A 53,971-nucleotide genomic window follows, 5' to 3' on the forward strand; every position below is an offset into this window, starting at 1 on the left:
ACGACCCGGTTCGCCGGTGAGAGCAGCTGCAACCGGAGGGTGCGGCCGGCCACGGGAGGTGCGGCCGCCCAGCCGAAGACCTCCTGCAGCCGGACCGACAGCGTGGGCACCTCCGGATCGGAGTAGTCCACCCGGATGCGCGACCCGGTCGGCACCTCGACCCGCTCGGGCACCAGCTCGTCGAGCCGGCCGGCCAGCTGCCAGGGCACCAGCGAGCGCAGCGCCGCGACCACGTCGATCCGGTCCAGATCGGCCCGGCTGCGGGCGACGGCGAGGGCGGGGCCGGTGGTGAGGGCCTCCCGCAGGGCGTCCTCGTCCACCGCGGGCCACGGCTCCCCGAGCCCGGCGTGCGCGGCGGCCAGGCGCTCGCGCAGCGCCCGGGCGGCGGGGGTCCAGCGCAGCAGCGCCGGCCCCTCGCGGCGGAGTCCCTCGGCGAGCGCGGCGGCCACCGCGGCGGGGTCCGGGTCCGGCAACGGGCGCTCGGCCAGCACGATCGCGCCGAGCCGCTCGACGCGGGCGGACACCAGGTCGCCGTCCCGCCAGCCCACCTCGGGCCCCTCGGTGGGCCCGCCGACCTCCCGGGCGGTCGCCTCGTCCACCGCTACCGCCTGGCGCACCCGCGCGTCGCGCCGCCCCGGAGCCCGGTCGGCCGCGGCCACCGCCAGCCAGGCCGCACCGCCCAGCGCGGTACCGGGTGCCAGCTCCGCGCCGGTCCCCGCCGCCAGCAGATAGGTGCGCTCGGTGCCGGGGCGCCGGCGGGCCAGCCACTCGGGGTGGGCCAGCCCGACCACCAGGCCGGCGGCGACGTCGTCGGGCAGGTCGGCGTCCGGTGCCGGTGGGGCCGCGCGGGCGAGCCGGCCGGCCTCCTCACGCCAGCGGGCGGCCGCCCCGCTACGGCTTCCGCGCAGCGTGCGCCAGTCGGCGACCAGGTCGTCGGAGCCGGCCGGGAGGTCGGCCGAGAGCAGCGCCACGACCTCGGCCGCGCGCCGCCGGCCCACCCGCGGGGCCCCGTCCAGCAGCGCCCGCGCCAGGCGGGGGTGCGCGCCGACGGCGGTGAGCGACCGGCCGCGGGCGGTGACCCGGCCGCTCCCGTCCACCGCACCGAGCCCGGCCAGCGCGGCCCGCGCGACGGAGAAGGCGGCGGCCGGCGGCGGGTCGGGCAGCGCCAGGCCCCGGCCGTCCGGAGCGCCCCAGCAGGCCAGCTCCAGGGCCAGGCCGGTGAGGTCGGCGACCGCGATCTCCGGCTCCGGGGCGGCCGGCAGGCGGGCGTGCTCGGCCTCCGACCACAGCCGGTACACCCGGCCCGGTCCCTCGCGCCCGGCCCGCCCCGCGCGCTGGACGGCGGAGGACCGCGACACCCGGACCGTGACCAGCGTCCCCAGCCCCCGGGACACGTCGAACCGCGGCACGCGGGCCAGCCCCGCGTCGACGACGGTCCGCACCCCGGGCACGGTCAGGCTGCTCTCGGCCACGTCGGTGGCGAGCACCACCCGCCGGCGGGGGCTGGGGACGAGTGCCGCGTCCTGCTCGGCGGCGGGCAGCCGGCCGTGCAGCGGCCGGACGTCGGCGTCCACCCCGGCGAGCCGGCTCCCGACCCCGGCGATCTCCGCGGCGCCGGGGAGGAAGACCAGCACGTCGCCGGAGGTCTCGGCCAGGGCCCGGCGGGTGGTCGCCGCGACGGCGTCGAGCAGCCGCGGGTCGACCCGGCCGCCGTGCGGCGGTGCCACGGGGGGCTCGGGCGGGCACCACACCGGCTCGACGTCGTGCAGGGTGCCGCTCGCCTCGACCACCGGCGCCGGGGCGGCTGCGCCGAGCAGCCGGGCCAGCCGGCCGGCCTGCGCGGTGGCCGACATCGCGAGCAGCGCCAGCTCCGGGCGCAGCGCGGCGCGGACGTCGAGGACGAACGCCAGCGCCAGATCCGTGTCCAGGTGCCGCTCGTGGCACTCGTCGAGGACGACGGCAGCCACCCCGGGAAGCTCCGGATCGGCCTGCAGGCGCCGCACCAGCAGCCCGGTGGTGACGACCTCGACCCGGGTGTCCTCGCTGCGCCGGCTGTCCCCGCGGACGCTGTAGCCGACCGAACGGCCGACCGGCTCGCCGAGCAGCGCGGCCATCCGGCGGGCGGCGGCGCGGGTGGCCACCCGGCGCGGTTCGGCCACCAGCACCCGCCCCGGGAGCTGCCCGGCCAGCGCCAGCGGGACCAGGGTGGTCTTGCCGGTGCCGGGCGGCGCGACCAGCACCGCGCTGCCCGCACCGGCCAGCGCGGCGGCCACGGCCGGGAGCACGGCCCGGACGGGGAGGTCGGTTCCCGGCGTCCCCGGCGGTGGCAGCACGCCGCCAGTCTCCCGGAGCCGCTGACCGGAGTGGATCCGTGCGCGTCACGCCCACGGATCCACTCCGGTCAGCGGAAGAACTTGTCGGGCGTGAGCGGCAGGTCGCGGATGCGCCGCCCGGTCGCGTGCCAGTAGCCGTTGGCCACGGCTGCCGCGGCGCCCACGATGCCGATCTCCCCGATCCCCTTCAGGCCGAGCTCGTTGACCCAGGGGTCCTCCTCGTCGAGCCAGGAGATGTCGATCTCCCCGACGTCGGCATTGGTGGCGATGTGGTACCCGGCCAGGTCGTGGTTGACGAAGTGCCCGAAGTGCTCGTCCTGCAGCGACTCCTCGTGCAGCGCCATCGACAGCCCCATGCAGAAGCCGCCGAGGAACTGCGAACGGGCGGTCGTGGCGTTGGCGATCGTGCCGGCCGCGTAGACGCTGGTCGCCCGGGGCACCCGCACCTCTCCGGTGTCGGCGTCGACACGGACCTCCACGAAGTGCGCGCCGAAGGAGTGCATCGAGTACTGCTCGGCGTGCGGTGAGGGGCCGGGCACCCCGCCGTCCACGGTCAGCCCGTCGGGCGGGGGCTGACCGCCGAGGGATTCCAGCCGAGCGCGCAGCTGCCGCGCGGTCAGCACGACCGCCGACCCCCACGAGGCCAGCCCGGTCGAGCCGCCCGCGCCGCCGGCGAAGGGCAGCCGGCTGTCGCCGATCCGCAGCTCGACCTCGCCCAGGCCCACGTGCAGCGCGTCGGCGGCGATCTGGGTCAGCGCCGTCCACGTGCCGGTGCCGATGTCGGAGCCGTCGATCTCGACGAGGTACCGGCCGCGCCCGTCCACCGAGATCCGGCAGTCGGCCTTGCGCCGCCGGCTCGGGTAGGTGGCCGCGGCGACGCCGGTGCCGACCAGCCACCGCCCGTCGGTGCGCACCCCCGGGCGGAGGTCCCGCCCGGCCCAGCCGAAGCGCTCGGCCCCGGTGCGCAGGCACTCGACCAGGCTGCGGGAGGACCAGGGGACGTCGCGCTCCGGGTCGCGCGGCGGCTCGTTGCGGATGCGCAGCTCCACCGGGTCGATGCCCAGGGTGTGCGCGAGCTCGTCCATCGCCGACTCGAGCGCGAACATGCCCGGCGTCTCCCCCGGCGCCCGCATGATCGTCGGCGGGGGCACGTCGAGGCGGGCCAGCCGGTGCGTCGTCCGCCGGTGCGGGGCGGCGTACATGACCCGGGTCGCGGTGGCCGTCTGCTCGGCGAACTCGGCGATCCGCGCGGTGTGCTCGACGACCTCGTGGCTGATCGCGGTCAGCCGGCCCTCGGAATCGGCGCCCAGCCGCACCCGCTGGATGGTCGGTGTCCGGTGCCCGACCAGGCTGAACATCTGCTGCCGGGTGAGCTCGAGGACGACGGTGCGGCCGACCACCCGCGCCGCCATCGCGGCCAGGATCTGGTGCGGGTGCGCGAACGCCTTGGACCCGAAGCCGCCGCCGACGTACGGCGAGATCACCCGCACCTGCCCGGCGGTGAGGCCGAAGGCCGTCATCAGGTCCCGCTGGATGGTGTGCGGGCCCTGGTTGGCGTCCCAGAGGGTGAGCGAGTCGCCGTCCCAGCGGGCCATCGAGGTGTGCATCTCGATGGGGTTGTTGTGCTGCGCCGGTGTCTCGTAGGTGGCGTCGACGGTGACCGCTGCGGTGGACAGCGCCCCGTCGACGTCGCCGATCACCGAGTCGGTCGCGAAGCCGGCCATGACCTGCGCCGGGGCGTAGAGGTCGGGCCGGTCGGCACGCAGCGTCACGTCCGGCTCCTCGGCGGCGTACTCGACCCGCACGCCCCCGACCGCCGCCCGCGCGATCTCGGAGGTCTCGGCGACCACCGCCGCGACGACCTGCCCCTGGTAGTGCACGTCGAGGGACTGCAGCACCGGCAGGTCCGCGGTCAGCTCGCCGGAGAGCCGGGGGGCGTTGGCGGGGGTGAGGACGGCGAGCACCCCGGGCGTCGCCTCGGCGGCCGAGGGGTCCAGGCGGGTGATCCGGCCGCGGTTGATGGTGCTCTGCACCAGCGCGAGGTGGGTGATCGGCTCGCCGGGGTCCTGCTCGAAGGCGTAGGGCGCGCTGCCGCGGACCTTCGCCGGGCCGTCGATGCGCTCGATGCCGGCACCGAGGACGCGGTCGATCGTGGTCATCGGGTCCCTCCGGACAGGTCGAGCAGGGTGCGGACGACGACGTTGCGGGCCAGCGGCACCTTGAAGCCGTTGTCCCGCAACGGGGTGGCCGCGGCGAGCTCGGCGCCGGCGGCCGCGGCGAACGCCTCCTCGGTGGCCGGCCGGCCGAGCAGCGTCTCCTCGGCGGCGCGCGCCCGCCACGGCGTGTGCGCCACGCCCCCGAGGGCCAGGCGCACGTCGGCGACGACGCCGTCCTCGACCCGCAGCGCGGCGGCGACGCTGACCAGCGCGAAGGCGTAGGAGGCGCGCTCGCGCACCTTGCGGTAGCGCGAGGGCAGGTCCAGCGGGGGGAGGTCCACCGCGGTGATCAGCTCGCCGTGGCGCAGCGTGGTGTCCCGGGAGGGGTCGTTCCCGGGCAGCCGGTGCAGCTCGCCGATCGGGAGGCTCCGCTCGCCGTCGGGGCCGAGCACCCGCACGACCGCGTCGAGCGCGACCAGCGCCACCGCCATGTCCGACGGGTGGGTGGCCACGCACGCACCGGGCCCCTCGAAGGTCTGCCCGAGGATCGCGTGGTTGCGGTGCACGCCGTGCAGTGCGCCGCAGCCGCTGCCGGGGCTGCGCTTGTTGCACGGCCGGGTGACGTCGGTGAAGTAGCCGCAGCGGGTGCGCTGGAGCAGGTTGCCGCCGGTGGTGGCCCGGTTGCGCAGCTGCCCGGAGGCACCGGCCAGCAGCGCCTGCGCGAGCACCGGGTAGCGCTCGCGCACCCGCCGGTCGGCGGCGAGGTCGGCGTTCGGGACGCCGGCGCCGATGCGCAGGCCGCCGTCGGGCAGGTCGCTCACCTCGGCCGAGGTGAGCTCGCGGACGTCGACGAGGACGTCGGGCGTGGCGACGCCGAGCTTCATGAGGTCGACGAGGTTGGTGCCGCCGCCGAGGAAGGCGCCGCCGGGTTCCCGGGCCAGCAGGGCGACCGCCGCCGCGGGGTCGGGGCTGCGCTCGTAGCGGAACTCCTTCACCGCCGCACCCCCTCGGCGGCGGCCACGTCGGCCACCGCCGGGACGATGTGGGCGTAGGCGGCGCAGCGGCAGAGGTTGCCGCTCATCCGCTCGCGGATCTCCGTGTCGGTCAGCTCCACCGCGGCCGTCAGGTCCGCGGTCACCGCGCTGGGCCAGCCGGCGCGGGCCTCCTCCAGCACGCCGGCGGCCGAGCAGATCTGGCCGGGGGTGCAGTAGCCGCACTGGAAGGCGTCGCGCCGGACGAAGGAGCGGTGCAGAGGGTGCGGCTGCCCGTCGGTGGCCAGCCCGTTCGACGTCGTCACCTCGGCATCCCCGACGGTGACGGCCAGGACGAGGCAGCTGTTCACCCGGCGGCCGTCCAGCAGCACGGTGCAGGCACCGCACTGGCCGTGGTCGCAGCCCTTCTTGGGGCTGGTGTTCCGCAGCCGTTCGCGGAGCGCGTCGAGCAGGGTCGTGCGGGTGTCGACGGTCAGCGGGTGCGCCGCCCCGTCCACGCGCAGCGTGATCTCGGTGTCCACACCGGCGCTCCTGCCCGCACGCCCGGGGAGGAAAACGGTCGGGCGACGCCGGCAGTGCTCGCACGGGGCCGCGGCGCTCCTAGGGTCACGTATGACCGTCTACTCCGCTGCGCCGGTCCGCCCGTCCGGGAGTCGCTCCGCGCGCACCGCCGACAGCCGGCTGCTGATCCTCGACGCGACGGTGACGTGTCTGGTCGAGGACGGCTACGCCGGCGCCTCGACCCTCGCCGTCCAGGCCCGCGCCGGGGTGTCCCGCGGGCGGCTGCTGCACCACTTCCCGTCTCGCGCCCAGCTGCTGGTCGCCGCCGCGGGGCACCTGTCGAGCACCGTGCTGGCCGCGGTCCGGGAACGCGCCGCCGCACTCATGGCCGACCAGCCGGCCGGCCGGGAGCGGGTGGACCGCGCGATCGAACTCATGTGGGCGACGTTCCAGGAGCCGCCGTTCTGGGCGGCGATGGAGCTGTGGACGGCGGCCCGCACCGATCCCGGGCTGCGCACGGCGCTGCGGGCCGAGGAGCGGCGGCTGCGGGCCGCGATCTACGGAGTGGCGGACGAGATCTGGGGTCCGGAGCTCGCCGCCGCCGAGCGCTACCCCGAGGTCTGCGAACTGCTGTTCACCAGCATGCGCGGGGTCGCGATCGTCCACGCCTTCGAGGACCGGCCGGCCACGACCGATCCGCACCTGGCGCTGTGGAAGCGGCTCGCCGAGCGGATGCTGTCCGCGCCAGGAGCGGGGTGACACGGCCGGGGCGCGACTGCCCGCGCCCCGCCGGTCGGGTTTCCCCTCGGATCGACACCGTCGGGCAGCAGGAGTGAGATGGAGAAGGCGGTGCCGGCCGTTCGGGCCGCCGCACCACCGACGATCCCGCCGAGACGTCCTGGCGGGGCACCCCTCGGCCGGCCCTGCCGGCCCGAGCTCCTGGGGCCTCGATGCGCCTGTCCCGCCTCATGCACGCCCTCCGGACCAGCATCTGGCCGATCCCGCTGCTGTGCCTGATCGCCGGCATCCTGATCGTTCTCGGCACGCTCCGGCTCGACCGTCGCTCGGGCTACACGCTGATCCCGCAGGCATTCACCGGCACGCCCACCGACGCGCAGACCATCCTGTCCACGTTCGCCACCGCGACCGCGACGCTGACCACCCTCGTGCTCACGATGACGCTGGTCGCCATCCAACTCGCGATGGGCCAGTTCTCCCCCCGGATCGTGGCCGCCCTCCTCACCGACCGGGCCAACCAGGTGGCCATCGGCCTGTTCGGGGCCACCTTCGTGGTGTCCGTGATGGTCCTGCGCGAGATCCGGGACACCGATCCGGCAGCCGTTCCGGGGCTGTCGATGCTGCTGGCGTACGCGCTCATGCTGGCCAGCGTCGTGACGCTCGTCCTCTTCGTCCATCACGCGGGTCAGGAGCTGCGGGCAGCCGGCCTCATCGACCTGGTCGGCGACCGCACCCGCCGGCACATCACCTCCGCCGACCCGCCTGACTTCGCCCCGCCCGCCGACCCGGACGTCATCCCCGCTCCGGCGCCGGGCAACGTCTACCGGGTCGACCGCCGCCGCCTCGTCGCCGCCGCCCGTCGCGCCGACTGCGTCCTCGAACTCGTTCCCGTCATGGGCGACTACGTCGTCGGCGGCGCACCGCTGTTCCGGGTGCACCGGGCGCCCGGGGCCGGCACCGGTGACGGCCGCCCCGGCGGCGGCCGGATCCGGCCCGAGGAGATCACCCGCCTGGTGCTGGTGGCCGACGAACGGGTGCACATCGAAGACCTCGCGTACGGATTCCGGAAGCTGGTCGACATCGCCGAGCGGTCGATCGCCCAGCCCTTCAACGATCCGACGACGACCCTGCAGGCACTGCACCGGCTGCACGACCTGCTGCGCCTGCTCGCGGTCCGCCCGTTGCCCCCCGGCGAGCACCGGGACGCGGACGGCGTGGTCCGGCTGGTCCAGCGCACGATGACCTGGGACGGCTACGTCCGGCTCGCCTTCGACGAGATCCGGCTGGCCGGCGCACCCTCGCCGCAGGTGACCCGGCGCCTGTCGGCCGCGCTCCACGACCTCAAGACCGTGGTGCCCCCCGAGCGGCAGGCGCCGCTCGACCGGCAGCTCCGCCTGCTCGCCGACGGCGTGCACCGGGCCCACGGGAACGAGGAGGATGCGGCCGCCGCGCTCGTCCCCGACACCGAGGGGATCGGGTCCGGGCCCGACGTCACCACGGCCATCCGCCTGGACGGGAGCAGGGTGGGCCCCGGCGCCCGGCCCGACGCCCGCGTCCAGGCCTGACGCCGCTCAGCCGCTCCAGACCTCGGCGACCTGCTCGGCGACGGCGCCTGCCTCGGCGCGCCCGGCCCGCGCCGCGCCCGCCCGGGCGGCCGGGTCGAGCACGTTGCGGCCGATCGCCTGCCTGCTCCCGGCGTCGGGGGCCACGACCGCCACCCGCGCGACCATGCCGGTCACCTGCGCGTCGACGCTGGCCATCGGCCCGACACCGCGCGGGATGGGCGCGAGGACGACGACCCGCGCGCAGCCCTCGGCGAGGTCGGCGTTGGCCGTCGAGCGCATGCCGCCGTCGACGTAGCGGCGCCCCTCGATGGTGATCGGCGGGTAGATCCCGGGGACGGCGCAGCTGGCCGCGACCGCCTGCAGCAGCGGAACTCCGGAGGAGCGGTCCAGGGGCCGGAACTCGCCGGTCGCCGCATCGACGGCGGTGACGACGAGGGCCCGGTCGGGCGACCCCGGCCTCGGCCAGGCCGGCGAGGACCCCGATCTCCCACGCGATGCCGGTGATGCCCCCGCCACCGAGGACGAGGGCGGCACGCTGGCCGCTCATGCCCGCATCCTCACCCACCGTGCACCCTCGACAGCAAATGTGACGTGCGCCACGCTGAGGGCTCTCTCCGGAGAGGACCCGCATGACCGCGACGCAGGCCGGCCCGACCCCGACGACGCGCAGCTGGCCGCCCGGGCTGCCGCGCTCGCTGGACTACCCGGCGGTCCCGGTCGGCTCGATCCTGCGGGCGGCGGTGCGCCGGTGGGGCGACCGGCCGGCGTTCGTCCAGCACGAGGTGCCGCTGAGCTTCACCGAGCTGGGGCGGCGGGCGCACGCGGTCGCGAACTGGCTGGCCGACCACGGCATCGGCCGCGGTGACGTCGTCGCCGTCCACCTGCCCAACCTCCGCCAGTACCCGGCCGTCTACTACGGGATCCTGCTCGCCGGCGCCACCTTCTCCCCCACCAACCCGCTGCTGCCCCCGGCCGACCTCGCCGCCCAGCTCACCGACGCCGGCGCGAAGGTGGTCGTCACGCTGGACCTGGTGCTGCCCGCCGTCCGCGCGTTGCGCGCCGGCACCCCGGTGGAGACGGTGATCGTCACCGGCGACGCGCACGCCCACGACCTCGCCGCCCGGCTGGAGCTCGCCGGGGACGAGGTCGACCTCGCCGACCTGCTGGGCGGCGACCCCACCGACCGGCACCTCGACGCCGGTCTGGACCCGGCGATCGATCTCGCGCACCTGGCCTACACCGGGGGCACGACCGGCGTCAGCAAGGGGGTGGAGCTGCCGCACCGCAGCGTGGTCACCAACGTGCTGCAGTCGGCGTGCTGGACGTCGGGGTCGGTGCCCGCGCGTGACGAGGCCGGCGACGTGACCCTCCGCCAGGTCTGCGGCCCCGAGGAGTACCCCGTGCGCCTCGGCGAGGGCCGGCTCATCAACCTGACCCCGTGGTTCCACGCCATGGGGGCGATCGGCTACCTCAACGGCATGGTCATCGGCGGAACGACCACGATCGTGCACCCCCGCTTCGACCCGGTGGTGTACGTCGGGGACGCCGTCCGGTACGAGGTCACCAGCATCGGCGGCGCCCCGCCGGTGTTCGTGGCGCTGCTGCAGGTGCCCGGGATCGCCGACGCCGACCTGTCGCACGTCCGCGGGGTGTCCAGCGGCGCCGCGCCGCTGCCGGTACCGCTCATCGAGCGGCTTCGGCAGCTGCTGCCGGACGCGGTGATCGGCGAGGGCTACGGCCTGACCGAGGTGACCATGCAGGCGACCGGCAACCCGTCGTTCCGCTCCGGCACCCGCAAACCGGGCAGCGTCGGCGTGCCGGTCTTCGACACCGAGATCAGCATCCGGCCGCTCGGCGGCGGGACGCCGCTGCCGCCGGGGCAGCGGGGCGAGGTGTGCATCCGCGGCCCCCAGGTGATGCGCGGCTACGCGCACCGGCCCGCGGCCACCGCGGAGGCGATCGACGCCGACGGCTGGTTCCACACCGGCGACGTGGGGGTGCTCGACGCGGACGGCTACCTGTCGATCGTCGACCGCACCAAGGACATGCTGCTCTACAAGGGCTACAACGTCTTCCCGCGCGAGCTGGAGGAGATCCTGTTCGGCGTGCCCGGGGTGGCCGGGGCCGCCGTGGTCGGCCGGCCCGACGAGGAGGCCGGGGAGCTGCCGGTCGCCTACGTGGTCCGCCGGGACGACGACGCCGGCGCGGCGCTGACCGCCGAGTTCGTCATGGCCGCGGTGAACGACCGGGTGACGCCCTACAAGCGGCTGCGCGACGTCGTGTTCATCGAGGCGATCCCGGTGTCCGCGGCGGGCAAGGTGCTCAAGCGCGAGCTCGCCGCCCGGGAGCGGGCTGCCGCCTCCGCGGGCTGACCACCCACCCGCTCACCCGGACGGGTGCGGCGGTCACGCATGCGCGCTACGGGCTCACTATCGTGCCGCGGGTGGACGGCGACACGGGACCGGTGACCGAGCACACCGGCGTGCGGATCGCGCACGTCGAGCCCTCCCCCACCCGGCAGGTGCTGCAACGGGTCGCCGCCGCCGCGTTCGTCCTGCTCCTCACCGTGCTGATCGTCTACCTCGACCGGGACGGCTACCGGGACAACAACGGCGACGGGATCGACCTGCTCGACGCCTTCTACTACACGACCGTCACGCTCTCGACGACCGGCTACGGCGACATCGCCCCGGCCTCCGACAGTGCCCGGCTGATCAACACCCTGGTCATCACGCCCCTGCGCATCATCTTCCTGATCATCCTCATCGGAACGACCCTGGAGGCGCTCACCACGCGCACCCGGGAGGAGTTCCGCATCCGTCGCTGGAGGTCCCGCGTGCGCCAGCACGTCATCGTGTGCGGCTACGGCACCAAGGGGCGCAGCGCCATCCGCTCGCTGCAGGCCAACGGCACCCCGCTGGAGCAGATCGTCATCGTCGACCCGGATCCGCGGGCCATCGACGAGGCCAACTCCGTCGGGCTCACCGGCATCGTCGGCGACGCCGGGCGCACCGAGGTGCTCCGCCGGGCATCGGTCGAGCGGGCGCGGTCGGTGATCGTCGCGGCCAACCGGGACGACGCCTCGGTCCTCATCACGCTCACGGTGCGCCAGCTCAACCCCAGCGTGCCCATCACCACCAGCGTGCGCGAGGAGGAGAACGCCGCGCTGCTGCGCCAGTCCGGCGCCGACACGGTGATCACCACCTCGGCCACCTCCGGCCGGCTGCTGGGCCTGTCCACCGACAGCCCGCGGGTCGTCGCCACCGTCGAGGACCTGGTCACCGGCGGGCAGGGCCTGGACCTGCACCAGCGGCGGGTCACCGCCGGGGAGGTCGGGCTGAGCCCGCGGCAGCTGCGCGACATCGTCCTGAGCGTGACCCGCGGCGGGCGCACGCTGCTCTTCGACGACCCGCTGATCGGCACGCTGCAGGCCGAGGACGTGCTCGTGGTGGTGCGCGCCCACCCCGGCCCGCAGCCGGCCGGGACGCAGGCCGCGACCGCCTGAGGGTCAGCAGGTCCGGCAGACCCAGGTGCGGGTCGGCTCGTCCCGGCCCCGCAGCCGCACGACGCCGTCGGGTGCCCAGTGCTGCGCCTCCGCGGGATCGGCGGCCCGGACGGCGGCCTCGCTGGCCACCGCCCGGCCCGGGTGGTCCTTGGCCGGTCCGGTGAGCCGGGCGGCCTCGTTGACCGGGTCGCCGACCACCGTGTACTCCAGCCGGCTGGCCGCGCCGACCTGACCGGCCCACACCGGGCCGAAGGCCACCCCGATGCCGAGGTCGAGCTCGCCGGCCTCGCGGACGGCGGCGCTGATGCGACGGGCCGCCCGCAGCGCCGCCCCCGCCGGGTCGGGGTGCTCGGCGGGGGCGCCGAAGACGCACAGCGTGGCGTCGCCGGCGAACTTGTTGACCAGGCCACCCTCGTCCTCGACGGTCTCGACGACCACGGCGAAGAACCGGTTGAGCAGGCCGACCATCCGCTCCGGCCCGGTGCGCTGCACGAGGGACGTCGAGCCGGCGATGTCGACGAACAGCGCCGCGACCACCCGCTCCTCCCCGGCCAGGGAGACGCCCGTGGCCAGCGCCCGCTGGGCGACCGTCGTCCCTACGTGCCGGCCGAACAGGTCGCGCAGCCGCTCCCGCTCGGCGAGCCCGTCCACCATGCCGTTGACCCCCGCCTGCAGCAGCCCGATCTCGCCGGCGTCGTCGACGGTGACCCGCACGTCGTGGTCACCCCGTCCGACCCGCTGCACCGCCCGGCGCAGGTCCTGCAGGGGGACGCCGACCGCGCGCGCGGTCAGCAGCGTCGCGAACAGGCCGACCAGCAGCGCGACGATGATGAGGAAGACGACCGGCCCTTCCTCGGGCCCCTCGGGGTTGCTCGGGTCGAGGAACAGCAGGATCAAGCCCAGGAGGGGGACGCCGCTGGTCAGCCCCCAGCTGAGCAGCATGCGGGGGCGCACCCCGAGCCGGAGCGCACCGGTCGGCGGGTGTGCGGTGAGCGCCCGCGTGGTGACGCCCCGGGCGACCCGGCCGACGAGCAGGTAGGTGACGCCCGTGGTGACCACGCCGCCGAGCAGTGCGGCCAGCCCGACGCGCAGGCCCACGAGGGGGAACGGGGAGACGAAGGCCCCGACGATCCCGACGAGGAAGCCGCCACCCAGCCAGGTCGCCGCGGCGATCAACCCGATGTCCAGCGGCAGCCGCAGCGCGCGGCGGGCCTCCTCCGGCCTGGGCTGCCGCCCGACGCTGAGCCAGGCGGCGGTCGCGCGCTGGCGGCGCATCCCGGCGAACGCACCCAGCGGCAGCGCCACGGCGAGGTAGCCGGCCGCGGTGAGCACGATCGTCGCGCGGCCGCTGCTGCCCTGGGCATCGACGGAGAGCCCGAGCAGCAGCACCGCCACGGTGCCGACGCCGACCAGGTTGGCGGCCACGACCAGCAGCACGATGGCCGGCACGGCGATGCGCCCGCTGGGCGTCCACTCCAGCCGGGCGTCGTCCCGTGCGCGGGACGTCATGATCCCCCCAAAGAGGACGGAACCGTCCGGAATCGGTCACCGTCCGCACCGGCGGGCCGTCGCGGGGGGTGGGAGCGGGACGTCCGATGGGCCGCTCCGGGTGACGCCGGACCGCGGGACGGGTAACTCTGCAGGACTGCGCGCGCGACCCGAGGAGTTCCCGTGAGACACCCGACGCTCGTCGCCCCGACCGCGGTCCTGACGATCGTCCTCGCCGGCTGCGCCTCCGATGGGGGGAACCAGGCGGCATCCAGCTCCGAATCGAGCAGCGGAACGTCGGGCCCGACCAACGTGGCAGAGCTGACCGCGCCGCTGAACGACCCGGAGGGCACCCGGGTCGGCAACGCGATCTTCACCGACACCGTCAACGGCACGCAGGTCCGCGTCGAGGCCAGCGGTCTGCCACCGGGCTTCCACGGTATGCACCTGCACGAGGTCGGCGTCTGCGAACCGAACAGCGCCGACCCGAGCGACCCGTCCCAGACCGGGAACTTCCTCTCCGCGGGGCCGCACCTCGGCAGCGCGGACGGCCCCCACCCCCAGCACACGGGCGACCTACCGACCCTGGAGGTGAACGCCCGGGGCTTCGGCTCGACGTCCAGCCTGATGCGGGTGGAGAACCTCGAGGACCTGCTGAAGGGGGACGGCACGTCGCTGATCATCCACGCGGACCCGGACAACCTGGCCCACATCCCGCCGAGGTATCCCCCGGGCGGGCCGGACCAGGAGACCCAGAAGGCGGGTGACTCCGGCGCCCGGATCGCCTGCGGCGTGCTCGGGCACTGACCGGCGGGCGGCCGATCGGGAGGCGGGAGGTTTCCCTGATGCGACACGAGCGGGCAGGCCGTGTGTGACGGCGGTGGCCCCGAGGCCGCCCAGAGGTCGGCACCGCGCGCCGCGGGGGGCGCCGCCGTCGACCCGATCTCCCTCGAACCCGTCGACGAGCTCGTGGTGACCATGCTGATGGACAACACCTACGACGGGCTCATGGCCGACCTCGGGCCCGCGCGGCGCACCCCGATCGCCCGGCTGCCGACCGTGCCCGCACCGCAGTACGAGGAGCGGCGGACCTATCCCGGGCTCGTCGCGGAGCACGGGTTCTCCGCCCTGGTGACCGTCCGGCGCGGCGGCACCACGCACGTGCTGCTGTTCGACACGGGCATCTCCCCCGACGGCCTCGCCATCAACACGGAGCGGCTCGGGGTCGACGTCGGGACGATCGAGGCGGTCGTGCTCAGCCACGGTCACCTGGACCACGCCGGCGGCTTCGCCGGCCTGTCCCGGCTGCGCAGGGGCACCTCGCTCCCGCTGGCCGTGCACCCGCTGGTATGGACCCACCGCCGTTTCGCGATGCCGGGAGCGCCGGAATGGGTGCTGCCCACGCTGAGCCGCGCAGCGCTGGAGAGCGAGGGCTTCACCGTCGTCGAGCGCCGGCAACCGTCCCTGCTGCTCGACGACGCCGTGCTGATCACCGGCGAGGTGGACCGGACCACCGACTTCGAGCGCGGCCTGCCGTTCCACGAGGCCCGCAGCGACGGCAGCTGGGAACCCGACCCGCTGATCCTCGACGAGCAGGCCCTGGTCGTGCACGTGCGCGGCCGGGGACTGGTGGTGCTCACCGGGTGCGGCCACGCCGGCGCGGTGAACATCGCGCGGCACGCGCTGCGGCTCACCGGGACCGACCGGCTGCACGCGATGCTGGGCGGGTTCCACCTCACGGGGGCCGCGTTCGAGCCGATCATCGAGCCCACGGTTGCCGCGTTCACCGACCTGGCGCCCGACGTCCTCGTCCCGGCGCACTGCACCGGATGGAAGGCCCAGCACCGGTTCGCCGAGGCGCTGCCCGAGGCCTTCATACCCAACGCGGTGGGGACGGCGTACGCCTTCGCCGCCGCGCCGGGGTAGGTCTACCGTCGGATCCAGCGCTCCCGGAGAAACGAGGCCAGCGGTGAGCGAACCCCAGGATGCCCGCACCGGGATCCTCGACGAGGTGCTGCACCTGAGTGGCGGGTTCTCGGAGGCGGACCGGCCGTGGGTGCGCGAGGCCCTGTCCGGGCTGGTGCCGCACCTGTCCCGCTGGGATCCCGAGTCCATGCTCCTGGACGTGTCGGTCAAGCACCGGGACGGCAAGGAGCAGCAGGTCACGCTGCGCGCGGAGCTGCCCGGGTACCCGCCGCTGGTGGCCAAGGCCACCGAGAGGAACCTCGAGCGAGCCATGGCCGAGGCGAAGCGCCAGCTCATCCAGCAGATCGAGGACGAGAAGAAGAAGCGGGAACCGAAGAGCAACCGGCTGCTGCGGAAGAAGATGACCTGACCCGTCGGGTGCGCCCGGGGTGACTCGGCCAGGCCCGTCGGTCAGTTTGGGCAGCGGTCGGACGATCGTGAGCGGAAGCAAGACCGGGCACGCCTTCCACCGGATCGATTCGGATCGAAATCCGTATGTCAGGACGGTTTCACCGGTCGCCCATCTGCCTTAAGTGCCGCACCCTGGATCGGGTTCCGTCTCACTGGCCACAGACACTGTTGACTTCCGAACCTACGGCGCCATAGCGTTTTGGCATGTAGTCCGGATCACAGCCCGGCGCGGCTGCACAGATCAGGAACTCGATGACGTGGTGCCCGCCGGGCCGCGCGCGCCGGTCCGCTGCAGCAGTCACATGACGAACCCGCCCCGCCAGCATCGGGCTGGCGGGCGCGCCCCTCCCAGACCATGGAGACGCCCATGTTCCGTGTTCGCGGACCGCTGGCCATCACGGCCCTCGCGGTCACCCTCGCGGCCTGCAGCAGCTCGACCGCCTCGGGAGGGGGCGGCGGCGAGGAGGCGTCGGACGACCCCATCATCATCGGCGCCGCAGTCGCCGAGTCCGGCGGTTTCGAGCTCTACGACAACGCCCAGACCGCAGGCATGCAGTACGCGATCGACGAGATCAACGCCGCGGGTGGCATCGACGGCCGTGAGCTGCAGCTGATCACCGCGGACCACAAGAGCGACCCGACCCAGGTCGCCGCGGTCACTCAGGAGCTGCTCGACGAGGGGGCCGACATCATCGTCCCCACGGTGGACTACGACATGGGCGCTCCCGCCGTGCTCACCGCCCAGGCGGCCGGCAAGGTCTCCATCGGCGGTGCCGGAGCCACCGAGTTCGGCATGCAGGGCCTCGGCCCGCTGCACTTCAACGTCTTCCAGGCCACGCCGAGCGAGTCGGCCGCGCTGGCCCAGTTCGCCTTCGGGAGCCAGGGGCTGCGGGCTCCCTACCTGCTGGAGGACACCAGCATCCAGTACTCGAAGTCGCTGTGCGACGAGTTCCAGACGGCCTGGGAGGCGCTGGCCGGTGAGGGCACGATCACCGGCCGGGACACCTTCGACAACAGCGACCCGTCGGTGGCCAACCAGGTCAGCAACGTGCGGGGAGCCACCGGGACCGACTTCGTCGTCCTGTGCTCCTACCCGCCGGGCGGCCCGAGCGTGATCCGGCAGCTGCGCACCGCCGGCGTCGACCTGCCGATCTACGGCGGGGGCGCCTTCGACGGCACCTTCTGGGGCGATGCGGTGCCGGACCTGCAGAACTTCTTCCACGCCGCGATGGTCTCCTCGGGCGGCGACGACCCGAATCCCGACGTCAACGAGTTCCTCGAGAACGTGGAATACGAGGGTTCGCCGAGCTACGCGCTGTTCGGCTACATGAACATCCAGACGATCGCCTGGGGCATCGAGCAGGCCGGGACGGCGGAGGGCGCGGAGCTCGCCGCGGCGCTGGAGACCCTCGACGAGGAGGAGTTCCTGGTCGGGCCCACGAGCTACTCGGCCGACTGCCACGCCCCCGTCGAGCGGCCGGTGGCGATCATGACGGTCGAGGGCGGCACCGCCCGTCTCGTCGAGTACGTGTCCAACCCCGAGGTCTCCCGCGCGGCCTGCTGAGTACCCCTCGGCAGGCGGCTCGGCGACAACGACTCGCCACGGGAGCGACTCGGATGAGAAGTGGAGAGGTGACCGTGACGAGGAGCGGGCCGAACGCGGCCGCTCCCTCCCCCACAGGGGAGGGAGCGGCCCGGCTCGAGGCGCGGGGGGTGCACGTGCGGTTCGCCGGCGTGCACGCGCTCGACGACGTCCACCTGGCGGTGGAGCAGGGCGAGATCGTGGGGTTGATCGGACCGAACGGGGCCGGGAAGACCACGCTGGTCAACGCCCTGAGCGGGTTCCAGCGGCCCACGACCGGCCACGTGCTGCTCGACGGCGCGGACATCACCCGCTGGGCCGCCCACCGGCGTGCCCGGGCCGGTGTCGCGCGCACCTTCCAGAGCGTCCGGGCCTTCCGCGGGCTGACCGTGCGCGAGAACGTCGAGGCGGCGGCCCGGAGCGCCGGTGCGGCCGGCCGCGGGGCCGCCGCCCTGACCGGGGAGGTGCTCGATCTCGTCGGCCTCGGTCCCAGCGCGGGGTCGGTGGCCAGTGCGCTGTCCTACGGGCAGGAGCGCCGGCTCGGCATCGCCCGGGCGCTGGCCGGCCGGCCGCGCATCCTGCTGCTCGACGAGCCGGCCGCCGGGCTCAACGAGCAGGAGAGCGACGAGCTGCTGGAGATCCTCCGGGGCATCCGGGCCGACCACGGGTGCGGGCTCCTGGTGATCGAGCACGACATGCGGCTGATCATGCGGCTGTGCGACCGGCTGCACGTCCTGGACTACGGCCGCACGCTGGCCGCGGGACTGCCCGCCGAGGTCGCCCGGGACGCGCGCGTCCGCGAGGCCTACCTCGGCTCCAGCGTGACGAGGGTCGGCGCGGCAGGCGCCGGTGAGGAGGGCAGCCGTGCTGCGGGTTGAGGGTCTCGACGTCCAGTACGGGCGCATCCGGGCCGTGCGCGACGTCTCGCTGGAGGTGTCGCAGGGCGAGATCGTCGGCCTGCTCGGCCCGAACGGGGCCGGCAAGACCAGCACGCTCGGGGCCGTCTCCGGCCGGCTGCCCGTGGCCGGCGGCCGGGTGCTGCTGGAGGGTGAGCAGCTGGACGGACGCCCCGCGGAGGAGATCGTCCGGCGCGGGGTCTCCCTGGTCCCCGAGGGGCGCCACGTCTTCGCCACCCTCACGGTGGCGGAGAACCTGGCGATCGGCGCGACCGTGCGCAAGGACCGCGCGCAGGTGGCCGAGGACATCGAGCGGCAGCTCGAACGCTTCAGCGTGCTGCGCCGCTACTACCGGTCCAACGCGGGCAAGCTCTCCGGCGGGGAGCAGCAGCAGCTGGTGATCGCCCGGGCGCTGCTCAGCCGGCCGCGCCTGCTGCTGCTCGACGAGCCCTCGCTGGGCCTGTCCCCGCTGCTGGTCGACCTGGTCTTCGAGACCATCGAGCAGCTGCGTGCGGAGGGCCTGACGATCCTGCTGGTCGAGCAGAACGCAAGCCGCACGGTCGAGGTGGCCGACCGCTGCTATGTGCTGCGCGGGGGCGAGCTCGTCGCCCACGCCCCACGCGGCGATCTCTCCCCCGAGGAGCTCGGGGACATCTATCTCGGCGCCGGGGAGCGGTGATGACCACGGTTCTGCAGTTCGTCGTCGACGCGCTGACGGCGGGCAGCTTCTACGCCCTCTTCGCGCTCGGCATCGCCTTGATCTTCGGCATCATGCAGCTGGTCAACTTCGCGCACGGCGAGTTGATCATGGTCGGTGCGTACACGATCTTCCTGACCCAGGCCTGGCCGTGGCAGGCCACGCTGCTGATGGCGGTGGTCGCGGTGGCCGTGATGGCGCTGCTCATGGAGCGGGCGGCCTTCCGGCCGATCCGCGGCGCCAACCCGGCGACGTTGCTGATCACGTCCTTCGCGGTGAGCTTCCTGCTCCAGAACGTGGCGCAGATGATCTTCACGACCCTGCCGAAGTCGGCCGACGTCGTCCCGCTGTTCCGCTCCTCGGTCACCGTCGGCGGGCTCACCGTCGGCTGGCTGAGCGTCGTCACGATCCTGGCCACCGCGGTGCTGCTGGTCGCGCTGGCCCTGTTCATGACCCGGACCCGCGCCGGCGTGCAGATGCGTGCGGCCGCCGAGGACTTCGAGATGGCCCGGCTCTGCGGCGTCCGGAGCAACCGGGTGATCGCGAGCGCCTTCGCCATCGGCGGCCTCCTGGCCGGGGTCGGGGCGATCCTGCTGGTCGGCCAGACCGGGGGCATCTCCCTCGGCATCGGCCTCACCCCTGTGCTGTTCGGGTTCACCGCCGCGGCGATCGGTGGGCTGGGCAGCCTGCCCGGCGCCGTCGTCGGTGGCTACGTCCTGGGCGTGGCCACCGCGCTGCTGCAGCAGCTGCTGCCCTATGAACTGGCCGGCTACCGCGACGCCTTCCTCTTCGCCGGCGTCTTCGCGCTGATGGCTCTCCGTCCCGGCGGCCTGTTCCGCGTCGCCGCCCTGTCCCCGAGAGTGTGAGATGACCACCTCCACCCGGCCCTGGCTCCGCGCCGGCGTCCTGGCCGCCGTCCTGTGCGCCCTCGTCGCCCTGGCCACCCTGCTCGGCACGCTCGGCGGACCGCGCCTGGACCGCGCCACCGGAATCGCGTTGATCATGCTCATCGTGGTGGTGGGCCTGAAGATCTTCGTCGGCGACTCGGGGATCTTCTCCTTCGGGCACGTGGCCTTCATGGGCGTCGGCGCCTACACGACCGCGATCGTGATGATGGCGCCCGCGCAGCGCGCCTTCCAGCTGCCCGAGCTGCCCGGGTTCCTGGCCGACCTCGAGCTCTCCGCGTTCGAGGCAGCCCTGCTGTCCGGTGTGGTGGCCGCGGTGTTCGCCCTGCTGGTGAGCCTGCCGCTGATGCGGCTGTCCGGGCTGACCGCCAGCCTGGCCACCGTGGCGCTGCTCATCACCTGCCACTCGGTGCTGCAGAACGCCGATCGGTTCACCCGGGGCAGCGGTGGGCTGATCCTGATCGTCGAGCCGCCCGCCCTGCTCACCCTGCTGGTCTGCGCCTGCGTGACGATCGTCGCGGCGCTGGCCTTCCGGCAGTCCCGGATCGGCCTGCGGCTGGCCGCCTCCCGCGAGGACGAGGTCGCCGCCCGTGCGATCGGCGTCCGGGTCTGGTGGGAGCGTGGCATCGCCTTCGTGGTCAGCGCCTTCGTCCTCGGCGTCGCCGGGTCGCTGTTCGTCCGCTACGTCGGTTCGATCAACCCCGATTCGTTCTTCCTCTCCCTCACCTTCACTGCGATCGCCATGCTGGTGGTCGGAGGGCTGACGAGCGTCTCCGGTGCGGTGATCGGCACCATCGTCGTCTCCGTCGCGCTGGAGGTGCTGCGCGTGATCGAGAGCGGTGTGACGATCGGCGGGCTGGAGATCCCCTCCCGGTCGGGTCTGGCGTCGGTGGGTCTGGCGCTCGTGCTGCTCGGCGTCCTCCTGCTCCGCCCGGCGGGGATCACCGGCGGCCGCGAGCTGTCCGAGCTCGTCCCGCGCCGTTCCCGCCGGGCGGAGCAGCGTCCGGCCGAACCTGACGCCCGTACCGGTCCTCCGCCCGTGCCGGTCGGCGCCGTCGAGGAGTGATGAGGAACTGACGTCGGGCCGGCGGCGATCGCACGGGGACGCCCGCCGATCGCAACCGGTCAGGAGGCGTCGTGCAGGACGAGGCCGAGGGCGTGCCGGCGCCCCGAGCGGACGGGGCTGACCCCGTGGCGGACGGGTGCCGCCGACCAGCCGCGGGGGGCGCGGACGGGGCGGTCCCGGGTGGTGAAGACCAGCGCCTGCCCCTGGCCGAGCTTCAGCCGCCGGATCGGTCCGTGGACGGCCGGCCCGGCAGGGAGCGTCCGAGTACCAGTGCACCCACCCCGGCGAGCACGACCGCGAGCAGGGCGATCCGCAGGCTGGTCGCATCCGCCAGGGCGCCGATCAGCGGCGGGGAGACGAGGAAGCCGATCCGCAGCAGCCAGTTGATCACTGCCAGCCCCAGCCCGTGCGGCAACCCGGGCAGCTCGTCGGCGGCCTGGTAGACGGCCGGGATCAGGGTGGCGACGCCGAGACCGGCCAGGGCGAACCCGGCCAGCGTGGTGGGCACCGACGGCAGCGCCAGGGCCAGACCCATGCCCGCAGCGGTGAGCGCACCACCGGCCCGGGCCACCCGGCGCCGGCCGAACCGGTCGACGACGCGGTCGCCGGTCAGCCGCCCGACGGTCATCGCCACCGACAGCGCGACGAAGCCCAGCCCCGCGGTAGCGGCCCCGGCGTCCAGCTCGGTGCGCAGGTAGAGCGCGCTCCACGATGCGCCGGCGTCCTCGACGAAGGCGCCGCACGCGGCGAGCACGCCGAGCACCGCGAGCGCCGGGACGGCGGCCCGCCGGCGCGGGCGCTCCCGCGGATGGTCCTCGGCGGCCGGCTCCGGTTCGTCCCCGCCGGGCAGCATCGCCCGGGAGATGACCAGCGCGACGGCGCCGAAGACGACCGCCGTGCCGGCGAGGTGCGCACCCAGCGGCACGCCCAGCCCTGCCGCGGCCGAGCCGAGCAGCCCGCCCGCGACCGCGCCGATGCTCCAGACGCCGTGGAAGGCGTTGAGGATCGAGCGCTGGTAGAGCCGCTGCACGCGCAGCCCGTGCGCGTTCTGCGCGACGTCGACGATCGCGTCCAGCGCGCCGATGACCAGCAGCGCCGCGGCGAGGCCGAGCCAGTTGGGCGCCACCGACACCGTCCAGACGGTGACGCCGAGGGCCACCAGGCCGTAGGAGGCGACCCGGCCGGAGCCGAACCGGCGGATGAACGCCGCCGACGACAGGCCGGCCAGCAGCGCGCCCAGCGGCAGGGCCGCCAGCGCCGCGCCCAGGGCGGTGCTGCTCAGCCCCAGCTGGGCCTTCACCTCCGGCAGCCGCGGCACGAGGCTGGCGTAGAACACGGCGTTGAGGAAGAAGCAGCCGGCGACGGCGACGCGGGCACGGCGCAGGCGCGCGGCATCGGTGTCGGTGGAGGCGGCCACGGGGTCCTCGGGGCGGTGTCAGCCGGCGAGCCGGTGGAGGGCGGAGCGGATCTGGTCGGCGGTCATCGGACCGGTGGACAGGGCGCTGTGCAGGACCAGCCCCTCCACCAGCGCGTCGACCTCCCGCGCGGTGACAGGGTCGAGGTGGCGCTCCAGGCTGCGGCGGCTGCGGGACATCCAGTCCTGGGTGACCGCGCGCAGGGCCGGATTGCGGGCCGCGGCGACGTAGAGCTCGACGGCGAGCACCAGGTCGCGCTGGGAGCCGAGCAGGTCGCCGGTGAGGTGTTCGACCAGCGACTCGAGCGCCGCCGCCCGGTCCGGTGCGGCGCGCATCCGCTCGTCGAAGCGGGCCGCGACGGTGTCGACGTGCCGGGTGAACGCCGCGGCGAGCAGGTCGGTCAGCGAGCCGAAGTGGTAGGTCAGCGACCCCAGCGGGACGTCGGCCGCGCGGGCGATCGCCCGGTGCGTGGCGGCGGCGACGCCCTGCTCGGCGACGACGTCGAGCGTGGTGTCCACCAGCCGGTCGCGCCGGCCGGGGTCGTACCGACGGGCTCGCCGTGCCGGGGCGGGGGTGGCGCTCACCGGCCGGGCCCGTGCAGGGTGCGGACGGCGCGGGCCGGGTTGCCCACGGCGACCACGTCGGCCGGCAGGTCCCGGGTGACCACCACGCCGGCGCCGACGACGGTGTTCTCCCCGATCGTCACGCCAGGCAGCACGATCGCCCCGCCGCCGAGCCAGACGTTGCCGCCGATGGTGATCGGCGCGACGTCGAGGGCGACGAGCCCGAAGTTCGCGAAGCAGCGGGGCGGGGCCCGTCCGCCTCGGGCCGGAAGCTCATAAGAACGAGCGTACACAGCGGTTGCCGCCGGTCGCCTGTTCCGCGCCGGCTCGTCGGACCGGCGCCTGCCTCGCTACCGCCGGTCCGCTGCTCCGCCGGCTGACACGGCGGCAACAGGGTGAAGACGCGCGTAGGGCCCCGTCGGCCGACCGGGCCCTACGTGGTGGAACTGGGGGTTCTCCCCGAAATGACACCCTGCAGGTCAGGACGTCGCGGACGATCGTCCTCGACGCGCTGTCACATCACGGTGGCGATGTGTTCACACGGTCGCGGCTCGGGTGATGGTCCGAGGGGCGGTTCAGGCAGCTGGATGGCGCGCAGGGCGCTCAACGCCGCCGGCCACCCCTTCTTCCGCCCCAGCCGGGTCCACCGGTCGTCGCCGTCCCTCGCCGCCCATGGTCAGGCCTGAGCCGTGGCGGCGCGGCTACCGATCGTGTCGAGTGCCTCCAGCAAGTACCGCCGGAAAAGTTCATGGTTCTCGCTCATCGGGAAGTGGCCGATGTTCTCCATCTCGATGAACTCGGCGTTCTTGATCTTACTCGCGGTCCGGCGGCCGTCCTCCGGCGTCGTCAGGTAGTCGTAGCTCCCGGTGAGCATCACGACCGGGCACCGGTCTCCGTCGATCTGGTCGAGCTTGCCCCGCAGATCGTGGTCGACCGAGTAGAAGTACAGGTCTCCCTTGAACGCCTCCGAACCCTGGGTGTAGTAGAACCAGGTCTTCCAGCGGTCGGCTTCCGGGGACTGTGGTGCCATGAGGTCCCACACGCCGCTCGCACACACCTGCGCAGCGTTCGCGTGCGGGTGCTGCCACCAGTCCAGGTAGAAGCCCGGCGAGTAGTCGGCACCCTCGACGGGGATCACGGCCCGGAAGCGGTCCGGGTAGCGCAGTGCCAGCTGGAGCGCCACGTTGCCGCCGAACGATGAGCCCATGAAGATCGGCTGCTCGAGGTCCAGCTCGTCGCACAGCGCGACGATGAACTTCGTGTAGTGGTCGGCGGTGAGCCGGTACTCCTCCTTCCACCACTCCTCGTTCTCGGGCGGGTCGGACTTCCCGTGCCGGGGCAGGTCGTAGGCGATGACTCGGTGGTTGCTGGTGATCTCCTCGTCCTCCAGCAGTCCGCGCCACTGGTGGTTGTGGCAGCCCGCGGTGTGCTGGCACACCAGCGGCTGACCGGTTCCGTTCTCGAGGTAGAAGACCTTGTACTGGACGTCATCCACGTCGACGGTCACGTAGTGGCCGGTGACGGGCGAGATGCGTGGCATTACGTGCTCCAGACTTAGACAGGGACGCCCACGGAGCGCAGGAGTTCGATCTGGCGGGTGATGCAGCGGAGGTTCTGCATCAGGACGAGGACATCGCCCTCCAGCTTCATGTCCCGGCGGAAGGTGGCCGCCCAGATGCCGTGGAACATGGGCGGGGGAATCGCGGTGCCGAACCCTCGCCAGGTATCCACGCCCGCCCGGATGAGGAACTGGTAGCCGACGTCCAGCGGCCCGGGATCCACCGCGAGCTCGGCCACCCTGCCCGACACCATCCGGACCACGAAGTGGTGGTCGGTCATGTCGAGCAGGTAGGTGCAGGTGAAGTACTTCCCGTGGGCCTGGATCTCGGGGTCGTTGTCCGAGGCATCGGTGAACGAGCGGACCCACTCCTCGACAGGGACAGTGGGTGCATCTGCAGTGGCGGTCACTGAGGATCTCCTCGCCTGGCTGGTTCCGGTGCAGGCGCGAGGTGAGGACGCCGGCGGCACTGCGGCGCCCGGACGCGGCGACTGCTTGGAGAAGGGCTCCCTGCGGCACCTGTCGCGGCGGCCTCTCGCAGAGAGGATGCATCGGTCCTGCCAGGCGGCAAGCTCTCCACCGTGTCCGGCTGGTGCCGCGGACGTAAGGGTGCATGAACCGTCTCGGGTTCTGGCGAGGGACAACTGGCCAGCGACCCGTGGGAGTAGAGCGGCGGCTCTCGCATCGCGACCTCGATCCGGCCGTATCCTCGCGACGCTACTCCCGCCGCCCCCGCGGAGCACCGCGGACAGCAGCGTTCAGGCCGCCCCGGGCCCGGGCTCATCGACGACCCGGTACGTCCGTCAAGGGCGCCGAGCGTCACGTCCGGACGGCTGGGACGGCCACTACCTCGACGGCTGACGCGAGCGCCCACACCAGCCACCGATGAGCCCGGACACACGTAGGGCCCGGTCGTCCGACCGGGCCCTACGTGGTGGAACGGGGGTTCACCTGCGGACTCTCCCCGAGCGCCGGATTCGGGGAAACGAATCCAGGTTCTCGGGGAGAACCCCGTGGTGGAGGTGGCGGGAATCGAACCCGCGTCCTCCGACGCCTGACCAGGGCTTCTCCGAGCGCAGTCCGCTGCGTCTCTGCTTGACCCCACCGATCTCACGAACGAGTCGGTGTGACGGGCCCAGTCGCTGTGCGGTGTCCCGTGCGGATCCGCGACCGATCCGCACGGTGAGTCATCTAGCTGATGCCAGGATCCGGGCCGATGACGAACCCGGGCTGACAGACTCACTCCTGCTGCTTAGGCAGCGAGAGCGAAGTCGCGCTGACTGGAGTCGGCGCTTGTGTTGTTTGCAACGCGTGGTTAACGAGCTCATCGTTGCCTTCCTCGGCTCGCTTCCCCTGGTCACACGACCGAAGTCGAGACCATTCACCCCCTGTGTAGTTGTACGAAGACTCTAACGGCTCCGGCAACGCGGTTGTTCCCCCCGCGCACCGGTCCCGCCCGGCCCCGTCGATCACGGGGTCGTTGCCGCGGGACGCGCTCGGCGCCGCACGTGGGCGGGCGACGAGCCCATGATCAACGCCAGGAGGGCGCTACGCCGGGAGCTCCGCGGGCGGGACGCCGGTGTTCATCACCTCGAGGATCGTGTGCGCGTCGAGGTGCCGACCGGTGAGCCGCGCGCAGATGCGGCCGTCGTAGAACACCACGACCTCGTCGCAGACCGCGGCGAGCTCCCGCGGGTCGGAGGAGGCGACGATCTGCACCGCGCCGCGGTCGGAGAGCCCGCGCAGGAGGTTGTAGATCTCGGCCTTGGCGCCGACGTCGATCCCGCGGGTCGGGTCGTCCAGCAGCAGCACCGATGGCTCGGCCTCCAGCCACTTGGCGAACACGACCTTCTGCTGGTTGCCGCCGGAGAGCGCGCCGACCTCCTGGTCGACCGACGGCGTCTTGATGCCCAGCCGGGCCACGTGCTCGCGGGCCCGCTCCCGCAGCCGGCCGGCCCGGACGAAGGACCCGTCGCGGCGCAGCGCCACGGAGCCGACCTGGCCGACGTTGTCCCAGATCGGCTTGTCGAGCATGACCCCGAACCGCTTGCGGTCGCCGGAGACGATGGCGACGCCCTGGCTGATGGCGCCGCGGATGCCCCCCTTGAGCGGCGCGCCGTCGGGCAGGACCACGCGGCCGGCGTCCGGCCGGAGAACCCCCGCCGCGACGCTGAGCACGGCCCGGTGACCGGAGCCGGCCACGCCGGCCAGGCCGACGACCCGGCCGCACGGGACGGCGAGGTCGACCTCCCGCAGCTGACCGCGCACGGTGACCCGCTCCAGCCGCAGCGCCGGCGCCGACGGGTCGACCGCCACCGCACCGGTGTGGGAGCGCTCCTCGACGATCGCGGCCACCTTGTCGCCGAGCATGTGCGCGACGATCCGGTCGACGGTCAACGAGCTCGCCGGCGCCGCGGGCACGGCCACCCGGCCATCGCGCATGATCGTGACCTCGTCGCAGACCGCCAGCACGTCCTCCAGGTGGTGGGAGACGTAGACGACGGCGACGCCCCGCGCCCGCAGCCGGCGCACCACGTCGTGCAGCCGGTCGGTCGCCTCCGCGTGCAGCGCCGAGGTGGGCTCGTCGAGGATCAGCACGCGGGGGTCGGTGACCAGCGCGCGGGCGATCTCCAGCAGCTGGCGCTGGTCGAGCGGCAGGTGCTCGACCGGCTCGTCGAGCGCGACGGCCAGCCCGAGTTCGTCGAGCACCGGCCGGGCCCGCTCGGCCATCTGCCGGCGGTCCACCAGCGGCCCCCGGCGCGATTCCCGCATGGGGAACAGGTTGGAGAGCACGTCGAGGTCGGGGAACAGGCTGAGCTCCTGCGACACCACCGCGACGCCCTCGTCGACGGCATCCGCGGTGGAGCGCAGCCGCAGCTCCCGGCCGTCGAGGCGCAGGACACCCGCATCGGGATCGACGGCGCCGACCAGCACCTTGACCAGCGTCGACTTGCCCGCGCCGTTCTCCCCCAGCAGCGCGTGCACGGTCCCCGGCCGGACGGTGAGGTCGACACCGGCCAGAGCGACGACCCCGCCGTACGCCTTGCGGATGTCCTGCGCCTCCAGCACGGCTAGTTCGCCTCCGCCAGGTCGCGCAGCGGCGGGTTGGCGAGCTGCTCCTCGACGAGGTCGGCGTAGTACTCCATCTTCGCCTCGGTCGACTCCTGCCGGGCCTGGATGTCGGCGACGTTCTCCTGCGTCACCAGCTCCGCGGTGCTCACCCACCAGCCCTCGAACATCTCGCGCTCGCCGAGGGCGGACTCGATGAGGAGCCGGGTCGCCAGGTAGCCCTTGAGGAAGTGCTGCGGGTCGGCCGCGGCGAAGTTCGTGCCGTCGGCGACAGCCTCCACGCCGGCCTGGTTGAGGTCGAACGCACCGGTCAGGAAGCGGCCACCGTTGTCCCGGTTGATCCTCGCCAGCGAGGCGAGGGCGGCGTCACCGGAGTCGAGGAACACCGAGGCCCCGCTGTTGGCCTGCACCAGGTTGTTCCAGGCGCTGAAGTTCGACGTCGGGTCCGGGGCGCTGGCCACCGGGCCGACGACCTCGAAGCCGGGCAGGTTCTCCTCGAACGCCTGCTTCATGCCGAGGGCCCGGTTGTCCAGCGGGGGGATGCCGGGGATGGGGCTGGCGACGACGGCCGACCCCTCCACGGTCCCCGCCTCCTGCAGCCGGCGGATCGCCTCCTCGGCCAGCATCGCGCCCGCGGCGACGTTGTCGTTGCCGATGTAGGAGGTGACGTTCGACCCCGGCAGGGGCGGGGTGTCCACGGACATGACCGGGATCCCCTGGTCCACCGCGCGGGCCTGGGCGCGGACGAGCAGGTCCGGCGTCAAGGTCTGCACCGCGATGCCGTCGGTGGCCGTGCGCATCGCGTCCTCGAACATCTTGACCTGCGCCGGGCCGTCGAGGCTCGTCGGCGCGATGACCTGGACGTCGACGCCGAACTCCTCACCGGCCGCCTCGGCGCCGGCCATCATCTCCTGGGTGAAGTTCTGGCTGCCGTCGGAGCCGATGAACGCGATGTTCAGGTCCTCGGCGGCGACGTCGCCACCGGCTGCCGCAGCGCTGCCGCCGTCGTCGTTGCTGCCGCACGCGGCGAGCAGCACGACCATGGCGCCGGCGACCAGGGCGCGGGGGGCCCGCGCCGTCGGACCGGTGCGTCCGGTCCCCGAACGTGTGCGCACGATGTTCCTCCTGGGGGGTGGTGCCCGGATTCCGGGCAGGGTGGGAACGCCCCAGGCGATGTGCTGCGCCTGGGAGTCAGGGAGGCGAACGCCGGTGGGCCGGCGTCCTACAGCTGCGGGGCGCTGTTCCGAGCGGCCGTTCGTCGGCGGCGGACCACGCTGTCCAGCGCCACCGCGGCGAGGATGACCGCGCCGGTGGCGAACTGGTTCCAGTTGATCGGCACGCTGAAGTAGGCCAGGCCGCTGCCGACCACGCCGAGCAGGACGGCGCCGAGCGCGGCGCCGACGATGGTGGCCTTGCCGCCGGCGAGCGACGTGCCCCCGATGACCGCCGCGGCGATCGCCAGGAGCTCGTAGCCGGTGCCGGTGTTGGGATCGGCCGCGCCGAGGTAGCCGATGGTCAGCACGCCGGCCAGGCCGCCGAGCGCCCCGGTGAGCACGAACGCCTGCATGCGGACCCGGTTGACCGGGATGCCGCTGAACGCCGCCGCGTCGGGGTTGGACCCGATGGAGCGCACCCGGTAGCCGAACGGCGTCGCCCGCAGGACGACGGTGAGGACGAGGGCGACCACGACGAGCACGATCCCGGTGACCGGGACGCCGGCGACGTCCCCGCCGATGACCTGGGAGAAGGAGTCGTCGACCGGCGGCCCGAGGACCTGCGTCCCGTCGCTGAGCGCGAGGGTGAGGCCGCGGAACATCGCGAGCGTGGCCAGGGTGGCGACGATCGACGGCAGCTTGAAGTACTGGATCAGCAGCGCGTTGAACAACCCGAGCAGCCCGCCGACGACGATGGCGAGCAGGGCACTCAGCCACGGGTTCAGCCCGCTCTGGACCAGCATCGCGCACGCCAGCGCGGTGAGCGCGTACACCGAGCCGACCGAGAGATCCAGCTCCCGCATGGCGAGCAGGAAGGCCATGCCGCAGGCGAGGATCCCGACGTAGGTGGCCTGGTTGAGGATGGCCATCAGCTGGTCGAACTGGAGGAAGCGCGGGTAGAACGCGCCGATCGCCAGGACCAGTACGACGGTCGCGATCAGCACCCCCAGGTACTCCTGGGAGAGGACGGTCCGGCCTGTGCGGCGCAGCGAGCCGCCGTCGCTTCCCGGACCACGACCGGCGTCGCCCCGCCGGGGAGCGTCGGTCGAGGGCGAGACGGTGGTCTCGCTCATGTGCGCGGGGTCGCCGCGAGCGGCCGGTCGCAGAAGACGTCCACTGGGTCCCCTTCGTCTCGCCCGGGAGCCGGGCACGGTCGTCGTCCTCAGCGCGCCGGGGCGTCGCCGGCCTGAGAACGGGGAGCGCAGAGGCCCCCGTTCTGTACGCAGTGCGGACATTCGTTCGCTGGCGGGGTGACCCTGTTGCAGCACCGACTGTGCTGTCAAGCACAGTCGTGAGGTGCGTCTCCCGATCGTTATCCGCGCTGGCAGGAGCCCCGTGAACGCCGCGGGATCCGGACAGAGGACGCGCGATCGGGATGGCCGGGGACGCCCGTAGGCCCTAGGGTCCACAGCCCGGAGGAGGTCTGTCGTCCGTTCTACGGACGGACCAGCGGGTCGGGCCCGGGGCCCGCGGCGGTCAGCCGGTGCGCGTGCGGGAGGGCAGCTCCCCGAAGCGCTCCCGGTAGGCGGCGGAGAACCGGCCCAGGTGCGTGAAGCCGCACGCGAGCGCGGCCTCGGTGACGCTCGAGCCGCCGTCGGCCAGCAGCCGGCGCACCTGGTCGAGCCGGACGTCGCGCAGATAGCTCATCGGTGACTGGCCGAGGTGGGCGCCGAACGCCTCCTGCAACCGGCGCGCGCTCGACCCCGCCGCGGCGGCGAGATCGGTCACGGTCAGCGGCTGGGCGTAGTGCTCGTGGATGTGCTCGAGGGCCCGGCGGACGGTGCGGGGGCGCAGCGGCCGGGCGGAGTCGGCGAGGTCCGCCGAGTAGTTGTGCGGCTGCGCGGCCAGCAGGCCGGCCACCAGGGTGCGGACCTGCCGCCGGCGGACCAGCGGCGAGTCCAGCAGCCCGGGCCGGTCGAGCGCGGTCAGGGTGAACTCGACCAGCGACAGCCAGGAGCGGCCGGCCCCCCTGCGCAGGTCGAAGCCGGCCGTCCACCGGACCGGGTCGGTGACCGGGCGGCCGAGCATCGCGCCCAGCTCGCCCTCGACCAGTTCGCGACCGAACTTCATCCCGATCAGCCGGCTGCCGGCGCGGGCCCGCAGCTGGTGGCGCTCGCGCACACCGTGGACGGCGGCGATGCCCGGCTCGAGCAGTACCTCGTCGCGGCCGCTGACCGCGACGACCGAGCCGGACAGGACGAGGTTCACGTGGTGGGTGGTGGTGTCCTGGTCCGGGGTCACGTCCACGCTGCCGCCCGGCTGGATGTAGCCGAGGGTGAAGTCCGGCTCGTGCAGGGCGTTCAGCACCGACGGCGCCGGGAACCGCCCCGCGGACTCGGGGGCGACGTGGGCCGGGTAGTAGACCCCGTTGAGCCGGGCGGTGAACTCCTCGACGTCGCTGGAGAGGCACAGCGGGAATCGGTGCAGCGGCGGCGCCGGTGACATCGGGCTCCCTCGCGACGGAACGACGGACACGGGCGCCCCACGGTAGAGGGCACCGGAGCGCCACGACAGGCGCGCCCCCGGTCCGCGCCGGCCGTGTCGCCCTTCCGTGGGGTGGGATGGACCCGTTCCGGTCGCGGATTCCGGCTCCCGCCCGCGCGCGGCGGACAACCGGCCGGCACGCACCGTCTACCGTGGCCGGGCTCACATCACTTCCGGAGGGCCGCCGCATGACCGACGTCCGCACCGACGCATCCGCCGTCGTTCCCGAGGACATCACCGAGGAGACCGTCACCGACGCGACCGTCGCGAGCTTCGCCGCGACCCCGGACACGCGGCTACGCGACCTGCTCTCCGCCGTGGTGCGCGGGCTGCACGCCGCGGTCCGCGAGGTGGAGCCGACGATCGCCGAGTGGGAGGCGGCGGTCGACTTCCTCACCCGCACCGGGCAGAAGTGCGACGACGTCCGGCAGGAGTTCGTGCTGCTCTCCGACGTCCTCGGCGTCTCCGCCCTGGTGGAGAACATCAACCACCGCAAGGTCGCCGGCGCGACCGAGGCGACCGTCCTCGGCCCGTTCCACATGACCACCTCCCCGGCGCGCGAGAACGGGGACTCGATCGACGAGGTGGGCGGCCGGGAGACGTGCGTGGTCACCGGGCGGGTGCTGTCGGTCTCCGGCGAGCCACTGACCGGCGCCACCGTCGACGTGTGGCAGGCCGACGAGAACGGCTTCTACGACGTGCAGCAGCCCGACGTCCAGCCGCCGGGCAACGGCCGCGGGCTGTTCACGACCGACGCCGAGGGCCGGTTCTGGTTCACGACCGTCGTCCCGGCGCACTACCCCATCCCCACCGACGGCCCGGTGGGCGAGCTGCTCACCGCCACGGCACGCCACCCGTTCCGGCCGGCGCACATCCACTTCATCGCCGAGGCGGCGGGCCACGTGCCGGTGACCACGCACATCTTCGTGGCCGGCAGCCCCTACCTGGACGCCGATGCGGTGTTCGCGGTGAAGCGCAGCCTGGTGCGGGACTTCGCCCCCGTCGACGACCCGGAGGAGGCGGCCCGCCTCGGGGTGGCCAACCCGTTCCGGCGCGCGGTCATCGACCTGGTCGTCCAGCCGACGTGACCCGGGCGAGGCGTCAGATCCAGCCGCGGCGCTTGAAGACGGCGTACAGCGTCAGGCTCACGCCCAGCATCGCCAGCAGCGCGAACGGGTAGCCCAGCGACCAGTGCAGCTCGGGCATGTCGTCGAAGTTCATCCCGTAGACGGTGCCCACCAGCGTGGGGGCGAACAGGATGGCCGCCCACGCGGAGATCTTCTTGACCTCCTCGCCCTGGGCGATCGAGGCCTCGGTGAGCTCCCGGATCTCCTCGTTCTGCCGCTGCGCCACCAGCGTCGCGTTGACGGTGAGGATGTCGCGCAGCTGCAACCGGAACGCCTCCACCCGCTCGGTCACCTGGACGACGTGGTCCTCGACGTCCCGCAGGTAGCTGCGCAGCTCCTCCTCCACCCCGTACTTGTCGAAGCCGGCGGCGATCGCGGCGAGGATGCCGGTCAGCGGCTGGGCGGCCCGCTGGAACTCCAGCACCTCCTGGGAGAGCTCGTAGATGCGCCGCGAGACGCCGGGGTCGCCGCGGAAGACCTCGGTCTCGATCTCGTCGATGTCGTTGGCCAACCCCTCGACCACCGGCGAGTAGCCGTCGACGACGGCGTCGAGGATGGCGTAGAGCACCGCCTCGCTGCCCTTGGCCAGCAGCGCCGGCTCGCTCTCCAGCCGGCGGCGCACCCGGGACAGGTCCGGCGACTCGCTGTGCCGGACGGAGATGGCGAAATTGCCGCCGAGGAACAGGTGCAGCTCTCCGAACTCGACCTCCTCGGCCGCGTCCACGTACCGGGCGGCCTTGAGGACGACGAACAGCGTGTCCCCGTAGCGCTCGAACTTCGGCCGCTGGTGGGCCTTGATCGCGTCCTCGACGGCGAGCTCGGGCAGGTCGTACTGCTCGGCCAGCTCGCCGAGCGCGCCCGGCTCGGGTCGATAGAGGCCCAGCCAGACCAGGCGCTCGTCGTCCTCGGCCAGGTACGCCCGGCTCTCGCCCACCGTCTCGGGCGTGGCGATCCGCCGCCCTTCGGAGTAGACGGCGTTGTCCACGATCCGGGACGGCCGCGGCGGTGCCGCCGGGGCGTCGGACGAGGCGGGAGCGAGCGTCAGCTCCGGCCGCGGACGGCGGGCGAGGGTGGACAGGGCGGTGAGGGACGCACGGCGGCGGTCGACCACGACGGACTCCTGAAAGGAACGCTGGAGGGGGACGCGTCGGAGGTCCGCGCCCGCGAGGCCCCGTCCCGGGTCCCACCCTGAGCGTGCGAAGGGTGGGGAGGACGGGGTCCTTCACCAGGCGGTGCGGACCTCGCGGCCGGTACTGGGCGGCTCGCTGCGCATGCGCGCGCCCTCCCTCCCGTCGCTGGTCCGGCCGGCGCGTTCGGCAGGCCGCCGTCCATCGTGGCACGCCGTGTCGACCCGACTCCCTCGGGCGGGTGAACGTCAGCCGACGGACCCGAGGACCAGGTCGACCATCACCGGCAGCAGCAGCACGATGAGCAGCCCGCCGAGGATGTCGAAGGTGATCCCCGACCGGATCATCTTCGTGATCGGCACGACGCCGGAGCCGTAGACGATGGCGTTCTGCGGCGTGGACACCGGCAGCATGAACCCGAACGAGGCCGCGAACGTCGCCGCCAGCGCGGGCACGAACGGGTTGATCCCGGCGGCCACCGCCACCGGGATGATGATCGGCACCACCACCGCCGCCGAGGCGGTGTTGCTGGTGGTCTCGGAGATGATGATCGCCAGGATCACCGCGAACACGGTGATCGCGAAGGTGCTGGTCAGCCCCAGGGTGTCGGCCGAGCTCTGCCCGATCGTCTCCGCCAGGCCGGTGTCGGCCAGCAGCGAGCCGAAGATGATCCCCGTGCCGAACAGCAGGATCGTGCCCCAGTCGATCTTCGCCGCGTCCGACCAGTTGAGGGTGAACTCGCGGCTCTTCCAGTCGGTGGGCAGCAGGAACAGCAGCGAGGCCCCGAGGACCGCGACGATGCCCTCGTCGAGGCGATCGCTGATGGTCGTGTAGAGCTCCGAGTCGGTGCCGGCGGTCAACGCGATGACGCCGGGGAAGATCCACAGCGCCACGGTGATGCCGAACGCGGTCAGCGTGTTCCGCTCGGCCCGGGTGACCGGCCCGAGCTCGGCGCGCTCCTGCTGCACGTACTCGTGCACACCCTCGATCCGCTTGATCTCCGGCCGGTTGAGCAGCAGCAGCACCGCGGCGAGCGCCACGAACATCAGCGCGCAGATCGGCAGCGCGATCAGCATCCAGTCGAGGAAGCCGATCCGCTCCCCCGTGGCCTCCTCGATCAGCCCGCGGCCGATCAGGTTGGGCGGCGTGCCGACCGGGGTGAGCAGCCCGCCGACGCTCGCGCCGTAGGCCAGCATGAGCATCAGCGCGACGCCGACCCGCAGCCGCAGCGGGTCGAAATCGGGCCTCACCAGCCCCTTGTCCTGCATCAGCTTGGCGATCACCGAGAGGATGCCGATCGCCGTCGGCAGCAGCATCGCCACCGTCGCGGTGTTGGAGACGAACGCCGACAGCAGGCAGGTGATCAGCCCGAACGCGATGATCACCCGCGCGGTCGACCCGCCCACCCAGTTCATCGACAGGATGACCATGGCGAACCGCCGGGCCACCCCGTGCTTGAGCATGGCGGCGGCCAGGATGAACGCGCCGATGAACGTGAAGACCGTCGTCGACCCGAAGGGCGCGACCGCGTCGTCGGCCGGCACCACCCCGAGGACGACGATCATGCCGACGCCGATCAGCCCGCCGATCGGGATCGGCACCGGCTCGGTGATCCACAGAACGATGACGCCGAGCAGCACCGCGGCGAGCAGGTGCTGGTCGCGCGGCAGGTCGAGCGGCAGCAGCGCGAAGACGATCGTGACGACGGGGGCCAGGAACAGCCCGACGGTGCGCCGCCCCTTCTCGAAGCGCTCCTCGGCCGGGCTGAGCGTCTGCTCGCCCAGGCTGCGGTAGGTCGCGCTACCGCGGAAGGCGGCATCGACGTCCGTGCGCTGTCCCGGGCCGGGCTGTCGGTCGGTGGCGGTCATGACACCCTCCCTCGGACTGTGGTCCAGACCCTAGGGAGGGTGCGGTTATCCGGCGACTTCTCCATCCGGCGCCGGGACCTGCAGCGCGACGAGGAAGCGGGACACCATCGCGTAGCCGGCCACGAGCGCGGTCAGCTCGACCACCTGGCGGTCGTCGAGGTGCTCCCGGACGGCGGCGAACACCGCGTCGGGGACGGTGACCTCGCGGGTGGCGGCGTCGGTGAAGGCGAGGACGGCGGCCTGCACCGGCGACCAGCCGGGCCCGGGAGCGGGGTGCGGCAGCCGGAGCAGCTGCAGCTGCACGTCGGTGAGCCCGGCCCGGCGGCCGATCGGTTCGTGCGCGGTCCACTCGAAGGTCGCGTCGTTGAGCACCGCCACCCGCAGGATCACCAGCTCGCGCAGGTCCGGCGGCAGCGTGGTGCCGGTGCGCAGGGCACCGAGCAGCGCGTTCCAGCCCTCGGCGACCGGCGGGCTGTGCAGCAGCAGCCGGTCCAGGTCGGAGAGCCGGCCGCCGCGCCGGGCCCTGAGCAGCTCGGCGGTGGGGCCGTCCTCGGCGGCCCCGGGCAGCCGGGGCGCCTCCGCGGTCATCGCGCCGAGAACAGGCCGGCGGGGTAGGCGCCGTTCGCGGCCAGCCGGCCGGAGAGGGCCCGGCCCAGCTCGACGACGCGCGCGGTGCGCTCCGCGCCGAGGTGCTGCCACGGGGCCGCCGACGACGCGTCGGTCTCGGCCTCGATGTCGGCCCGCAGCTGCCGGCCCGCCTCGGTCAGGGCTCCGCCGGCGAGCAGACCCCGCTCGGTGAGCCGGTCGCAGGCCGCGGCCCACTCCTCGTCACCCCAGCCGCGGGTGGCCTTGGCGGCGGGCTCGGTGAAGCCGCGGCCGGTCACCGTGTGGGTGATCAGCGCCTCGAGGCCGGACAGGCCGTGCCGCAGCAGGGCGGCCAGGTGCCCGTCGCCGCGGTGCTCGCGCAGCAGCGTGGCGCCGTGCCACAGCGCCGGCACCGGCTCCTCGGGCCAGGCCAGGTCGGCGTGCCCGGCGTAGAGCGGGCGTCCCTCGGGGGTCAGCGCTGCGCAGGCCTCCCGCAGCAGGCCGGCCAGCTCGGCCACCTCCGGCGCGGCGGCGGCCTCGGAACCGCCGAGCAGCCGGGTGAGGGATGCGCGGGCGGCGGTGAAGCGGGCGGCGATCACCTGCTCGGGCGTGGCCAGGGTCCAGGCGCGGGGGATGTGCCGGGCCACGAGCGCCGGCGCGAAGTTGTAGAAGGTCGCCGTGACCGCGCCGGGGCCGACGGCGCCCAGCGGAGCAGCCCGCCCGGCGAAGTAGCACATCCGGCCGGGGCGCAGGCCCAGCGCGGTGAGGTGCTCGTCCTGCTCGGGGGCGAAGTACAGGTGGTTGTGCAGCGGCTCGACGGCGCGGTGCGCGCGGGCGACGTCCGCTGGGGCGGCCGGGGGCTGATCGACGCTGACCATGCCGCGGACCCTAGCGAGGCCCCCGACGACGGGGAGCGCGGGCCGGTCACATTCTCGGCGGCAGCGTGCGGGCCCACGACGTGTGCGTGCGGACCGGGGTGAACCCCAGCCGCCGGTAGAGGCGCGGGGCGCCGGTGGCGTTCTCGGAGTCGACCTGCAGGCCCACGGTGCGGCAGCCGTGCCCGGCGGCCGCGCGCAGGGCCGCCGCGATCGCCGCGGAGGCCACCCCGCGCCCACGGGCCGCCGGCAGCACCCCGATCTGCCCGAGGTAGCTCTGCCGCGCGCCGGTGGCCCGCGTGTCGGCCTCGTACACGTAGGCGAGCACGTAGCCGACGACGGCACCGTCGGCCACCGCCAGCACCGACAGCTCCGGGCGGAACGCCCGCTGCCCGGTGAACCAGGTCTGCCACGTGGTCCGGTCGCGCTCGGTGGACCCGAAGTGCTCGGCGAAGGCCACGTTGTGCACCAGCCGCACCTCCTCGTCCCGGGTCCGGGTGAAGGGCACCAGGTCGATCCCGGGCAGCCGCCGGACCTCCGGCAGCGCGGTCAGCGGCCGCTCCATGTCGGCGTACCAGCGCGCGGGGGTGAAGCCGGCCCGGCGCAACAGGCGCGCCAGCGAGCCCATCGCCGGGTACACCGCCGCGGTCAGCCGCCCCGGCAGCTCGGGGTGGTGGGCTGCGTGCAGCTCGGCACCGTGGCGCTGCTGCCAGGCCAGCAGCCTCCGCCCGATCCCCCGGCCGCGGTGCTCCGGGTGCACCCGGCCCTCGAGCAGCACCCGGAAGTCCGCGCTGACGCCGCGGGACGCGATCGCGGTGGCCCAGCCGACCAGGGTGCCATCGGGGGCCTGCACGGCCAGCCCGTCGCGCGCCAGGTCGACCAGGTCGTTGACCCACCACTCGACGAGGTCGTCGGCGCCGTAGTGCTCACCGGTCCCGTCGACGGCCTCCGCGGCGGCCAGCAGCGCGGCCGCGGCCGCGGCGTCCCCGGGGGTGAGCGGACGGACGGTCAGACCGGCGGGCAGCGTGTCCACGAGGCGCAGGGTAGGGACACCGCGCCGACGGGGCGAAGCGAGTTGCGCCCCTCGACGGTCGGTCACCGCCGCGCCGGGACCGCCCGCCGGCGCGCCGGTCGGTGTTGCGGTGGGTCCGTGCCGGTCGGGAGCATCGCGGCCGCACGGGGGCCGGACACGGAGGCCGCGATGCCGCGATTCCTGTTAATCGCCAACTACGCGCCGCAGGGTTCCAAAGCGATCCTGGCGGCCGGCGGGACCGCCCGCCGCTCCGCGGTCGAGAAGATGTGCACCGAACTGGGCGGCCGTCTGGAGACGTTCGACTTCGCCTTCGGCAGCGACGACGTCTACACGATCGTCGAGCTGCCCGACTCCCGGACGGCGGCCGCGGTCGCGCTGACCGTGAACTCCAGCGGGGTGGCGCACGTGCGCACCGTCGTGCTCATGACCCCCGAGGAGATCGACGCGGTGGGGCAGGTGCACGCGAACTACCAGCCGCCGAGCGCCTGAGCCCTCACCACCCGGGCAGGAAGAGGCAGAACGGGTGGCCGGCGGGGTCCTGGCACACCCGGACGCCCTCCTGCGGCTGGAACTCCGCCGCGGTCGCGCCCGCCTCGACGGCGATCGCGACCGCGGCGTCGAGGTCGTCGACCTCGATGTCCAGGTGCACCTGCATCCGCGGGTCGCCCGGACCGGCCGGCCACATCGGCGGGACGTGGTCGGCCTCGCGCTGGAAGGACAACCCGGCGCCGCCGACCTCCGGGCGGAGGGTGGCCCACTCCGGGGAGTCGTCGCGCAGCGGCCAGCCGAGCAGCCGCTGGTAGAAGCGGGCCAGGCCCGGCGGGTCGGGGGTGTCGAGCACCGCGGCGGCAAGCCGGAAGCGCGGGTTCATCGGGCTCCGAGCCCGAACAGCCGGGCGCCGTTCTCCCACAGGACGGCGCGCAGCCACTCCTCGCCCAGGCCCAGCCGGTGCAGCGCGGCGAGCTGGTGGGCGTACGGGTACGGGATCGAGGGAAAGTCGCTGCCCAGCAGCACCTTGTCCCGCAGCGCGGCCAGCCGGGGCAGGTCGGCCGGGTCGAAGGGCATCAGCCGCTCGGTGAAGTCGGTGGCGAACATCGTGGTGTCCAGGTGCACCCGCTCGAACCGGTCGGCGAGGTCGAGGAACGCCCCGTACTCGGGCATGCCCAGGTGTGCGATGACCAGCTGCAGCCGCGGGTAGCGGTCCAGCAGCCCGACCATCGGCGCGGGCCCGGTGTGCTCGCCGGCCAGCGGCCCGGACCCGCAGTGGATGACCACCGGGGTGCCGGTCTCCTCCAGCCGCCCCCAGACGGCGTCGAGCAGCTCGTGCCGCGGGTCGAAGTTGCCGACCTGCACGTGCACCTTGAACACCCGGGCGCCGCGGTCGAGCGCCTCGGCGACGTAGAACGGCGCCTCCGGCTCCGGGAAGAACGTCGCCGAGTGCAGCACGCCGGGGTGGGCGGCCGCGAACTCCGCCGACCAGTCGTTGAGCCAGGAGGCCATGCCCGGCTTGTGCGGGTAGGGCAGCGTCGAGAACGCGCGCACGCCCAGCCGCTCGAGGATCGCCAGCCGCTCGGTGTCGGGCAGCGGGTAGTGCACCGGCCAGTGCGCGCCGTAGTGCGCCTCGGCATCGGCGAAGAACTTCCAGATCTTGGCCTGCACCCGCGCGGGCAGGAAGTGCACGTGCACGTCGACCAGGCCGGGCAGGCCGAGCTCCCGCCAGTAGCGCGGGACGTCGGCGTCGTCCACCGGCGGTCGAAGCACTGCGCTCATCGGAGCGTGACCACGACCTTGCCGCGCACGTGGCGCTCACCGACCAGCCGGTGCGCTTCGGCGATCTGCTCGAGCGGGAACGCCTTCGCGATCGACACCCGCAACTGGCCGGCGTCGGCCATGCGGGCCAGCTCCTCCAGGTCGTGCTGGTCGGGGCGCACGAAGACGTACCGGCCGCCCAGGTCGAGCACGGACGGGTCGACGATCGAGACGATCCGCCGGGGGTCGCGCACCTGGCGCGGGGCGTCGCGCAGAGCGTCCCCGCCGACCAGGTCCAGGACGGCGTCGACCGGCTCGGACAGCTGCTCGCTGACCGGCCCGGCGGCGTAGTCGAGCACCTCGGCCGCTCCGGCGTCGCGGAGAAAGCCGTGGTTGCGCGGGCTGGCCGTCCCGATGACGTGCGCGCCGAGCGCGGCGGCGATCTGGACCGCGAAGAAGCCGACCCCGCCCGCGGCCGCGTGCACGAGCACCCGGTCGCCCTCGCCGACGTGCAGGGCCTCGGTCAGCGCCTGGTACGCGGTCAGGCCCGCCAGGGGCAGGGCCCCCGCCTCGGCGAAGGACAGGGACGACGGCTTGTGCGCCACGCACCGCAGCGGGACCGGCACGAGCTCCGCCGTCGTCCCCCACTGCACGTCGTCGCGCCGGACGTAGGCGAACACCTCGTCGCCCGGCGCGAAGTCGACGACGGCGGGCCCGACCCGCTCGACGACCCCGGCGAGGTCCCAGCCCGGGATGATCGGCAGGTGGTGGGGGTAGGCGCCGGTGAGATGGCCCTCCCGGATGCTGAGGTCGACCGGGTTCACCCCGGCGGCGTGCGCCCGGACCAGGACGACGTCCGGCCCCACCGGCGGCTCGGGCAGGTCGTCGCGGATCTGCAGGACGTCCTCGTGGCCGAACCGGTCGTAGGCGGCGCCCCTCACCGGCGCCCCTTCACGTAGCGGCCGAAGGCCTTCTGGATCTCCCGGCGCGAGTCGCGCTCGGCGAGGTCCTGCCGCTTGTCGTAGGACTTCTTGCCCCGTGCCAGCGCGAGGGTGGCCTTGACCTTGCCGTCCTTGAAGTACAGGTCGAGCGGCACCAGGGTGAGGCCGCCCTCCTTGGTCTTGCCGATGAGCTTGTCGATCTCGGCGCGGTGCATGAGCACCTTGCGCTTGCGGCGCGGCGCGTGGTTGGTCCAGGTGCCCTGCGTGTACTCGGGGATGTGCACGTGCTGCAGCCACACCTCCCCGTCGTCCACGGTGGCGAACCCGTCGACGAGCGAGGCACGGCCGGCACGCAGGCTCTTCACCTCGGTGCCGGTGAGCACCAGGCCCACCTCGTAGGTGTCGAGGATCGAGTAGTCGTGCCGCGCCTTCTTGTTCTGGGCGATGAGCTTGCGCCCCTGTTCTCGCGGCATGTCACCAGGTTAACGCCGGGACACCCGGCGAACTTCCTGCCGACGATCACGGCGCCGGAGCGGCGTCCCGCCGCAGCTGCGCCTCGCTCGGCGCCTGGACGGGCAGGAAGGCCGCTTCCCGCACCCGTCGCGCGGTGGGGCTGCCGGCGCGGTAGCCGCCGCCGCCGCTGACGGCCGACTCCAGGCGCACGGCGCGCGCGGCGACGTCCATGGCATCCAGCCGCAGCCGGGCCAGGTCGCGCGGATCCGTCCCGACCTTCGACTCGGCCCGGTCGTCCATCCGGACGGCGATGTCGTCCCGCCGGGAGGCCAGCTGCTCGTGGTCGTCCCGCAGCCTGGCGTTCATCCCGGTCAGGTGGTCGGCCGCCGCGTCCAGCGCGGCGTCGGCCAGCCCCACGGCGAGCGCGGACTGCGTCAGCAGCATCGTCGGCCGGCACAGCGCCATGAAGTCGGGGAGGTCGTCGCTGAGCACCTGGTCGGGGCGGACGGCGACGCCGTCGAGGTGCACGCCGCCGGTGCCGGTGCCGCCCAGCCCCAGCAGCTCGTAGTGCGGGGTCGGCGTCACACCGGGCGCGGCCAGCCGGAACAGCACCACCAGCCGGCCCTCCTCGGGCGCCCGCGCGGGGGTGACGACGACCGCGTCGTCGAAGAGGTTGGACGCCCAGCCGACGGTGCCGGACAGCCGCCAGCCGTCGCCGTCCGGCGCGGCGCGCACCGGCAGCTCGCCGTGGCCGGCCAGGTCGGCGATCGCCGGGGCGAGCGCACTGGACCCGGTCACCTCGCCGGAGCGCAGCGCCTCGACCAGGCCGGCGGTCGGCTCCGACGGCGGGCAGGTGGTCAGGTATTCGAGCACCATCCGTTGCGACCACATCGAGAAGGCGGCGGCCAGCGAGACGCCCGCGAGCTCGCGGACGAACCGCACCGCCTCGGCCAGCGCGACGGTCGGGTCGCCCCCCGCCGAGTCGAACGTGCCCGCCGCGCCCAGGCGGCGCAGGACCGTCCGCACGTTGTCCGCTCCGGTGTCCAGATCGTCCGCCCCCTGCTCGGTGAGCCCCGCCGCGTCGGTCGCCGTCATGCCGCTCCTGTGCCCCCGGCCGCCCACGGAAAACGGGCCGGCCCCCTACTCCCCGGCGGTACGCGACCCGGCGGCGCCGCTACCAGGACCTCGCCGACGGCGGGACGCTGGACTTCCTGCCCGGGACGAGAGCGATCCGGGAGGACGACTCCCATCCCCTGAAACGGCGAGATCGGCGATCTCGCACGCTGTCGATGCTCGAGGCGTGCGAGATCGCCGATCTCGACGGGCGGGAGAGGCGGGCGCTACAGCCGCACGTAGAGGCGCAGCGTCACGTAGGCGGCGATCGCGGCCAGGCCGACGCCGGCGCCGGCGATGACCGGGCTGATCGTCGCGATCGCCCCCCAGTCGACCGGCGGGATGATGCCGGCCTTGATCGGCCCGGCCAGCGTCTTGTCGACGAACAGCACCTTGGTGAGCACCAGCCCGCCGACGGCCAGCAGCGCACCGATCAGCCCGGCCAGTGCCGCCTCGAGGATGAACGGCAGCTGGGTGTACCAGCGCGAGGCGCCGACCAACCGCATGATGTTGGTCTCGTTGCGCCGGTTGAACGCGGCCAGCTGGATCGTGTTGGAGATCAGCAGCAGCGCCGCCAGCGCCTGGACGACGGCCACCGCGATGGTCGCGTTGCGCGCGCCGTTGAGCAGGCTGAACAGCCGGTCCAGGAAGTCCCCCTCGTCGCGGACCTGGTCCACGCCGTTCTCCCCGTTGGGGAACTCCGCGGCGATCACCTCGTAGCGCTCGGGGTTGACCAGCTCGATGCGGAAGCTCTCCGGGAGGGCGTCCGGCGGGGTGTTCTGGACGAGCTCCGGCTGCTGGCTGAACTGCTGCTGGAAGCGCTCGTACGCCTCGTCCTTGGACTCGTAGAGGTAGCTTGCGATCTCGGGCGAGGACTCGAGCTCGGACTCGATGGCCGAGCGCTGCTCGTCGGTGACGTCGTCGGCCAGGAAGATGGAGACCTGCACCTTGTCGTAGTAGATCTCCTTCATGTCGGAGATCATCCCGGCGATCAGCAGGCCGGTCCCCATGAGACCGAGCGAGATGGCCGTGGTCAAGATCATCGCGACCGTCATGGTGAGGTTGCGACGCAGCCCGGTGGCCACCTCGGAGAGCACGAAGTTGACGCGCATGGATTCCCTGTCGTGAAGTTCGGCTGGCGGGGGTCAGCGCCCCGGGGGCTGCCGGCCTGTGGTCAGCCGGCCTGGGTCAGCGACCGACGCCGTACACGCCGCGCGACTGGTCCCGGGCGACGACTCCCCCGTTGAGCTCGATGACGCGGCGCCGCATGGAGTCGACGATGTGGTAGTCGTGCGTGGCCATGATCACGGTGGTGCCGGTGCGGTTGATCCGCTCCAGCAGCAGCATGATCCCCTCGCTGGTCTCGGGGTCGAGGTTGCCGGTGGGCTCGTCGGCGAGCAGCACCAGCGGCCGGTTGACGAACGCGCGGGCGATCGCCACCCGCTGCTGCTCACCACCGGAGAGCTCGTTGGGCAGGCGGTTGGCCTTGCCCTCCAGGCCGACCATCTCCAGCACCTCGGGGACGACGCGCTTGATGGTGCGCTGCGGCTTGTTGATGACCTCGAGCGCGAAGGCCACGTTCTGCGCCACCGTGCGGTTGCGTAGCAGGCGGAAGTCCTGGAAGACGCAGCCCATGGTGCGGCGCAGCTTCGGGACCTGCCACTTGCTCATCGTGTTGAGCGTCTTGCCGTTCACCTTGACGGTGCCCTTGGTGGGATCGTCCTCCTTCAGCAGCAGCCGCAGGAAGGTCGACTTGCCCGACCCGGAGGAACCGATGAGGAAGACGAACTCCCCCTTGTCGATCTCCGTGGACACGTCATCGAGAGCCGGCCGGGCGCTGGCCGGGTACAGCTTGGTGACGTGTTGCAATTCGATCACGAGGCGCCACGGTACCTGCCTGGAGGCACAGCGCGACCGGTTCGCCACGGAACGCTCCGGTGCAGATATCGCGCAGCGTGACCGCCGTCCGGCAACGGCCAGGACGGCGGTCACGCAAGGTCGCCATCCCCGGCGTCCCGGCGTGTCGGTGTGACGATGTCGACGCCGATGCGGTAGGGGGGCCTACGTGGTGGGCGCCGCCTCCTGGCGGCGGCGCCAGCGGATCCCGGCCTCGATGAAGGAGTCGATGTCGCCGTCGAGCACGGCGGCGGTGTTGCCGGTCTCCTGCTCGGTGCGCAGGTCCTTGACCATCTGATAGGGGTGCAGGACGTAGGAGCGCATCTGGTTGCCCCAGCTGCTGCCCTCGCCCTTGAGCGCGTCCATCTCGGCCTTCTGCTCCTGCTGGCGGACGACGAGCAGCCGCGCCTGGAGCACCCGCAGCGCGGCGGCCCGGTTCTGGATCTGGCTCTTCTCGTTCTGGCAGGACACCACGATGCCGGTCGGGATGTGGGTCATCCGGACGGCGGAGTCGGTGGTGTTCACGCTCTGCCCACCGGGCCCGGAGGAGCGGAACACGTCGACCTTGATCTCGTTCTCGGGGATCTCCACGTGGTCGGTCTGCTCGACGACGGGCAGCACCTCGACGCCGGCGAACGAGGTCTGCCGGCGGCCCTGGTTGTCGAACGGTGAGATGCGCACCAGCCGGTGCGTGCCCTGCTCGACCGAGAGGGTGCCGTAGGCGTAGGGCACCTTGACGGCGAAGGTGGCCGACTTGATGCCCGCCTCCTCGGCGTGGCTGACGTCGAGCAGCTCGGTCGGGTACTTGTTGCGCTCGGCCCAGCGCAGGTACATGCGCATGAGCATCTCGGCGAAGTCGGCGGCGTCGACGCCGCCGGCCTCCGAGCGGATCGTGACCAGCGCCTCGCGGGAGTCGTACTCCCCCGACAGCAGGGTGCGCACCTCGAGCTCGTCGATCGCCTTGCGCAGCGCCGCCAGCTCGCGTTCGGCCTCGGCGGCGGTGGCCTCGTCGTCCTCCTCGACCGCCAGCTCGTGCAGCAGGCCCACGTCGTCCAGGCGGCTGCGCAGCTCCTCGACCCGGCGCAGGTCGCCCTGCAGGTAGGAGAGCTTCGAGGTCAGCGCCTGGGCGGCCTCGACGTCGTTCCAGAGGTCGGGCGCGGCGGCCTGCTGCTCGAGCTCGGCGACCTCCCGGCGGAGGCGGTCGACGTCGAGCACGGCCTCGATCGACTGCAGGGTCGTGTCGAGCTCGTCCAGGACGACGGAGAAGTCAGCGGCCACGTCGACCCAGGGTAGTGCGCTCCCGCCCGGGGTAGGCACTGTGGCATGAGCGAGCCCGGTCGTCACCGGACGCGGCATGGGCGCTCCCGCGAGGAGTACGAGCGCGGCCTGCCGGGCTGACGCGGTGCCGCCGGCCCGACCCGCCCAGGTCAGCCGGCGACCGGGGCCGGGCGGGGCTGCGCGGCGAACCAGCCCACCAGCTCGTCGGCCGGCATCGGGCGGGCGATGTGGAAGCCCTGGGCCAGCACGCAGCCGAGCTCGGCGGCGAGCTCGAGCTGCTCGGCGGTCTCCACCCCTTCGGCCAGGCTGCGCACGCCGCAGGCCCGGCCCAGCGCGACGACGGCGGCGATCGCCGCGGCCGCCTGGCTGCGCCGGCCCGCCGGGAAGGCGACCAGGCTGCGGTCGATCTTGAGGATCCCGGTGGGGAGGGAGACCAGCTGCCCCAGTGAGGAGAAGCCGCTGCCGAAGTCGTCGATGCAGACCTCGACGCCGCTGCGGCGCAGCTCGGCGAGCTGGGCGGCCGCCCGCTCGACGTCCTCGGCCACGGAGGTCTCGGTCAGCTCGATGACCAGCTGCTCCGGCGGCAGCTGCGCCTCGGTGAGCGCGTCGAGGACGTCGCGCACCAGCGTGCCGGTGGAGAGGTGGCCGGCGCTGATGTTGACGCCGGTGACCAGGTGCAGGCCGCCGCGCGCCCACTCCGCCGCCTGCCGGCTCGCCGTGCGCAGCACCCAGCGGGCCAGCGGGGTGAGCAGCCCGTGCTGGGCGGCGGTCGGGAGGAACTCCGCCGGCGGCAGCAGACCCCGCTCGGGGTGCTGCCAGCGCACCAGCGCCTCGACCCCGGTGCAGCGGCGGGAGGGCAGGTACATGATCGGCTGGTAGTGCAGCACGAGCTGGTCGTCGAGGATCGCCTCGCGCAGCTCGGTGGCGAGGGTGACCCGGCGCTGGGCAGCCGTGCGCAGGTCGGCGGTGAACAGCCGGACCCGGTTGCGCCCGGCCCGCTTGGCGGCGTACATCGCCAGGTCGGCGTCGCGCACCAGGTCGGTGGCACGCAGACGGCGGGTGTCCTCCGCGGTGGCGATGCCGATGCTCACCCCCAGCCGCACGAGCCGCCCGCCCAGGTCGAACGCGCGGTCGATGCCGGCCCGGCAGCGGTCGGCCAGCGCCTGCGCGCCGGTGATGTCGCAGTCCCGGCAGAGGACGACGAACTCGTCGCCGCCGAGCCGGCCGACGGTGTCCCCGGCGCGGGTGGACCCGGTCAGCCGCCCGGCGATCTGCCGGAGGAGCTCGTCGCCGGCCTCGTGCCCGAGGGAGTCGTTGACGTCCTTGAAGCCGTCGATGTCGAGGAACAGCACGCAGACCGGCCCGCGCTCGGGGCGCTGCAGTTCGGCGTCGATGAGCTCGTGCAGGTGGGCCCGGTTGGGCAGTTCGGTGAGGGTGTCGTGGCGGGCCCGCCAGTCCGAGGCCCGCTCGGCGCGCACCCGCGAGGTGACGTCGGTGTGGGTGACCACGACCTGCCCGGCCTGGTCGACGCGGGAGGCCTGCAGGTGGAACCAGCGCGTGCCCTCGCGGTGCGGGAAGGCGTAGTCGGCCTGCACCGACGCGCACTCTCCGCGGGAGAGGGCGCGCAGCCGGTCGATGAGGGCATGGGTCCCCGGGTCGTCGCCGAGCCGGCGGGCCATCGCGAAGTAGTTCCCGTCGATACCCAGCCGCACGCGGTCGTCGTCGAGGACGTCGGCCGCCGCCTCCCAGGCGGGATTGGCCAGCAGCACCGTGCCCTCGGCGTCGATGAGCAGCGTCGGGAAGGGCAGCGCGTCGAGCACCGCCTCCACCGCCACGGCCGAGCTGGTGAGCCCCTCGACCCGGCGGCGCACGTCCAGGGGCAGCTCGGGTGCACCCGGCCGCCGTCCCACCCCCGCACCCCCCGTGATCCCGGAGCACTCCCCGCGGTGCCCCGCCCGCTCATTGTGATCGGCCCGGCCGGTCCCCGCTCGCCGCTCCTCCATGCCTGCCCACCCCATCGGGTGAGCCCTCAGGCCTCCGGCTCCCGGGTCTCCGCGGCGATCCACGCCAGGTAGCCGGGGTCGCCGCCGACCACGGGGAGGGCGATCACGCACGGGACGTCGTAGGGGTGCAGCTCCGCGGTGCGCGCGACGATCGCCGGGACCAGCGCCGTGCGGGTGTGCAGCGCGACCCGCGCCTCGGCCTCGTCGTGCACCTCCCCCTCCCACCGGTACACCGAGCGGATCGCGGGGATCTGGTGCCCGCAGGCGGCCAGCCGCTCCTCGACCAGGATGCGGGTGTAACCGGCCAGCCAGTCGGCGTCGTCAGCGGTGACGACCACCTCGCAGAACTCCTCCGCCACCCCGCCATCCTCTCCTCCGTGGACGCGCGGCGAGCGCCGGGCCGCCCCTCAGCGGGCGCCGGCCAGGAGGGCGGGGCGCCACCCGCGAAAGGTCGAGATGGCCCGGGCCGAGCAGGCGGCATCGACCTCCTGACCGTGCGGCGCGATCCACCTCCGGGGCCGAACCTCACGCGCCGGCGCCGGCGGGGACGGCGATGACCTGCTGCGCGACCAGCGTCCGGTACACCGCCACCGCGAGATCACCGATCTGGTCCTGATCGTCGGCGGGATGGCTGTTGAGGCCCATGGCGATGATGACGTCGGAGTCGGGCAGGAAGACGTGCAGCGTCCGGAAGCCCAGCGTCTCGCCCTCGTAGAACCAGAAGGTTCCGATCGGCTCGGCCGTCAGCTGGGCGACCCCCAGGCCGAAGCCGGTCGGATCGCTCGCCGACGTCCGCTCGATCGGCTGCCCCGTCGCGGTCGACACCAGGCTGGTCAGCTCCGCCTGCTGCGCGGCCGGCAGCAGGCGGCCGGCGTACAGCGCGCGTTCCCAGCGGGTCATGTCGCTCGTCGTGCTGAGGATGCCGCCGGCGCCCCGCGCCCAGGACAGCGTGTCCCGGCTGACGTCGCGCCCGACCAGCCCGGCCAGCGCGGGCTCCCCCGCGTCGGCGAAGTAGCCGGCGGGTTCGCGCCGGGTCACCGAGGACGGGTAGCGGTGCTCGCGGTAGTACAGGTCCTCGAGCCCCAACGGCTCGATGAGGCGCTGCTCCAGCTCGTGCCGGTAGCTCTCCCCGGTCACCCGCTCGATGAGCATCTCCGCGAGGACGTAGTTGGTGTTCGAGTAGCTGTAGCCGGATGTCGCCGCGGCGCCCACCGCGTAGCCGGCCAGCCGCTCCGCCGAGAAGTAGGTCTGCGGGTCGGCGGCGTAGTCCGCCAGGAACGCCGCCTGGTCGTCGTAGGTCGGGATGCCGCTGGTCATGTTCAGCAGCCGCCGGATCGACACGTCCCGCCACTGCGGGTACTGCGGCAACCAGCGGCCGAGCGGGTCGTCGATCGACAGGCGCCCCTCCGCCTCGAGCTGGAGCAGCAGCACCGATGTGAAGGCCTTGGTGTTGCTGCCGATCTGCCAGACGCTGCTCGGGTGCACCTGCTCCGAGCCACCGAAGGTCGTCGTCCCCGCGCTCACGTCGATGCTCTCCCGCCGATCGGGCAGGCTCACGCTCAACCCGGCGGCGGAGACGTGCTCGGCCACACCGCGGGCCTGGAGATGGGCCTGGAGGTCGGCGCGCAGCTCCGACCGCAGGACGTCGTCGTCGATCGCGGCGCTCGCGGGGGCGGTCTCCACCTGTGGAGCCACCAGCCCCGCGAGCAGCAGGAGCGCGGCGAGGAGGGTGCGGGCCCACGCGTCGCGGATGGGCAGGGAACGGTCTCGTCGTTCGGTCATCGCGGGCTCCGCCGGCGAGGAACGCGCACGTGTCGAGCGCCTGGAAGACCAGGGTCCCCCGCCGGCAGCCGAAGCGACAGCCCTGCAGCTCTCACGCCCCCCGTCGGATCACCCGTCGACGTAGCGGTCGCGCTCGACGACGAACTGCCCGGGTTCGGCGCGGTGCCGATCGCCCACCCGGCCGGTCACCTCGACCGGCAGCCGGTTCCCCAGCCCCGCCGGCGCCTGCGGCCGCTGCGCCCTCCGGTGCTGCTCGACCGCCACCGCGCGCACCGTGTGCCCGGGCCGGACAGGGGGTAGAGCCCCTCCGACGCCTTGCCGCGGCGCCCCGGACCGACGCCCGGAGAGCGACGCATGAGCCGCCTGTTCTCGCCGCTGACGCTGCGCGGCACGACGTTCCGCAACCGGGTGTGGGTCGCCCCCATGTGCCAGTACAGCTCGGTGGAGGGTTATCCGAACGACTGGCACCTGGTGCACCTCGGCGGCCTGGCCCGCGGCGGGTCCGGGCTGGTGATGCAGGAGGCCACCTCGGTGACCCCGACGGGCCGGATCACGCCGGCCGACGCCGGCATCTGGGAGGACGAGCAGGCCGACGCGTACATGCCGATCACGGCGTTCGTCCGGGCGCAGGGGGCGGTGCCCGGCATCCAGCTCGCGCACGCGGGCCGCAAGGCCTCGACCGAGCAGCCGTGGGTGGGTGACGGCTACGTCGAGGTGGGGCAGGGCGGGTGGGAGACGGAGGGGCCCTCGCCGGTGGCGTTCGGGGAGTGGCCGGCGCCGCGGGAACTCGGCGCCGACGAGATCCACTCGCTGGTGCAGGCGTTCGCCGACGCGGCCGGGCGGGCGCTGGCGGCCGGCTACGGGGTGGCCGAGATCCACGCCGCGCACGGTTACCTGCTGCACCAGTTCCTCTCCCCGCTGTCCAACCACCGCACCGACGAGTACGGCGGCGACCTGCACGGGCGCAGCCGGTTCCTGGTGCAGGTGGTCGATGCGGTGCGGGCGGTGTGGCCCGAGGAGCGACCGCTGTTCGTCCGCTTCTCGGCCACCGACTGGGCCGACGGCGGCTGGAGCGTGGACGAGACGGTGGAGCTCTCCCGGCGGCTGGTCGCGCACGGGGTGGACCTCGTCGACGTGACCAGCGGCGGGCTGGTGCCCGGGGCCCGCATCGAGGTCGAGCCGGGTTACCAGGTGCCCTTCGCCCGCGCGATCCGGGAGGGCTCCGGCCTGCCGGTGTCCGCGGTGGGGCTGATCGTGGCGCCGGAGCAGGCCGACCAGATCCTGGTGAACCAGGCCGCCGACGCGGTGATGCTGGCCCGGGAGCTGCTGCGCAACCCGCACTGGCCGTGGCGGGCGGCGCGGGCCCTCGGGGACGACGTGCCCTGGCCGCCGCAGTACGTCGGTGCCCGGCGTCGCCAGTGAGCGGTTCTCCGGAGCACGAGTCGTCCGAGCGGGACGGGAGGAGCTGTCCGTGGAGTACGAGGAGTTCATCGAGCGCGTGGCCGAGCGCGCGGGCGTGAGCCGCGAGCACGCGGCGAAGCTGACCGAGGCCACCCTGAAGGTGCTGGCGGACCGGATCAGCGGTGGGGAGGACCTCGACCTGGCGGCCATGCTGCCGGACGAGCTCGCCCGGCACCTGCGCAGGCCACACCAGAAGCAGCCCAAGAAGTACGGCTTCGACGAGTTCGTGGGGAAGGTGCGTGACCGCGCGGACGGCGTCCCCCGCAAGGAGATCCGGCCGGGCATCCGAGCGGTGCTGCTCACCCTCCGGGAGGTCGCCGGGGAGAAGGAGTTCCGCGACGCCCTGGCCCAGCTGCCGCACGAGTTCGAGCAGCTGCTGCAGGAGGAGGGCGCGCCCGAGGCGGCGTCCGGCGACCAGGACGACCGCACAACGGCGTCCGACGCCCAGGACGACCGCACAACGGCGTCCGACACCCAAGAAAACCGCACAGCGGCGTCCGACGCCCAGGACGACCGCACAACGGCGTCCGACGACCAGGACGACCGCACAGCGGCGTCCGGCAGCCCCGGCCCCCGGGCCGCGCAGGACGCGCTCGTGCGACGGACCGCCGAACGCGCCGGCGTCTCCAAGGAGCTGGCCACCACGCTCACCCGGGCGACGCTGGAGGTCCTCGGCGACCGGATCGGCGCGGCGGCGGCACACGACCTCGCCGAGCGCCTGAGCACCCCGAGCGCCCGGTGGCTCGAGGAACCGCCGGGCACCCCCGCCCACAACTACGGCCCGGACGGCTTCGTGAGCCGGGTGCGCGAGCGCGCCATCGGGGTGGCGGACGACGACGTCACCCCCGGGATCCAGGCGGTCATGGTCGCGCTGCGCGAGGCGGTCGGTGAGGCCGAGGTGGAGATCGCTCTCCAGCAGCTGACCGACGAGTACGACGTCCTCGTGCGGGTCAGCTGAGCCCGGACCCCCGTCGTCAGGGAGCGTTGCCCGGGCGGCCGCGGCTGCGACCGCTCCCGACGGCGTCCACGTTCGCCGGCGGGTCCCCCGCGGCGGCGGCCGCCGCGGCCTCGGCGGGCAGCGGGGGCGGGTCCTCGAGGAAGTCGGCCGTCGGGACGAAGAACAGCGTGCCGGTGACCGCGGCGGAGAAGTCCAGCAGCCGGTCGTGGTTGCCGGGCGGGTCGCCGACGAACATCCGCTGCAGCATCCGCTCGAGGACGCCGGGGTCGCGGGCGTAGCCGATGAAGTAGGTGCCGAACTCGCCGTGCCCGACCCGGCCGAAGGGCATGTTGTCCCGGACGATCTTGCGTTCGGTGCCGTCCGGGTCCTCGATCGTGTTCAGCGCGACGTGGGAGTTGCTGGGCTGGACGTCGTCGGGCAGCTCGATGTCGGTCAGCTTGGTGCGCCCGACCGCCCGTTCCTGCTCCTCGGTGCTCAGCGCGTTCCAGGCACGCAGATCGTGCAGGTACTTCTGCACCACCACGTAGCTGCTGCAGGCGAAGCGCGGGTCTTCCTCCCCCACGAAGACCACGTCGTTGGCGATGTCGCCGTCGGGGTTCTCCGTCCCGTCGACGAACCCGAGCAGGTCGCGCTCGTCGAAGTACTTGAACCCGTGCACCTCGTCCTGCAGGGTCACCGAGCCCGCGAGCCGGTCCATGATCTGCCCGCCGAGCTCGAAGCACAGGTCCATCGTCTGGGCGCGGAGGTGGAACAGCAGGTCACCAGGGGTGGCGGGCGCCCGGTGCCGCGCTCCCGCGACCTCCCGGAAGGGGTGCAGCCCCGCCGGGTGGGGCCAGCTGAACAGCCGGTTCCAGACGTCGGAGCCGATGCCGGCGACGCAGGAGAGCCGCCCCTCGGGGTCCCGGAAGCCGACACCGCGGCGCAGCCCGCCGAGGTCGCTCAGCAGGTCGTGGGTGACCTCCTCGCCCCCCTCGTCGACGGTGAGGACGAGGAACAACGCCGCCGCCGTCGGGGGGCCGATCGCCCCCTGGGAGCCGACCGGGGTGACTGGGTTCAGCGGCACGGTCATGTCCTCACGCCTCCCTGGACTCGAGCGGGCCTCCTCCCATGGTCGGCCCTGCGGGCGCCGTCCGGACGGGCAGCCGGCGCCGGCACCCGTAGCGTGGACGCCGGCGGCGTGAGAAATCGCGCCCGGCCCGGTACCCGGCGGTGACGTCGTGCTCGAAGCGCTGCTGTGGGGCCTGGCGGCGGCCTCGTCGCTGGCCATCGGCGCCGCGATCGGGGTGCTCCGGCCGTGGCCGGACCGCGTCATCGGTGCCGTCCTGGCCTTCGGCGCCGGCGCCCTCATCAGCTCGGTCAGCATCGAGTTGGCGCTCGAGGGCCAGCGGGAAGCCCGCGGTTTGACCCCCGTGGCCATCGGTCTGGCCGTCGGCGCGGTTGCGTTCTTCCTCGGGGACGCCGCCGTCGACCGGCTCGCCGAGCGACGGGCCGCCGCGGGCACTGCCGGAGTGGGCACGGCCGGAGCGGGCACGGCGCTGGCGTTGGGCGCCTTCCTCGACGGGGTGCCCGAGAACGCGGTGCTCGGTATCGGGCTCTCCCGCGGCGAGGGCGTCAGCATCGCCCTGGTCGTAGCAATTTTCATATCCAACCTCCCCGAGGCGATGGGCTCGGCCAGCGAACTCCTCAAGGCCGGCGTCGATCGGAGGCGGATCGTGCTCGGTTGGGCCGCGGTGGCGGTCACGACCGCGCTCACCGCACCGCTCGGGTTCCTCGTGGCAGACACCCTCGGCCGGGAGTTCATCGGCGTCGCGAACGGCTTCGCCGCCGGTGCGCTGCTGGTCCTGCTCGCCACGACGATGGCGCCGGAGGCCCGGGAGAAGGTGGGCCGCCCCGCGGGCCTGGCCACGGTCCTCGGGTTCGCGCTGGCGGTGGCCCTGTCGACGTCGTCCTGAACCGGTCGCCTCAGCCGTCGACGTAGCGGTCCCGCTCGATGCCGAGCGGGCCGGTGGCGGCGGCGATGAACTCCGGCGCCAGCGCGCGGTCGGCGCCGGAGGCGGAGGGCACGTCGGCGTCGGCCGCGTACCCGGGGGCAGTCCCCACGCTTGCGTGCCACCCAGGGCCTGCATGACACCGAGGCTGCTGCGCTGGCGGGAAGGGGCCCCTCCCGCTCTGCGGGGTCGCCGACCACCCCGACGACCTGAGGGGTTCAGCCGCGGCCGACCGCGGGGCTCACCCGGGCCGTAGCTCCCCCGAACGGGGGACACCCGACTCGGTGAAATGTGCCTCCGGGGCCGCGGTCCCTGTATCCGGCATCGCGAGCCCCTAGCCTCGGCGGCTCGAGTGCGCCGTTCACGGGGAGATGCTGTGAGGAAGATCGTGTGCCTGGGCGTCGTCGTGAGCGCCACGACCGTCGGGATCGGCCTGATCCCGGCCCCCGCGACGGCGAAGGGCGGCGCGGTCGGCGGCAGCGGTGCCGAGTACTTCCTCAACGACAGCTTCACCGGGACGGCGAACACCGTCTTCTCCTACGGCGACCCCGGCGACACCGTCCTCGTCGGCGACTGGAACGGCGACGGCACCGACACCCTCGCCGTGCGCCGCGGCAACACCTACTTCCTG

53 protein-coding genes and 1 other RNA gene (1 of these 54 running past the window's edge) are annotated in these 53,971 nt (G+C 73.7%); 18 read left to right on the forward strand and 36 right to left on the reverse strand.

The genetic code is table 11. The features are described 5' to 3' along the window. From hrpB to BMZ50_RS20605, 4 genes are all read right to left on the reverse strand, one after another. Nucleotides 1-2,333 carry the 5' portion of an ATP-dependent helicase HrpB gene (gene hrpB, locus BMZ50_RS20590; RefSeq protein ID WP_091328988.1) on the reverse strand. 148 nt of this gene lie to the left of the window's left edge, so only the first 2,333 of its 2,481 coding nucleotides appear in the window; its start codon is at nucleotides 2,331-2,333; the stop codon falls past the left edge of the window. Nucleotides 2,334-2,401: 68 nt separating this feature from the next. Then, the gene (locus BMZ50_RS20595; RefSeq protein ID WP_091328991.1) at nucleotides 2,402-4,492 is read right to left on the reverse strand and encodes a xanthine dehydrogenase family protein molybdopterin-binding subunit; all 2,091 of its coding nucleotides are present in this window, start codon (nucleotides 4,490-4,492) and stop codon (nucleotides 2,402-2,404) included. Then, a complete protein-coding gene (locus tag BMZ50_RS20600; protein WP_091328993.1) occupies nucleotides 4,489-5,484 on the reverse strand; it encodes an FAD binding domain-containing protein in 996 nt (331 codons plus the stop codon). The genes BMZ50_RS20595 and BMZ50_RS20600 overlap by 4 nt, the downstream gene beginning before the upstream one ends. After that, on the reverse strand, nucleotides 5,481-6,002 hold the full coding sequence (locus BMZ50_RS20605; RefSeq protein ID WP_091328995.1) for a 2Fe-2S iron-sulfur cluster-binding protein: 522 nt from the start codon (nucleotides 6,000-6,002) through the stop codon (nucleotides 5,481-5,483). Before BMZ50_RS20605 ends, BMZ50_RS20600 begins: the two co-directional genes overlap by 4 nt. Nucleotides 6,003-6,093: 91 nt before the next feature. On the opposite strand from BMZ50_RS20605, the gene BMZ50_RS20610 reads away from it, so the two are divergent. Both BMZ50_RS20610 and BMZ50_RS20615 read left to right on the forward strand, forming a co-directional pair. Continuing rightward, on the forward strand, nucleotides 6,094-6,741 hold the full coding sequence (locus BMZ50_RS20610) for a TetR/AcrR family transcriptional regulator (protein ID WP_091328999.1): 648 nt from the start codon (nucleotides 6,094-6,096) through the stop codon (nucleotides 6,739-6,741). Nucleotides 6,742-6,932: 191 nt separating this feature from the next. Continuing rightward, on the forward strand, nucleotides 6,933-8,285 hold the full coding sequence (locus BMZ50_RS20615) for a DUF2254 domain-containing protein (RefSeq protein WP_091329001.1): 1,353 nt from the start codon (nucleotides 6,933-6,935) through the stop codon (nucleotides 8,283-8,285). 6 nt (nucleotides 8,286-8,291) lie between these two features. Here BMZ50_RS20615 and BMZ50_RS20620 read toward each other — a convergent pair whose 3' ends face one another. Further along, on the reverse strand, nucleotides 8,292-8,819 hold the full coding sequence (locus BMZ50_RS20620) for a patatin-like phospholipase family protein (protein ID WP_245753773.1): 528 nt from the start codon (nucleotides 8,817-8,819) through the stop codon (nucleotides 8,292-8,294). A gap of 95 nt (nucleotides 8,820-8,914) precedes the next feature. Between BMZ50_RS20620 and BMZ50_RS20625 the strand changes: the two genes are divergently transcribed. Next, entirely contained in the window at nucleotides 8,915-10,657 is a 1,743-nt protein-coding gene (locus BMZ50_RS20625; protein ID WP_091329002.1) for a class I adenylate-forming enzyme family protein, read from the forward strand. Between the two features lie 71 nt (nucleotides 10,658-10,728). Beyond that, entirely contained in the window at nucleotides 10,729-11,790 is a 1,062-nt protein-coding gene (locus BMZ50_RS20630) for a potassium channel family protein (protein ID WP_091329004.1), read from the forward strand. Nucleotides 11,791-11,793: 3 nt separating this feature from the next. Here the strand turns inward: BMZ50_RS20630 and BMZ50_RS20635 are convergent, their stop codons facing one another. Continuing rightward, nucleotides 11,794-13,299, reverse strand: a complete 1,506-nt coding sequence (locus tag BMZ50_RS20635; RefSeq protein WP_091329006.1) for an adenylate/guanylate cyclase domain-containing protein — start codon at nucleotides 13,297-13,299, stop codon at nucleotides 11,794-11,796. Between the two features lie 162 nt (nucleotides 13,300-13,461). On the opposite strand from BMZ50_RS20635, the gene BMZ50_RS20640 reads away from it, so the two are divergent. The 8 genes from BMZ50_RS20640 (at nucleotide 13,462) to BMZ50_RS20675 (ending at nucleotide 20,800) form a co-directional block, all read left to right on the forward strand. Then, nucleotides 13,462-14,085 carry a superoxide dismutase family protein gene (locus BMZ50_RS20640; RefSeq protein WP_091329008.1) on the forward strand — a complete coding sequence of 208 codons (624 nt, stop codon included), beginning with the start codon at nucleotides 13,462-13,464 and terminating at the stop codon, nucleotides 14,083-14,085. A 171-nt stretch (nucleotides 14,086-14,256) separates the two neighbouring features. Continuing rightward, entirely contained in the window at nucleotides 14,257-15,204 is a 948-nt protein-coding gene (locus BMZ50_RS20645) for an MBL fold metallo-hydrolase (protein WP_091329085.1), read from the forward strand. 43 nt (nucleotides 15,205-15,247) lie between these two features. Beyond that, nucleotides 15,248-15,613, forward strand: a complete 366-nt coding sequence (locus BMZ50_RS20650) for a hypothetical protein (RefSeq protein WP_218146365.1) — start codon at nucleotides 15,248-15,250, stop codon at nucleotides 15,611-15,613. A 408-nt stretch (nucleotides 15,614-16,021) separates the two neighbouring features. Continuing rightward, nucleotides 16,022-17,218 carry an ABC transporter substrate-binding protein gene (locus BMZ50_RS20655; RefSeq protein ID WP_177212912.1) on the forward strand — a complete coding sequence of 399 codons (1,197 nt, stop codon included), beginning with the start codon at nucleotides 16,022-16,024 and terminating at the stop codon, nucleotides 17,216-17,218. 68 nt (nucleotides 17,219-17,286) lie between these two features. Further along, on the forward strand, nucleotides 17,287-18,114 hold the full coding sequence (locus BMZ50_RS20660) for an ABC transporter ATP-binding protein (protein WP_218146366.1): 828 nt from the start codon (nucleotides 17,287-17,289) through the stop codon (nucleotides 18,112-18,114). Continuing rightward, the gene (locus BMZ50_RS20665) at nucleotides 18,101-18,811 is read left to right on the forward strand and encodes an ABC transporter ATP-binding protein (RefSeq protein WP_218146367.1); all 711 of its coding nucleotides are present in this window, start codon (nucleotides 18,101-18,103) and stop codon (nucleotides 18,809-18,811) included. Before BMZ50_RS20660 ends, BMZ50_RS20665 begins: the two co-directional genes overlap by 14 nt. Further along, a complete protein-coding gene (locus BMZ50_RS20670) occupies nucleotides 18,811-19,695 on the forward strand; it encodes a branched-chain amino acid ABC transporter permease (protein WP_091329089.1) in 885 nt (294 codons plus the stop codon). The genes BMZ50_RS20665 and BMZ50_RS20670 overlap by 1 nt, the downstream gene beginning before the upstream one ends. Before the next feature lies 1 nt (nucleotide 19,696). Continuing rightward, nucleotides 19,697-20,800, forward strand: coding sequence for a branched-chain amino acid ABC transporter permease (locus BMZ50_RS20675; RefSeq protein WP_091329017.1), 1,104 nt, complete (start codon nucleotides 19,697-19,699; stop codon nucleotides 20,798-20,800). A gap of 59 nt (nucleotides 20,801-20,859) precedes the next feature. On the opposite strand, the gene BMZ50_RS25330 is transcribed toward BMZ50_RS20675, so the two are convergent. The 11 genes from BMZ50_RS25330 to BMZ50_RS20730 all read right to left on the reverse strand — a co-directional run bounded on the left by BMZ50_RS25330 (nucleotide 20,860) and on the right by BMZ50_RS20730 (nucleotide 31,064). Continuing rightward, the gene (locus BMZ50_RS25330) at nucleotides 20,860-21,027 is read right to left on the reverse strand and encodes a 2OG-Fe(II) oxygenase (RefSeq protein ID WP_091329091.1); all 168 of its coding nucleotides are present in this window, start codon (nucleotides 21,025-21,027) and stop codon (nucleotides 20,860-20,862) included. After that, the gene (locus BMZ50_RS20685; RefSeq protein ID WP_091329020.1) at nucleotides 21,015-22,217 is read right to left on the reverse strand and encodes an MFS transporter; all 1,203 of its coding nucleotides are present in this window, start codon (nucleotides 22,215-22,217) and stop codon (nucleotides 21,015-21,017) included. Before BMZ50_RS20685 ends, BMZ50_RS25330 begins: the two co-directional genes overlap by 13 nt. Before the next feature lie 18 nt (nucleotides 22,218-22,235). Further along, on the reverse strand, nucleotides 22,236-22,799 hold the full coding sequence (locus BMZ50_RS20690) for a TetR/AcrR family transcriptional regulator (RefSeq protein WP_091329022.1): 564 nt from the start codon (nucleotides 22,797-22,799) through the stop codon (nucleotides 22,236-22,238). Then, nucleotides 22,796-23,071 (reverse strand): DapH/DapD/GlmU-related protein, encoded by a 276-nt coding sequence (locus tag BMZ50_RS20695; RefSeq protein ID WP_281245452.1) that lies wholly within the window; start codon nucleotides 23,069-23,071, stop codon nucleotides 22,796-22,798. Before BMZ50_RS20695 ends, BMZ50_RS20690 begins: the two co-directional genes overlap by 4 nt. A 383-nt stretch (nucleotides 23,072-23,454) precedes the next feature. Continuing rightward, the gene (locus BMZ50_RS20700) at nucleotides 23,455-24,318 is read right to left on the reverse strand and encodes an alpha/beta fold hydrolase (RefSeq protein WP_091329024.1); all 864 of its coding nucleotides are present in this window, start codon (nucleotides 24,316-24,318) and stop codon (nucleotides 23,455-23,457) included. Nucleotides 24,319-24,332: 14 nt separating this feature from the next. Further along, nucleotides 24,333-24,746 carry a hypothetical protein gene (locus tag BMZ50_RS20705; RefSeq protein ID WP_091329026.1) on the reverse strand — a complete coding sequence of 138 codons (414 nt, stop codon included), beginning with the start codon at nucleotides 24,744-24,746 and terminating at the stop codon, nucleotides 24,333-24,335. Between the two features lie 604 nt (nucleotides 24,747-25,350). Further along, nucleotides 25,351-25,725, reverse strand: a transfer-messenger RNA (tmRNA) gene (gene ssrA / locus BMZ50_RS20710). Between the two features lie 159 nt (nucleotides 25,726-25,884). After that, nucleotides 25,885-27,405 (reverse strand): sugar ABC transporter ATP-binding protein, encoded by a 1,521-nt coding sequence (locus BMZ50_RS20715; protein ID WP_091329028.1) that lies wholly within the window; start codon nucleotides 27,403-27,405, stop codon nucleotides 25,885-25,887. 2 nt (nucleotides 27,406-27,407) lie between these two features. Then, on the reverse strand, nucleotides 27,408-28,520 hold the full coding sequence (locus BMZ50_RS20720) for a sugar ABC transporter substrate-binding protein (protein WP_091329030.1): 1,113 nt from the start codon (nucleotides 28,518-28,520) through the stop codon (nucleotides 27,408-27,410). A gap of 107 nt (nucleotides 28,521-28,627) precedes the next feature. Continuing rightward, the gene (locus BMZ50_RS20725; protein ID WP_177212913.1) at nucleotides 28,628-29,692 is read right to left on the reverse strand and encodes an ABC transporter permease; all 1,065 of its coding nucleotides are present in this window, start codon (nucleotides 29,690-29,692) and stop codon (nucleotides 28,628-28,630) included. A 403-nt stretch (nucleotides 29,693-30,095) separates the two neighbouring features. Next, nucleotides 30,096-31,064: a helix-turn-helix transcriptional regulator gene (locus tag BMZ50_RS20730; RefSeq protein WP_091329035.1), complete on the reverse strand. Its 969-nt coding sequence runs from the start codon at nucleotides 31,062-31,064 to the stop codon at nucleotides 30,096-30,098. A gap of 227 nt (nucleotides 31,065-31,291) precedes the next feature. Between BMZ50_RS20730 and BMZ50_RS20735 the strand changes: the two genes are divergently transcribed. Beyond that, nucleotides 31,292-32,191: a dioxygenase family protein gene (locus BMZ50_RS20735; protein WP_091329037.1), complete on the forward strand. Its 900-nt coding sequence runs from the start codon at nucleotides 31,292-31,294 to the stop codon at nucleotides 32,189-32,191. 13 nt (nucleotides 32,192-32,204) lie between these two features. Here BMZ50_RS20735 and BMZ50_RS20740 read toward each other — a convergent pair whose 3' ends face one another. From BMZ50_RS20740 to BMZ50_RS20760, 5 genes are all read right to left on the reverse strand, one after another. Next, entirely contained in the window at nucleotides 32,205-33,341 is a 1,137-nt protein-coding gene (locus BMZ50_RS20740) for a magnesium and cobalt transport protein CorA (protein WP_091329039.1), read from the reverse strand. 264 nt (nucleotides 33,342-33,605) lie between these two features. After that, nucleotides 33,606-35,225: an SLC13 family permease gene (locus BMZ50_RS20745; RefSeq protein WP_091329041.1), complete on the reverse strand. Its 1,620-nt coding sequence runs from the start codon at nucleotides 35,223-35,225 to the stop codon at nucleotides 33,606-33,608. 45 nt (nucleotides 35,226-35,270) lie between these two features. Further along, nucleotides 35,271-35,813 carry a carboxymuconolactone decarboxylase family protein gene (locus BMZ50_RS20750; protein WP_091329043.1) on the reverse strand — a complete coding sequence of 181 codons (543 nt, stop codon included), beginning with the start codon at nucleotides 35,811-35,813 and terminating at the stop codon, nucleotides 35,271-35,273. Beyond that, entirely contained in the window at nucleotides 35,810-36,688 is an 879-nt protein-coding gene (locus tag BMZ50_RS20755; protein WP_177212914.1) for an SCO6745 family protein, read from the reverse strand. Before BMZ50_RS20755 ends, BMZ50_RS20750 begins: the two co-directional genes overlap by 4 nt. A 46-nt stretch (nucleotides 36,689-36,734) precedes the next feature. Next, nucleotides 36,735-37,718 carry a GNAT family N-acetyltransferase gene (locus BMZ50_RS20760; RefSeq protein WP_245753774.1) on the reverse strand — a complete coding sequence of 328 codons (984 nt, stop codon included), beginning with the start codon at nucleotides 37,716-37,718 and terminating at the stop codon, nucleotides 36,735-36,737. A gap of 168 nt (nucleotides 37,719-37,886) precedes the next feature. On the opposite strand from BMZ50_RS20760, the gene BMZ50_RS20765 reads away from it, so the two are divergent. After that, on the forward strand, nucleotides 37,887-38,207 hold the full coding sequence (locus BMZ50_RS20765) for a GYD domain-containing protein (RefSeq protein WP_091329096.1): 321 nt from the start codon (nucleotides 37,887-37,889) through the stop codon (nucleotides 38,205-38,207). Nucleotides 38,208-38,211: 4 nt separating this feature from the next. Here the strand turns inward: BMZ50_RS20765 and BMZ50_RS20770 are convergent, their stop codons facing one another. From BMZ50_RS20770 to BMZ50_RS24405, 12 genes are all read right to left on the reverse strand, one after another. Beyond that, nucleotides 38,212-38,589: a VOC family protein gene (locus BMZ50_RS20770; protein WP_091329047.1), complete on the reverse strand. Its 378-nt coding sequence runs from the start codon at nucleotides 38,587-38,589 to the stop codon at nucleotides 38,212-38,214. Continuing rightward, complete coding sequence (locus BMZ50_RS20775) at nucleotides 38,586-39,488, reverse strand: amidohydrolase family protein (RefSeq protein WP_091329049.1); 903 nt, start codon at nucleotides 39,486-39,488, stop codon at nucleotides 38,586-38,588. Before BMZ50_RS20775 ends, BMZ50_RS20770 begins: the two co-directional genes overlap by 4 nt. Next, the gene (locus BMZ50_RS20780) at nucleotides 39,485-40,408 is read right to left on the reverse strand and encodes an NADP-dependent oxidoreductase (protein ID WP_091329051.1); all 924 of its coding nucleotides are present in this window, start codon (nucleotides 40,406-40,408) and stop codon (nucleotides 39,485-39,487) included. The genes BMZ50_RS20775 and BMZ50_RS20780 overlap by 4 nt, the downstream gene beginning before the upstream one ends. Beyond that, nucleotides 40,405-40,881 carry an SsrA-binding protein SmpB gene (smpB, locus tag BMZ50_RS20785; RefSeq protein WP_091329053.1) on the reverse strand — a complete coding sequence of 159 codons (477 nt, stop codon included), beginning with the start codon at nucleotides 40,879-40,881 and terminating at the stop codon, nucleotides 40,405-40,407. Before smpB ends, BMZ50_RS20780 begins: the two co-directional genes overlap by 4 nt. Before the next feature lie 46 nt (nucleotides 40,882-40,927). Then, nucleotides 40,928-41,956, reverse strand: coding sequence for an acyl-CoA dehydrogenase family protein (locus BMZ50_RS20790; RefSeq protein WP_091329055.1), 1,029 nt, complete (start codon nucleotides 41,954-41,956; stop codon nucleotides 40,928-40,930). 245 nt (nucleotides 41,957-42,201) lie between these two features. Then, nucleotides 42,202-43,086, reverse strand: a complete 885-nt coding sequence (gene ftsX / locus BMZ50_RS20795) for a permease-like cell division protein FtsX (RefSeq protein WP_091329056.1) — start codon at nucleotides 43,084-43,086, stop codon at nucleotides 42,202-42,204. Between the two features lie 76 nt (nucleotides 43,087-43,162). Then, the gene (gene ftsE / locus BMZ50_RS20800) at nucleotides 43,163-43,852 is read right to left on the reverse strand and encodes a cell division ATP-binding protein FtsE (protein ID WP_091329058.1); all 690 of its coding nucleotides are present in this window, start codon (nucleotides 43,850-43,852) and stop codon (nucleotides 43,163-43,165) included. 183 nt (nucleotides 43,853-44,035) lie between these two features. Then, nucleotides 44,036-45,148: a peptide chain release factor 2 gene (gene prfB / locus BMZ50_RS20805; protein WP_091329060.1), complete on the reverse strand. Its 1,113-nt coding sequence runs from the start codon at nucleotides 45,146-45,148 to the stop codon at nucleotides 44,036-44,038. Nucleotides 45,149-45,297: 149 nt separating this feature from the next. Further along, nucleotides 45,298-47,058 carry a putative bifunctional diguanylate cyclase/phosphodiesterase gene (locus tag BMZ50_RS20810; protein WP_245753775.1) on the reverse strand — a complete coding sequence of 587 codons (1,761 nt, stop codon included), beginning with the start codon at nucleotides 47,056-47,058 and terminating at the stop codon, nucleotides 45,298-45,300. A 119-nt stretch (nucleotides 47,059-47,177) separates the two neighbouring features. Next, nucleotides 47,178-47,510 (reverse strand): divalent-cation tolerance protein CutA, encoded by a 333-nt coding sequence (gene cutA, locus BMZ50_RS20815; protein WP_091329064.1) that lies wholly within the window; start codon nucleotides 47,508-47,510, stop codon nucleotides 47,178-47,180. 166 nt (nucleotides 47,511-47,676) lie between these two features. After that, nucleotides 47,677-48,933, reverse strand: coding sequence for a serine hydrolase domain-containing protein (locus BMZ50_RS20820; protein WP_091329066.1), 1,257 nt, complete (start codon nucleotides 48,931-48,933; stop codon nucleotides 47,677-47,679). A gap of 108 nt (nucleotides 48,934-49,041) precedes the next feature. Then, the gene (locus BMZ50_RS24405) at nucleotides 49,042-49,197 is read right to left on the reverse strand and encodes a hypothetical protein (RefSeq protein ID WP_177212915.1); all 156 of its coding nucleotides are present in this window, start codon (nucleotides 49,195-49,197) and stop codon (nucleotides 49,042-49,044) included. A gap of 90 nt (nucleotides 49,198-49,287) precedes the next feature. Between BMZ50_RS24405 and BMZ50_RS20825 the strand changes: the two genes are divergently transcribed. Further along, nucleotides 49,288-50,355, forward strand: a complete 1,068-nt coding sequence (locus BMZ50_RS20825; RefSeq protein WP_091329068.1) for an NADH:flavin oxidoreductase/NADH oxidase — start codon at nucleotides 49,288-49,290, stop codon at nucleotides 50,353-50,355. A gap of 49 nt (nucleotides 50,356-50,404) precedes the next feature. Next, on the forward strand, nucleotides 50,405-51,352 hold the full coding sequence (locus tag BMZ50_RS20830) for a DUF2267 domain-containing protein (RefSeq protein WP_177212916.1): 948 nt from the start codon (nucleotides 50,405-50,407) through the stop codon (nucleotides 51,350-51,352). A 16-nt stretch (nucleotides 51,353-51,368) separates the two neighbouring features. On the opposite strand, the gene BMZ50_RS20835 is transcribed toward BMZ50_RS20830, so the two are convergent. Then, nucleotides 51,369-52,421: a Dyp-type peroxidase gene (locus BMZ50_RS20835; protein WP_091329072.1), complete on the reverse strand. Its 1,053-nt coding sequence runs from the start codon at nucleotides 52,419-52,421 to the stop codon at nucleotides 51,369-51,371. Between the two features lie 148 nt (nucleotides 52,422-52,569). Between BMZ50_RS20835 and BMZ50_RS20840 the strand changes: the two genes are divergently transcribed. Then, the gene (locus BMZ50_RS20840) at nucleotides 52,570-53,304 is read left to right on the forward strand and encodes a ZIP family metal transporter (RefSeq protein ID WP_091329074.1); all 735 of its coding nucleotides are present in this window, start codon (nucleotides 52,570-52,572) and stop codon (nucleotides 53,302-53,304) included. 10 nt (nucleotides 53,305-53,314) lie between these two features. Here the strand turns inward: BMZ50_RS20840 and BMZ50_RS24410 are convergent, their stop codons facing one another. Further along, nucleotides 53,315-53,452, reverse strand: a complete 138-nt coding sequence (locus BMZ50_RS24410) for a hypothetical protein (protein ID WP_177212917.1) — start codon at nucleotides 53,450-53,452, stop codon at nucleotides 53,315-53,317. Between the two features lie 264 nt (nucleotides 53,453-53,716). Between BMZ50_RS24410 and BMZ50_RS24415 the strand changes: the two genes are divergently transcribed. After that, a partial coding sequence (locus BMZ50_RS24415) for a hypothetical protein (protein WP_177212918.1) occupies nucleotides 53,717-53,971 on the forward strand: 255 nt, incomplete at its 3' end.

This window comes from Geodermatophilus ruber (assembly GCF_900114385.1).
In the GTDB taxonomy this organism is placed as follows: Bacteria; Actinomycetota; Actinomycetes; order Mycobacteriales; family Geodermatophilaceae; genus Geodermatophilus; species Geodermatophilus ruber.

Coding starts and splice junctions, on each gene's coding strand:
- BMZ50_RS20595 (WP_091328991.1), bottom strand. CDS start 4,492: ATGACCACGATCGACCGCGTCCTCGGTGCCGGCATCGAGCGCATCGAC.
- BMZ50_RS20610 (WP_091328999.1), top strand. CDS start 6,094: ATGACCGTCTACTCCGCTGCGCCGGTCCGCCCGTCCGGGAGTCGCTCC.
- BMZ50_RS20615 (WP_091329001.1), top strand. CDS start 6,933: ATGCGCCTGTCCCGCCTCATGCACGCCCTCCGGACCAGCATCTGGCCG.
- BMZ50_RS20625 (WP_091329002.1), top strand. CDS start 8,915: ATGACCGCGACGCAGGCCGGCCCGACCCCGACGACGCGCAGCTGGCCG.
- BMZ50_RS20635 (WP_091329006.1), bottom strand. CDS start 13,299: ATGACGTCCCGCGCACGGGACGACGCCCGGCTGGAGTGGACGCCCAGC.
- BMZ50_RS20645 (WP_091329085.1), top strand. CDS start 14,257: ATGCTGATGGACAACACCTACGACGGGCTCATGGCCGACCTCGGGCCC.
- BMZ50_RS20655 (WP_177212912.1), top strand. CDS start 16,022: ATGTTCCGTGTTCGCGGACCGCTGGCCATCACGGCCCTCGCGGTCACC.
- BMZ50_RS20670 (WP_091329089.1), top strand. CDS start 18,811: ATGACCACGGTTCTGCAGTTCGTCGTCGACGCGCTGACGGCGGGCAGC.
- BMZ50_RS20675 (WP_091329017.1), top strand. CDS start 19,697: ATGACCACCTCCACCCGGCCCTGGCTCCGCGCCGGCGTCCTGGCCGCC.
- BMZ50_RS20700 (WP_091329024.1), bottom strand. CDS start 24,318: ATGCCACGCATCTCGCCCGTCACCGGCCACTACGTGACCGTCGACGTG.
- BMZ50_RS20725 (WP_177212913.1), bottom strand. CDS start 29,692: ATGAGCGAGACCACCGTCTCGCCCTCGACCGACGCTCCCCGGCGGGGC.
- BMZ50_RS20730 (WP_091329035.1), bottom strand. CDS start 31,064: ATGTCACCGGCGCCGCCGCTGCACCGATTCCCGCTGTGCCTCTCCAGC.
- BMZ50_RS20735 (WP_091329037.1), top strand. CDS start 31,292: ATGACCGACGTCCGCACCGACGCATCCGCCGTCGTTCCCGAGGACATC.
- BMZ50_RS20745 (WP_091329041.1), bottom strand. CDS start 35,225: ATGACCGCCACCGACCGACAGCCCGGCCCGGGACAGCGCACGGACGTC.
- BMZ50_RS20750 (WP_091329043.1), bottom strand. CDS start 35,813: ATGACCGCGGAGGCGCCCCGGCTGCCCGGGGCCGCCGAGGACGGCCCC.
- BMZ50_RS20755 (WP_177212914.1), bottom strand. CDS start 36,688: ATGGTCAGCGTCGATCAGCCCCCGGCCGCCCCAGCGGACGTCGCCCGC.
- BMZ50_RS20765 (WP_091329096.1), top strand. CDS start 37,887: ATGCCGCGATTCCTGTTAATCGCCAACTACGCGCCGCAGGGTTCCAAA.
- BMZ50_RS20770 (WP_091329047.1), bottom strand. CDS start 38,589: ATGAACCCGCGCTTCCGGCTTGCCGCCGCGGTGCTCGACACCCCCGAC.
- BMZ50_RS20775 (WP_091329049.1), bottom strand. CDS start 39,488: ATGAGCGCAGTGCTTCGACCGCCGGTGGACGACGCCGACGTCCCGCGC.
- smpB (WP_091329053.1), bottom strand. CDS start 40,881: ATGCCGCGAGAACAGGGGCGCAAGCTCATCGCCCAGAACAAGAAGGCG.
- BMZ50_RS20790 (WP_091329055.1), bottom strand. CDS start 41,956: ATGACGGCGACCGACGCGGCGGGGCTCACCGAGCAGGGGGCGGACGAT.
- ftsX (WP_091329056.1), bottom strand. CDS start 43,086: ATGCGCGTCAACTTCGTGCTCTCCGAGGTGGCCACCGGGCTGCGTCGC.
- BMZ50_RS20820 (WP_091329066.1), bottom strand. CDS start 48,933: ATGACCGAACGACGAGACCGTTCCCTGCCCATCCGCGACGCGTGGGCC.
- BMZ50_RS20825 (WP_091329068.1), top strand. CDS start 49,288: ATGAGCCGCCTGTTCTCGCCGCTGACGCTGCGCGGCACGACGTTCCGC.
- BMZ50_RS20835 (WP_091329072.1), bottom strand. CDS start 52,421: ATGACCGTGCCGCTGAACCCAGTCACCCCGGTCGGCTCCCAGGGGGCG.